This is a genomic window from Pseudomonas sp. PS02302 (assembly GCF_029959585.1).
Classification (GTDB): domain Bacteria; phylum Pseudomonadota; class Gammaproteobacteria; order Pseudomonadales; family Pseudomonadaceae; genus Chryseomonas; species Chryseomonas aestiva.
Map to the genome: position 1 here is coordinate 1 of NZ_JASCON010000027.1, position 55310 is coordinate 55310.

63 protein-coding genes and 4 tRNA genes (1 of these 67 running past the window's edge) are annotated in these 55310 nt (G+C 61.9%); 12 read left to right on the forward strand and 55 right to left on the reverse strand.

Going from position 1 to position 55310, the window contains the following annotated elements; all coding sequences use genetic code 11:
- Window positions 1–167: 167 nt before the first annotated feature.
- Window positions 168–1901 (forward strand): group II intron reverse transcriptase/maturase, encoded by a 1734-nt coding sequence (ltrA, locus tag QMX82_RS11225; protein WP_026084029.1) that lies wholly within the window; start codon window positions 168–170, stop codon window positions 1899–1901.
- A 148-nt stretch (window positions 1902–2049) separates the two neighbouring features.
- Complete coding sequence (gene trxA / locus QMX82_RS11230; protein ID WP_208693018.1) at window positions 2050–2919, forward strand: thioredoxin; 870 nt, start codon at window positions 2050–2052, stop codon at window positions 2917–2919.
- A 122-nt stretch (window positions 2920–3041) separates the two neighbouring features.
- Here trxA and QMX82_RS11235 read toward each other — a convergent pair whose 3' ends face one another.
- Entirely contained in the window at window positions 3042–3398 is a 357-nt protein-coding gene (locus QMX82_RS11235) for a hypothetical protein (RefSeq protein WP_282283456.1), read from the reverse strand.
- Between the two features lie 122 nt (window positions 3399–3520).
- Between QMX82_RS11235 and QMX82_RS11240 the strand changes: the two genes are divergently transcribed.
- The 5 genes from QMX82_RS11240 (at window position 3521) to QMX82_RS11260 (ending at window position 7342) form a co-directional block, all read left to right on the forward strand.
- Window positions 3521–4072 (forward strand): ZrgA family zinc uptake protein, encoded by a 552-nt coding sequence (locus QMX82_RS11240; protein WP_282283458.1) that lies wholly within the window; start codon window positions 3521–3523, stop codon window positions 4070–4072.
- 7 nt (window positions 4073–4079) lie between these two features.
- Entirely contained in the window at window positions 4080–4787 is a 708-nt protein-coding gene (locus QMX82_RS11245; protein WP_282283460.1) for an ABC transporter ATP-binding protein, read from the forward strand.
- A gap of 1 nt (window position 4788) precedes the next feature.
- On the forward strand, window positions 4789–6042 hold the full coding sequence (locus QMX82_RS11250; protein ID WP_282283461.1) for an ABC transporter permease: 1254 nt from the start codon (window positions 4789–4791) through the stop codon (window positions 6040–6042).
- 13 nt (window positions 6043–6055) lie between these two features.
- Window positions 6056–6550, forward strand: coding sequence for a DUF3299 domain-containing protein (locus QMX82_RS11255; RefSeq protein ID WP_282283464.1), 495 nt, complete (start codon window positions 6056–6058; stop codon window positions 6548–6550).
- 96 nt (window positions 6551–6646) lie between these two features.
- A complete protein-coding gene (locus QMX82_RS11260) occupies window positions 6647–7342 on the forward strand; it encodes an OmpW/AlkL family protein (RefSeq protein ID WP_282283466.1) in 696 nt (231 codons plus the stop codon).
- Between the two features lie 91 nt (window positions 7343–7433).
- Here QMX82_RS11260 and QMX82_RS11265 read toward each other — a convergent pair whose 3' ends face one another.
- The 52 genes from QMX82_RS11265 to QMX82_RS11520 form a co-directional block, all read right to left on the reverse strand.
- Window positions 7434–8363: an NAD-dependent epimerase/dehydratase family protein gene (locus tag QMX82_RS11265; RefSeq protein ID WP_208693024.1), complete on the reverse strand. Its 930-nt coding sequence runs from the start codon at window positions 8361–8363 to the stop codon at window positions 7434–7436.
- On the reverse strand, window positions 8356–9255 hold the full coding sequence (locus QMX82_RS11270; protein WP_282283469.1) for a sugar nucleotide-binding protein: 900 nt from the start codon (window positions 9253–9255) through the stop codon (window positions 8356–8358). The genes QMX82_RS11265 and QMX82_RS11270 overlap by 8 nt, the downstream gene beginning before the upstream one ends.
- Before the next feature lie 87 nt (window positions 9256–9342).
- Window positions 9343–11547, reverse strand: coding sequence for a YccS family putative transporter (yccS, locus tag QMX82_RS11275; RefSeq protein WP_208693026.1), 2205 nt, complete (start codon window positions 11545–11547; stop codon window positions 9343–9345).
- 145 nt (window positions 11548–11692) lie between these two features.
- Window positions 11693–13150 (reverse strand): catalase, encoded by a 1458-nt coding sequence (locus QMX82_RS11280; protein ID WP_282283474.1) that lies wholly within the window; start codon window positions 13148–13150, stop codon window positions 11693–11695.
- Window positions 13151–13342: 192 nt separating this feature from the next.
- Window positions 13343–13732, reverse strand: a complete 390-nt coding sequence (gene rplQ / locus QMX82_RS11285; RefSeq protein WP_007161227.1) for a 50S ribosomal protein L17 — start codon at window positions 13730–13732, stop codon at window positions 13343–13345.
- A gap of 44 nt (window positions 13733–13776) precedes the next feature.
- Window positions 13777–14778 carry a DNA-directed RNA polymerase subunit alpha gene (locus QMX82_RS11290; RefSeq protein ID WP_017640290.1) on the reverse strand — a complete coding sequence of 334 codons (1002 nt, stop codon included), beginning with the start codon at window positions 14776–14778 and terminating at the stop codon, window positions 13777–13779.
- A 22-nt stretch (window positions 14779–14800) separates the two neighbouring features.
- Window positions 14801–15421 carry a 30S ribosomal protein S4 gene (gene rpsD, locus QMX82_RS11295; protein WP_208693028.1) on the reverse strand — a complete coding sequence of 207 codons (621 nt, stop codon included), beginning with the start codon at window positions 15419–15421 and terminating at the stop codon, window positions 14801–14803.
- Window positions 15422–15437: 16 nt separating this feature from the next.
- Entirely contained in the window at window positions 15438–15827 is a 390-nt protein-coding gene (gene rpsK, locus QMX82_RS11300) for a 30S ribosomal protein S11 (protein ID WP_003281811.1), read from the reverse strand.
- Between the two features lie 30 nt (window positions 15828–15857).
- Window positions 15858–16214 carry a 30S ribosomal protein S13 gene (rpsM, locus tag QMX82_RS11305; RefSeq protein ID WP_017640288.1) on the reverse strand — a complete coding sequence of 119 codons (357 nt, stop codon included), beginning with the start codon at window positions 16212–16214 and terminating at the stop codon, window positions 15858–15860.
- A 130-nt stretch (window positions 16215–16344) separates the two neighbouring features.
- A complete protein-coding gene (gene rpmJ / locus QMX82_RS11310; RefSeq protein ID WP_002555468.1) occupies window positions 16345–16461 on the reverse strand; it encodes a 50S ribosomal protein L36 in 117 nt (38 codons plus the stop codon).
- 30 nt (window positions 16462–16491) lie between these two features.
- Window positions 16492–17823 (reverse strand): preprotein translocase subunit SecY, encoded by a 1332-nt coding sequence (gene secY, locus QMX82_RS11315; RefSeq protein WP_133860560.1) that lies wholly within the window; start codon window positions 17821–17823, stop codon window positions 16492–16494.
- Window positions 17824–18258, reverse strand: coding sequence for a 50S ribosomal protein L15 (gene rplO / locus QMX82_RS11320; RefSeq protein WP_133860559.1), 435 nt, complete (start codon window positions 18256–18258; stop codon window positions 17824–17826). It lies immediately after the preceding gene.
- 3 nt (window positions 18259–18261) lie between these two features.
- A complete protein-coding gene (rpmD, locus tag QMX82_RS11325; protein ID WP_007161233.1) occupies window positions 18262–18444 on the reverse strand; it encodes a 50S ribosomal protein L30 in 183 nt (60 codons plus the stop codon).
- A 2-nt stretch (window positions 18445–18446) separates the two neighbouring features.
- Complete coding sequence (gene rpsE, locus QMX82_RS11330; RefSeq protein ID WP_007161234.1) at window positions 18447–18947, reverse strand: 30S ribosomal protein S5; 501 nt, start codon at window positions 18945–18947, stop codon at window positions 18447–18449.
- Between the two features lie 3 nt (window positions 18948–18950).
- Window positions 18951–19301 carry a 50S ribosomal protein L18 gene (rplR, locus tag QMX82_RS11335; RefSeq protein ID WP_007161235.1) on the reverse strand — a complete coding sequence of 117 codons (351 nt, stop codon included), beginning with the start codon at window positions 19299–19301 and terminating at the stop codon, window positions 18951–18953.
- A gap of 10 nt (window positions 19302–19311) precedes the next feature.
- Complete coding sequence (rplF, locus tag QMX82_RS11340) at window positions 19312–19845, reverse strand: 50S ribosomal protein L6 (protein WP_208693030.1); 534 nt, start codon at window positions 19843–19845, stop codon at window positions 19312–19314.
- Between the two features lie 11 nt (window positions 19846–19856).
- Window positions 19857–20249 (reverse strand): 30S ribosomal protein S8, encoded by a 393-nt coding sequence (rpsH, locus tag QMX82_RS11345; RefSeq protein WP_017640285.1) that lies wholly within the window; start codon window positions 20247–20249, stop codon window positions 19857–19859.
- A 162-nt stretch (window positions 20250–20411) separates the two neighbouring features.
- Window positions 20412–20717 (reverse strand): 30S ribosomal protein S14, encoded by a 306-nt coding sequence (gene rpsN / locus QMX82_RS11350; RefSeq protein ID WP_017640284.1) that lies wholly within the window; start codon window positions 20715–20717, stop codon window positions 20412–20414.
- Window positions 20718–20730: 13 nt separating this feature from the next.
- Window positions 20731–21270: a 50S ribosomal protein L5 gene (gene rplE, locus QMX82_RS11355; RefSeq protein ID WP_208693031.1), complete on the reverse strand. Its 540-nt coding sequence runs from the start codon at window positions 21268–21270 to the stop codon at window positions 20731–20733.
- 19 nt (window positions 21271–21289) lie between these two features.
- Window positions 21290–21604, reverse strand: coding sequence for a 50S ribosomal protein L24 (rplX, locus tag QMX82_RS11360; protein ID WP_017640283.1), 315 nt, complete (start codon window positions 21602–21604; stop codon window positions 21290–21292).
- A gap of 12 nt (window positions 21605–21616) precedes the next feature.
- Window positions 21617–21985: a 50S ribosomal protein L14 gene (gene rplN, locus QMX82_RS11365; protein WP_007161241.1), complete on the reverse strand. Its 369-nt coding sequence runs from the start codon at window positions 21983–21985 to the stop codon at window positions 21617–21619.
- Between the two features lie 12 nt (window positions 21986–21997).
- Window positions 21998–22264, reverse strand: coding sequence for a 30S ribosomal protein S17 (gene rpsQ / locus QMX82_RS11370; protein ID WP_007161242.1), 267 nt, complete (start codon window positions 22262–22264; stop codon window positions 21998–22000).
- 2 nt (window positions 22265–22266) lie between these two features.
- Entirely contained in the window at window positions 22267–22458 is a 192-nt protein-coding gene (gene rpmC / locus QMX82_RS11375) for a 50S ribosomal protein L29 (protein ID WP_007161243.1), read from the reverse strand.
- A complete protein-coding gene (rplP, locus tag QMX82_RS11380) occupies window positions 22458–22871 on the reverse strand; it encodes a 50S ribosomal protein L16 (protein ID WP_017640282.1) in 414 nt (137 codons plus the stop codon). The genes rpmC and rplP overlap by 1 nt, the downstream gene beginning before the upstream one ends.
- Before the next feature lie 12 nt (window positions 22872–22883).
- Window positions 22884–23573, reverse strand: coding sequence for a 30S ribosomal protein S3 (gene rpsC / locus QMX82_RS11385; protein ID WP_007161245.1), 690 nt, complete (start codon window positions 23571–23573; stop codon window positions 22884–22886).
- 13 nt (window positions 23574–23586) lie between these two features.
- Window positions 23587–23919 carry a 50S ribosomal protein L22 gene (gene rplV, locus QMX82_RS11390; RefSeq protein ID WP_007161246.1) on the reverse strand — a complete coding sequence of 111 codons (333 nt, stop codon included), beginning with the start codon at window positions 23917–23919 and terminating at the stop codon, window positions 23587–23589.
- Window positions 23920–23931: 12 nt separating this feature from the next.
- A complete protein-coding gene (rpsS, locus tag QMX82_RS11395; RefSeq protein ID WP_007161247.1) occupies window positions 23932–24207 on the reverse strand; it encodes a 30S ribosomal protein S19 in 276 nt (91 codons plus the stop codon).
- Between the two features lie 18 nt (window positions 24208–24225).
- Entirely contained in the window at window positions 24226–25047 is an 822-nt protein-coding gene (gene rplB, locus QMX82_RS11400; protein WP_007161248.1) for a 50S ribosomal protein L2, read from the reverse strand.
- Between the two features lie 12 nt (window positions 25048–25059).
- Window positions 25060–25359 carry a 50S ribosomal protein L23 gene (gene rplW, locus QMX82_RS11405; protein WP_007161249.1) on the reverse strand — a complete coding sequence of 100 codons (300 nt, stop codon included), beginning with the start codon at window positions 25357–25359 and terminating at the stop codon, window positions 25060–25062.
- Entirely contained in the window at window positions 25356–25958 is a 603-nt protein-coding gene (gene rplD / locus QMX82_RS11410; RefSeq protein ID WP_017640279.1) for a 50S ribosomal protein L4, read from the reverse strand. The genes rplW and rplD overlap by 4 nt, the downstream gene beginning before the upstream one ends.
- Before the next feature lie 13 nt (window positions 25959–25971).
- The gene (gene rplC, locus QMX82_RS11415; protein ID WP_007161251.1) at window positions 25972–26607 is read right to left on the reverse strand and encodes a 50S ribosomal protein L3; all 636 of its coding nucleotides are present in this window, start codon (window positions 26605–26607) and stop codon (window positions 25972–25974) included.
- Between the two features lie 84 nt (window positions 26608–26691).
- Window positions 26692–27003 (reverse strand): 30S ribosomal protein S10, encoded by a 312-nt coding sequence (gene rpsJ / locus QMX82_RS11420; protein WP_003243886.1) that lies wholly within the window; start codon window positions 27001–27003, stop codon window positions 26692–26694.
- A gap of 171 nt (window positions 27004–27174) precedes the next feature.
- Entirely contained in the window at window positions 27175–28368 is a 1194-nt protein-coding gene (gene tuf, locus QMX82_RS11425) for an elongation factor Tu (RefSeq protein ID WP_133860552.1), read from the reverse strand.
- Window positions 28369–28396: 28 nt separating this feature from the next.
- The gene (gene fusA, locus QMX82_RS11430) at window positions 28397–30499 is read right to left on the reverse strand and encodes an elongation factor G (protein WP_133860558.1); all 2103 of its coding nucleotides are present in this window, start codon (window positions 30497–30499) and stop codon (window positions 28397–28399) included.
- 30 nt (window positions 30500–30529) lie between these two features.
- Window positions 30530–31003 carry a 30S ribosomal protein S7 gene (rpsG, locus tag QMX82_RS11435; RefSeq protein WP_282283512.1) on the reverse strand — a complete coding sequence of 158 codons (474 nt, stop codon included), beginning with the start codon at window positions 31001–31003 and terminating at the stop codon, window positions 30530–30532.
- 86 nt (window positions 31004–31089) lie between these two features.
- Window positions 31090–31461 (reverse strand): 30S ribosomal protein S12, encoded by a 372-nt coding sequence (gene rpsL, locus QMX82_RS11440; protein WP_007163089.1) that lies wholly within the window; start codon window positions 31459–31461, stop codon window positions 31090–31092.
- Window positions 31462–31626: 165 nt separating this feature from the next.
- Window positions 31627–35826 (reverse strand): DNA-directed RNA polymerase subunit beta', encoded by a 4200-nt coding sequence (gene rpoC, locus QMX82_RS11445; protein ID WP_133860557.1) that lies wholly within the window; start codon window positions 35824–35826, stop codon window positions 31627–31629.
- A gap of 62 nt (window positions 35827–35888) precedes the next feature.
- Window positions 35889–39962 (reverse strand): DNA-directed RNA polymerase subunit beta, encoded by a 4074-nt coding sequence (rpoB, locus tag QMX82_RS11450; protein ID WP_282283521.1) that lies wholly within the window; start codon window positions 39960–39962, stop codon window positions 35889–35891.
- 225 nt (window positions 39963–40187) lie between these two features.
- On the reverse strand, window positions 40188–40556 hold the full coding sequence (rplL, locus tag QMX82_RS11455) for a 50S ribosomal protein L7/L12 (protein WP_059316466.1): 369 nt from the start codon (window positions 40554–40556) through the stop codon (window positions 40188–40190).
- A gap of 79 nt (window positions 40557–40635) precedes the next feature.
- Window positions 40636–41136 (reverse strand): 50S ribosomal protein L10, encoded by a 501-nt coding sequence (gene rplJ / locus QMX82_RS11460; protein WP_017641868.1) that lies wholly within the window; start codon window positions 41134–41136, stop codon window positions 40636–40638.
- A gap of 208 nt (window positions 41137–41344) precedes the next feature.
- Complete coding sequence (gene rplA, locus QMX82_RS11465) at window positions 41345–42040, reverse strand: 50S ribosomal protein L1 (RefSeq protein WP_208693035.1); 696 nt, start codon at window positions 42038–42040, stop codon at window positions 41345–41347.
- Window positions 42040–42471, reverse strand: a complete 432-nt coding sequence (rplK, locus tag QMX82_RS11470) for a 50S ribosomal protein L11 (protein ID WP_133860554.1) — start codon at window positions 42469–42471, stop codon at window positions 42040–42042. The genes rplA and rplK overlap by 1 nt, the downstream gene beginning before the upstream one ends.
- A gap of 113 nt (window positions 42472–42584) precedes the next feature.
- A complete protein-coding gene (gene nusG / locus QMX82_RS11475) occupies window positions 42585–43118 on the reverse strand; it encodes a transcription termination/antitermination protein NusG (protein ID WP_026083932.1) in 534 nt (177 codons plus the stop codon).
- Between the two features lie 11 nt (window positions 43119–43129).
- Window positions 43130–43498, reverse strand: coding sequence for a preprotein translocase subunit SecE (gene secE / locus QMX82_RS11480; RefSeq protein ID WP_183634094.1), 369 nt, complete (start codon window positions 43496–43498; stop codon window positions 43130–43132).
- 35 nt (window positions 43499–43533) lie between these two features.
- Window positions 43534–43609, reverse strand: a tRNA-Trp gene (locus QMX82_RS11485).
- A 54-nt stretch (window positions 43610–43663) separates the two neighbouring features.
- On the reverse strand, window positions 43664–44857 hold the full coding sequence (gene tuf, locus QMX82_RS11490; protein ID WP_133860552.1) for an elongation factor Tu: 1194 nt from the start codon (window positions 44855–44857) through the stop codon (window positions 43664–43666).
- Window positions 44858–44941: 84 nt separating this feature from the next.
- Window positions 44942–45017: transfer RNA gene (locus QMX82_RS11495), tRNA-Thr, on the reverse strand.
- 20 nt (window positions 45018–45037) lie between these two features.
- Window positions 45038–45111: transfer RNA gene (locus QMX82_RS11500), tRNA-Gly, on the reverse strand.
- 23 nt (window positions 45112–45134) lie between these two features.
- Window positions 45135–45219 (reverse strand) — tRNA-Tyr (locus QMX82_RS11505).
- A gap of 220 nt (window positions 45220–45439) precedes the next feature.
- A complete protein-coding gene (locus QMX82_RS11510; protein ID WP_282283537.1) occupies window positions 45440–46981 on the reverse strand; it encodes a phosphoenolpyruvate carboxykinase in 1542 nt (513 codons plus the stop codon).
- A gap of 104 nt (window positions 46982–47085) precedes the next feature.
- Entirely contained in the window at window positions 47086–47979 is an 894-nt protein-coding gene (gene hslO / locus QMX82_RS11515) for an Hsp33 family molecular chaperone HslO (RefSeq protein WP_208693084.1), read from the reverse strand.
- A 105-nt stretch (window positions 47980–48084) separates the two neighbouring features.
- Window positions 48085–48498, reverse strand: coding sequence for an RNA-binding S4 domain-containing protein (locus tag QMX82_RS11520; protein WP_442969384.1), 414 nt, complete (start codon window positions 48496–48498; stop codon window positions 48085–48087).
- 88 nt (window positions 48499–48586) lie between these two features.
- Here QMX82_RS11520 and rimA point away from each other — a divergent pair, with 88 nt between their 5' ends.
- The 3 genes from rimA to rimK are packed head-to-tail and all read left to right on the forward strand — an operon-like array spanning window position 48587 to window position 50757.
- Window positions 48587–49363: a S6 modification regulatory phosphodiesterase RimA gene (rimA, locus tag QMX82_RS11525; protein ID WP_282283543.1), complete on the forward strand. Its 777-nt coding sequence runs from the start codon at window positions 48587–48589 to the stop codon at window positions 49361–49363.
- A 15-nt stretch (window positions 49364–49378) separates the two neighbouring features.
- Window positions 49379–49855 (forward strand): retropepsin-like aspartic endopeptidase RimB, encoded by a 477-nt coding sequence (rimB, locus tag QMX82_RS11530; RefSeq protein WP_027598255.1) that lies wholly within the window; start codon window positions 49379–49381, stop codon window positions 49853–49855.
- Window positions 49852–50757: a 30S ribosomal protein S6--L-glutamate ligase gene (rimK, locus tag QMX82_RS11535; protein ID WP_027598254.1), complete on the forward strand. Its 906-nt coding sequence runs from the start codon at window positions 49852–49854 to the stop codon at window positions 50755–50757. The genes rimB and rimK overlap by 4 nt, the downstream gene beginning before the upstream one ends.
- 149 nt (window positions 50758–50906) lie before the next feature.
- On the opposite strand, the gene QMX82_RS11540 is transcribed toward rimK, so the two are convergent.
- Window positions 50907–52226: an ATP-binding protein gene (locus tag QMX82_RS11540; protein WP_208693087.1), complete on the reverse strand. Its 1320-nt coding sequence runs from the start codon at window positions 52224–52226 to the stop codon at window positions 50907–50909.
- A gap of 137 nt (window positions 52227–52363) precedes the next feature.
- Here QMX82_RS11540 and QMX82_RS11545 point away from each other — a divergent pair, with 137 nt between their 5' ends.
- Complete coding sequence (locus QMX82_RS11545) at window positions 52364–53236, forward strand: undecaprenyl-diphosphate phosphatase (RefSeq protein WP_282283548.1); 873 nt, start codon at window positions 52364–52366, stop codon at window positions 53234–53236.
- 39 nt (window positions 53237–53275) lie between these two features.
- On the opposite strand, the gene ompR is transcribed toward QMX82_RS11545, so the two are convergent.
- Complete coding sequence (gene ompR, locus QMX82_RS11550) at window positions 53276–54010, reverse strand: osmolarity response regulator transcription factor OmpR (RefSeq protein ID WP_027598251.1); 735 nt, start codon at window positions 54008–54010, stop codon at window positions 53276–53278.
- 175 nt (window positions 54011–54185) lie between these two features.
- Between ompR and QMX82_RS11555 the strand changes: the two genes are divergently transcribed.
- Window positions 54186–55310, forward strand: the beginning of a protein-coding gene (locus QMX82_RS11555; protein ID WP_282283557.1) for a Tex family protein. It continues 1194 nt past the right edge of the window; 1125 of the gene's 2319 nt are visible here — the first part of the coding sequence; its start codon is at window positions 54186–54188; its stop codon lies beyond the right edge, outside the window.

Below are 55310 nucleotides of genomic sequence, written 5' to 3' on the forward strand. Positions count from 1 at the left end.
GGCGGCATATCGGTTGAAACATCATCGACAGGGGCAACCCTGGCTGACGTGCACCTGGTTTACGGGCGCATGATCTAGTGCTGATTTCCAGCGAAACGACCCTAGGGGTGACTTCAACCCCTAGGGGAGAAGTCCGTCCCGAAGGTTACTGACCTGAGGAGGACTGTATGAATACGCAACCAGCAACATCGGTTTCGTCTGCGTCTCCTGACGGCGTGAAGGGCTGGCACGATCTCGATTGGGCCAAGATCCAAATCTCCGTTCGGAAAACGCAGTTGAAGATTGCGCAGGCAACAATGGCCGGTGACTGGCGTAGGGTTAAACGCCTGCAACGGTTACTGACCCATTCGTTTTATGGCCGCTGTATGGCTGTAAGACGGGTGACGGAAAACCGGGGTCGCAAGACTCCGGGCGTCGATGGAGAAACCTGGGGGACGCCTCCAGCCAAGCTCCACGCCGCGAAGCGTCTATCGGAGAAACGAGGCTATCGGCCCAAACCGCTAAAGAGGGTTTGGATACCGAAGCCAGGGAAGAAGGAAAAGCGCCCGCTAGGCATACCGACGATGTTTGATCGGGCCATGCAAGCGCTCTACCTGTCCGCCCTGGAACCTGTCATCGAAAGCACCAGCGACCCGAAAAGTTTCGGCTTCCGGCCGGATCGCTCGACCGCTGATGCGATGGTTGAAATCTTTCAGTTAATGTCGCAAGACGACTCACCTGTGTGGGTTCTGGAAGGTGACATCAAGGGGTTCTTCGACAACATCAATCACGAGTGGCTGTGCCAGAACGTCCCTATGGACAAAAAGGTACTGCGGCTGTGGTTGAAGGCCGGGGTAATTGACCGGCGACACTTCATGGCTACGGAGGCCGGGACGCCACAAGGTGGGATTATTTCGCCCTGTTTGGCTAACGCCACCCTTAACGGTTTGGAGAAGCAGCTCAAAGGTCATCTGGCCAGAAAGCTAGCGGGTACCAACGCCGATACGCCCAGAGTGCATGTGGTGCGATACGCGGACGACTTCATCATCACAGCGGCTACCAAAGAGCTGTTGACTGACGAGGTCATACCTTGGGTCGAGCATTTCCTGTCGGTACGAGGGGTGAGCTTGTCCGAAGAGAAAACGCAGATAACCCACATCCTTCAGGGCTTTGATTTCCTAGGGTGGAATTTCAGGAAATACGTGCCGAAATCGCCTTACCGACGGACCAAGCTGTTTACCAAACCCTCGAAGAAGAACATCTCGACGTTCTATCGAAAGGTAAGGGACATAGTGAGATCCAGTGGGGCTCTGACTCAGGAAGAGTTGATCGGCCGTCTGAACCCGGTACTACGAGGGTGGGCTCAATACCATTCTCAGGCTGTTGCTAAAGCCACCTTCAAGAAACTAGATAACTTGATTTTCTGGTTGCTACGAAGGTGGGCGAAGCGCCGACACCCGAAGAAGCTAGCTACGTGGAGCTGGAACAAATACTTCCATTCCATCGGCGGGCGGAAACAGGTGTTCGCGCATCCCTATAGAGGCAAGAAGGGAGAGAGAAAGTATCGTGAGCTTTATGAGCTAGCGAAGACCGTAATCAAGCGCCAAAAGCGTCTATCAGGCGGGTACCACCCGTACGACGCTGCGCTTGAGCAGAAATGGGAAAAGCTAAGGGTCCAAAGGATGCAGCACAAGCTGCGTTTCAGGAAACAAATCCTAAGCCTTTACCGGCGCCAGAAAGGGAACTGCGCTCTGTGCGGTCACGCGATTACCAGGGAAACGGGCTGGGACGACCACCATGTCATTCGACGGGTGGACGGCGGCAAGGACACTCTGAAAAATCGCGTACTTCTCCATCCCAACTGTCACTCGCTGATTCACAGCCAGCGTAAACAAGTGACTCTGCGACACAGCGGTCTGTAATGATAGGATCGTTAGTCAACGTTGCCGGTCAGCCTCTGGGCTGACTTTTCGTAAGCTTGAGCCGTGTGCTGTGAAAGTCGCAAGCACGGTTCTTAGGGGGCTCCGGATCAGGAATGATCTGGGGCCACCCGCCTCTGCCGAGTCCGCCATGAGCCAGGTCCCCTACATTTTCGACGCCACCCTCGACACCTTCCAGCAACAGGTCATCGACGCCTCCTTCAGCACCCCGGTGCTGGTGGACTTCTGGGCCGAGTGGTGCGCGCCCTGCAAGGTGCTGATGCCGCTGCTGGCCAAGATCACCGAGTCCTATGGCGGCGCCCTGCACCTGGCCAAGGTCAACTGCGACATCGAGCAGGAACTGGTGATGAGATTCGGCATCCGCAGCCTGCCCACGGTGGTGCTGTTCAAGGATGGCCAGCCGGTGGACGGCTTCGCCGGCGCCCAGCCCGAATCGGCCATCCGCGCCCTGCTCGAACCCCATGTCCAGGCCTTGCCGCCGGCCGAGGAAGATCCGCTGGACGCCGCCCAGGCGCTGTTCGCCGAGGGCCGTTTCGCCGAGGCCGAGGCGCTGCTCAAGGCGCTGCTCGAAGAAGACAACAGTGATGCCCTGGCGCTGATCCTCTATGCCCGCTGCCTGGCCGAGCGCAACGAACTGGACGATGCCCAGGCAGTGCTGGACGCGGTCAAGGGCGACGAACACAAGCAGGCCTTGGCCGGCGCCCGGGCCCAGCTGACCTTCCTGCGCCAGGCCGCCAGCCTGCCGGAGGTGGCTGACCTCAAGAGTCGCCTGGCGCGCGATGCCGGCGACGATGAAGCCGCCTACCAGCTGGCCGTACAGCAACTGGCCCGCCAGCAGTACGAACCGGCCCTGGATGGTCTGCTGGACCTGTTCCGCCGCAATCGCGGCTACGGTGACGACCTGCCGCGCAAGACCCTGGTGCAGGTCTTCGATCTGCTGGGCAACGATCACCCGCTAGTCGCCACCTATCGCCGCCGCCTGTACCAGGCGCTGTACTAGGCGCCTGTCGATAACGGCTGCGTCGCCCTGGGCGCAGCCTTGTCCACAGCGCCAGCCTGGCGCTGTGGACGCTTGTGCAGCATGGAAACCGCGCAGCGTTTTCCACTCACCTACCTTCAGCCTCATCCCTGCCAGATATAGAACTGCGCCTCCCCCACCCGCTCCATGCGCACCTGGGGACTATGCCTCAGCCGGACCAGCAGCTGCTTGGCCACGCCCAGATTGCCGGTCAGCTTTTCCAGGGCCACCAGGATGTCCGGTCCGCTGAGGCGGCCAGCCTGGCTGAGCAGCTTCACCACCTGGTCCCAGAGCATGTCGCCGCCCGACTTGGGCCCGCTGGCGGCGGCGGCCACCGCCGCAGCAGGGAGGGACGCCGCTGTCGGCTGCAGGGCTGCGGCCAGGCGCTGCCAGTCGGCCTCGTCCAGCTCCACCGTGAGATCCACGGGCTGGCTGCCGATGGTTCCGCGAATGCGTACCATGGTGTTCTCCTCGTCGTGCAGAGGCCCATGCTCCCACAGCCACCGGCCGACGCCAAACCGAGGTTGCGACAGGCAAATGCAACAACATAACATAGCGCCTTTCCGCCCACTGGAAGCCATCCATGCGCCTGCCCCTGCTGACCCTCTGCCTCGCCGCCGCGCTCGCTCAACCGACCTTTGCCCAAGGCACCGATAGTGACCATGACGAACACGAGCACGGTGCCCTGGGCGCCCATGTGCACGGCGAATCCCACCTCGACCTGGCCCAGACGGAAACCGGCCTGGAATTGCAGTGGCGCAGTCCGGCGGCTGATCTGCTGGGCTTCGAACATGCCCCGCGCAACCAGCAGGAAGAGGACGCCGTCGCGGCCCTGCGCCAAAGCCTGGAGAATCCCCAGGCGCTGGTGCAGCTGCCCGCGGCCGCCGATTGCCGCCTGACCGCGGCCAGCGCCATCAGCCCGCTGTTCGCCAAGGACGCCAGCGCCAGCGGCCATCTCGACGTGGACGCCAGCATGAGCTTCAGCTGCAGCAAACCGGGCGCGCTCGCCAGCCTGGATCTCTCCGGCTGGTTCGCCCGCTTCCCCAACAGCCACAGTGTCGAGGTCCAGGCCATCGTCGCCAGCGGTCAGCAAGGCGCCGAACTGACCGCCAAGCAACCGCAGCTGAAATGGTAAGGCGGTCGTGACCTCCGCCCCCCTGGTCGAGATCCAGGACCTCGGCTTCGCCTGGCCGGGCCAGGCGGAATGCCTGGACATCCGGCACTTCCAGCTGGCACCCGGCGAAGCACTGTTTCTCGAAGGCCCTTCGGGCAGTGGCAAGACCACCCTGCTCGGCCTGCTGGGTGGCGTGCAGCGCCCCGGTCGCGGCCAGGTGCGCCTGCTCGGTCAGGATCTGGGAGCACTCGCCACCGCCCGGCGCGATCGTTTTCGCGTCGACCACTCCGGCTTTCTCTTCCAGCAATTCAACCTGCTGCCCTTTCTCTCGGTGCTGGACAACATCCTGCTGCCCTGCCAGTTCTCGGCGCTGCGCCGCGAGCGCGCCACCGCGCGGCACGGCGATCCGCGGGGTGCGGCCCTGACCCTGCTCTGCGCCCTGGGGCTGAGCGATCCCGACCTGCCCCGGCGTCCGGCGCGGGAACTCTCCATCGGTCAGCAGCAGCGGGTCGCCGCCGCGCGCGCCCTGATCGGCCAACCGGAGCTGGTGATCGCCGACGAACCCACCTCGGCACTGGATACCGATCACCGCGATGCCTTCCTGCAGCTGCTGTTCGCCGAGTGCGCCGCCGCCGGCGCCGGCCTGCTGTTCGTCAGCCACGACCGCAGCCTGGCCGATCGCTTCGATCGCCACCTGACCCTGGCCCAACTCAACGCCGCCCGGCCGGAGACCTAGGATGCCGCTTCTGCAACTGGCCTGGGCCAGCCTGCGCAATCGTCGCGCCACCGCCCTCCTCACCGTCTTCACCATCGCCGTCTCGGTGGCTCTGCTGCTGGGCGTCGAACGCTTGCGCACCGAGGCCAAGGCCAGCTTCGCCAGCACCATCGCCGGTACCGACCTGGTGGTGGGCGCCCGCTCCGGTGCGGTCAATCTGCTGCTCTACTCGGTGTTCCGCATCGGCAATGCCACCAACAACATCCGCTGGGAGAGCTACGAGAAGCTCGCCGCCGATCCCCGCGTCGCCTGGACCATCCCGCTGTCCCTCGGCGACTCCCACCGCGGCTACCGGGTGCTGGGTACCGACGGCAACTACTTCGCCCACTATCACTACGGGCGCAACCAGCCGCTGCGGCTGGCCCAGGGTCGCCCCTTCAACGACGTCTTCGAGGTGGTGCTGGGCGCCGAGGTGGCCAAGGCGCTGCACTATCAACTGGGCGACAGGGTCGTGCTGGCCCATGGTGTCGCCACCATCAGCCTGACCGAGCATAGCGACCACCCCTTCACGGTGGTCGGCATCCTCGCCCCCACCGGTACCCCCGTCGACCGCACCCTGCACATCCCGCTGAGCGGCATGACCGCCCTGCACCTGGACTGGCGCGGTGGCATGCCCGGTCCTGCGCTGAGCGACGCCGAGGTGCGCCGGCGCGATCTCACGCCCCAGGACCTGACCGCCGCCCTGGTCGGCCTCAAGAGTCGGGTGGCCACCTTTGCCGTGCAGCGCGCGGTCAACGACTACCGCGGCGAGCCGCTGCTGGCCATCCTGCCCGGCGTGGCCCTGCAGGAACTCTGGGGTCTGCTCGGCACGGCGGAACAGGCGCTGCTGGTGATGTCGCTGTGCGTGGTGCTCACCGGGCTGGTGGGCATGCTCACCGCCCTGCTCGCCAGCCTCAACGAACGACGCCGGGAGATGGCCATCCTGCGCTCGGTGGGTGCCCAGCCGCGTCATCTGTTCGGCCTGCTGCTGGCCGAAGCCCTGGCCCTCACCCTGGCCGGCTGTCTCGCCGGGCTGGCGCTGCTCTATGGCGCCATCGCCCTGGGCCGGCCCTGGCTGCTGGCGGAATACGGCCTGGCATTGCCGCTGGACTGGCCCTCGCTCTACGATGGGCAACTGCTCGGCGGTATCCTGCTCGCGGCGCTGGTGCTCGGCTGCATTCCGGCCTGGCGCGGCTGTCGCCAGGCCCTCACGGACGGGTTGTCCGTGCGTTTGTAGACGAGGCTTCCCCATGCGCCTGGTGCTCCTGCTGTTGCTCTGCTGGCTGTCCTGCGCCCAGGCCGACCCCCGCCAACTCGCCTGGCGCGAACTGGTGCCGGCCGATGCGCCGCGCTTCAATCCCGGCAGCGTCGACCACGGCCTCGGCGAAGACGGCCCGGCCGCCAGCCAGCCCTGGCCGGACGCGCCCACGGTGGCCGTCCTGGACGGCCAGGAGGTGCGCCTGCCCGGCTACGTGGTGCCGCTGATGGTCACCGAAGAGGGCGAGGTCACCGAATTCCTGCTGGTCCCCTATTACGGCGCCTGCATCCACGTACCACCGCCGCCCGGCAATCAGATCGTCTACGTCAAGGGCAGCCACGATCTCTGGCTGTCCAAGCTGCACCTGCCCTACTGGGTGGAAGGCCGCCTGGGCGTGAGCACCCAGCGCAGCGAGGTGGCCGTCGCCGGCTACTGGCTGCAGGCCCAGCGCATCCAGCCCTACCTCCTCAAGGGCGACGGCTCCTGAGGGATCTGCCCTGCCCTTGAGCGAGATCAAGAGTCCGTCGTTCCGGCTTCGCTAGGCTGCTCCCAGCCATTTTTCAATGCCTTCGGAGCCCTCGCCATGCGTCCTCTCTTCCGTCTCAGCCTGCTCGCCCTCGCCCTCGCGCTGGCCGCCCCCTTCGCCCAGGCTCACCAGGCCGGCGACATCATCCTGCGCGCCGGCGCCATCACCGTGGATCCCCACGAGCGCAGCTCCGACGTCAAGATCGACAGAGGCGCCCTGAGTGGCGCCAATCTGGGCGGCAAGGCGACCATGGACAGCGACACCCAGCTGGGGCTGAACGTCGCCTACATGCTCACCGATCACCTGGGCCTCGAATTGCTGGCGGCCACGCCCTTCGAGCACCAGGTCAACATCAAGGGCACCGGGCTCGACGCCGCCAATGGCAAGCTGGGCAGCCTCAAGCACCTGCCGCCGACGCTGAGCCTGGTCTACTACCCGCTGGACGCCAAGGCGACGTTCCAGCCCTATGTCGGCGCCGGCCTCAATTACACCTGGATCTATGACGAGCACGTCGGCAGCAGCGCCAGTGCGGCCGGTTTCGACAACTTCCGCGCCGACAACTCCTGGGGTTGGTCCGCCCAGGTCGGTGCCGATCTCATGCTCACCGACCGGGTGATGCTCAATGCCCAGATCCGCTACATCGACATCGCCACCACCGCCCACGTCGACAACACCGCCCTCGGCGCCCGCGCCAAGGTCGATCTGGACGTGGATCCCTGGGTCTACATGGTCGGCCTGGGCTATCGCTTCTAGCTCACCACCAGCCATTCGCGCCGCAGGTTGGCGCTGAGACGGCTCCAGCGGCGAAGCCCAACAGGCCAGGGCTTGCCCCCGGCCTCGCCGGCTAGTCCCTTAGCAGCGCTGCCAGCCCCGTCCCCATGCCGGTGGGCTGGCTGAAATCGAAACGCTCGCGCAGGCGGCTGTTATCCGCCTTCGAATGCCGGATGTCCCCCGCCCGCGCGGCCCCATGGGTCACCTGCGGCAGGCCACCGAGCACCTGGCCGATCTCCGCCAGCAGGCCGTTCAGGCTGATGGTCTCGCCGCGCCCCACGTTCACCGCGCCGGCCGTTACTTCGGCGGCTTCCAGCGCCTGCACCAGGATGCCCACCAGATCGGCGACATAGACGAAATCGCGGGTCTGCTCGCCGTCGCCGAACACCGTGATCGGCGTCTGGCGGCGGGCACGCTCGGTAAAGATGCTGATCACCCCGGAATAGGGCGAAGACGGATCCTGCCGTGGGCCGTAGATGTTGAAAAAGCGGAAAATCGCCGGCTCCAGCCCGTGCTCGCGGCGATAGAAGTCGAAGTAGTACTCGCCGGCCAGTTTGTCGGCCGCATAGGGCGTCAGGGGCGCCTTGGGCAGCTCTTCGTCGATGGCCTGGCCCTGACCGTTGGCGCCATAGACCGCCGCGCTGGAGGCATAGACCACGCGCTTGATGCCGGCCTTGCGCATGGCCTCGCACAGATTCAGGGTACCGATGAAATTGGCTCGGTGGGTACCCACCGGGTCTTCCACCGACGCCTGCACCGAGGCCACCGCGGCCAGGTGCACCACCGCGGCACAGCCGGCCACTGCGGCTTCCAGCGTCGTGGCATCGGCCACGTCGCCCACCCGCAGTTCGATCCGGTCGTTGTCCAGCGGCAGATTCTCGCGCTTGCCGGTGCTGAGATCGTCCAGCACTCGCACCCGCCGGCCCCGCGCCAGCAGCGCGTCGGCCAGATGGGAGCCGATGAAGCCGGCACCGCCAGTGATCAGAATGGGCGCATCACTCATGGAAACCTACCTCGTCCTGCCGAAAGCCCTGCAACAGCGCGGGCAGCTCCTGCTGCCAGCGCCGCGCCTTGATTCCAAAGGTGTTGAGCAGCTTGCGACTGATCAACACCCCCTGTTGTGGTTCTTCCCCGGCATCCGCACGCTCGAGGTGCGTCACCTCCTGCCATTCGCAGCGCACCGGCCGGTCGAATTCCTGCCAGAGCTGGGCGACGGTCTCGGCCAGGCCCAATTCCGATACCGCTTCCTGGGCGCCGTAGTGATAGGTCCCCCAGAGCGGCGCGCCGCAGTCGAGCTGCTTGACCACGGCCAGCAGTACCCGGGCGGCATCGCCCACGGTGGTCGGATTGCCGCGCCGGTCGCCCGCCATCGGCACCACCTGCTCGGCGCCGAGCTGCTGCAGCAGACGCCCCAGGCGCCCGTCGCGGGAGTCGTCCAGCACCCAGCCCAGGCGCAGCAGGATATGCATCGGGCACAGCGCCCGCACCAGTTGCTCGACCCGCCAGAGCGCTTCGCCCCGCCCCCCGGGGGGCCGTGGAAGATCCTTTTCACTATAGCCGGCCACGCGCGAGCCATCGAACAGCTGATAACTGGACGGTTGGATCAGCGGAATCTGATAGTGCTGGCAGAGCCCTGCCAGGCGCTGGACGGCCAGCGCCTGGCGCTGCATCAGGGCCGGGTCGAAGTCCGCAGTCTGCAACCAGTCGCGGTAGTAGGCGAGATTGATCACCGCTCCCGGCCGGACCTGGTCGAGGACCTCGGTCAGTCCGGCAGCGTACCAGCCCTCCGCGGGAGTCTCGGGGGCGACGAATTCGATGCCCGCTTCGGCACCGGCGGCGAGTAGCGCCTTGCCCAGGGCGCTCTCCCCGCCCACTACTAGAAGACGCATACGCATGTGTTGGAACAGCCTTCAAACCAGCTTGGACAGGCGTCGAAAGATTCGACGGACATCGGTCAACATAGCGCGTCGCGCCAACCTTGCTCAAGCACCGGCGGCAACCGCTGCCGGTTCCTGGCGGGTTTGTTCGCGCAGGGTATGGTTGGCGGCGCTTTTCAGATTGGGCAGCAACCGGCAGATCAGCGCCAGCTGGGTGCACACCAGTCGATAGCCGTCGTCGTTGTCATCCGCCGCGGCCTCCAGTTGGTCGGCCAGGCTGCTTTCCTCTTCAGCGGTCGGCGGCAGACTGCGCCGCTCCGCCACCGCTGCGGCGATGGCCTCCATGCCCTCGGCGATACGGGTCACGGCGCGCTCCACCAGGGCATCGTGCTCGGCCGCCTCCAGCTGGCGACGGTGCGCGCCCAGGGCCGACAGATAACCCAGCAAGGTGTTGGACAGCGCCAGATAGCGAAAGCCCGCTTCCAGGTTGCGCCGGAAATGCCCGGGATCGCGCAGCATGTTGGCCAGCGCCGCCGACAGCGTCGCATCGGCATTATGGGCATTGCGCCGCGCCACGCGGTAATCGAGATCGTCGCGCTTGCCGGTGCGGTACTGCTCGTGCAACCGGCGCAGATAGAGGGCGTTGGTGCGCAGGGTGTTGGCCATCACCAGATGCAGGCGGCGCCCCTGCCAGTCCGGCAGGACGAAGAACACCGCCAGTACCGCGATCAGGCAACCCAGCAGGGTATCCAGCAGCCGCGGCCAGATCAGCATGAAGCCGTTGCCCACCTGGTTGAAGCAGAACAGCACCATCAGGGTGATGGCGGCGGTGGCGATGGTGTAGCGATCGGTCCGGGTGATGAAGAACACCAGACCGGCGACCAGCGCCAGCAGCAGCTGGATCTCCGGCTGGGCGAACAGCTCCAGCAGGGCACTGCCCAGCAACAGCCCGATCACCGTGCCGACGATCCGCTGCACCAGCCGCACCCGGGTCGCCCCGTACTGCGGCCGGCAGACGAACACCGTGGTCAGCAGGATCCAGTAGCCATTGACCGGGTGGATCAGGTGCAGCACCCCATAGCCGGCCATCAGCGCCAGCGCCATGCGCAGGCCATGGCGGAACAGCAGCGAGGTCGGGGTCAGCTGCAGGCGGATACGCTGGAACACCTCGCGCAGCGAACGCGCCGCCGGATCCAGCAGGCTGGTATCCAGATCCGCCGCGCCCGAGTCGCTGTTGCCCGCCTCGGAAAATTGCCGCTCCAGGGTCGAGAGATTGTGCCCGAGCAGGTCCAGGGAGCGCAGCAGGCCGCGCCAGCGCGGATTCTGCTGCTGCTTGAGATACTCCAGCGAGGCCTGCAGATCGGTCAGCCCCTGCTGACTCTGCTGGCCATATTCGAAGGGCTGACCGAGGCGGATCGCCTCGCCCATGTTGCGGCAGGCCGCGGCCTGCAGCTTGAGCAGGCGCTGGCAGCGAAAGAGGATGTCGCTGTGAAAGAACGCCTCGGTCAGGGCGCTGTAGGGATAGTGCGAAGAACTGGCCCGCTCGTGGATGTCCTGCGCCATGAAATACAGACGGAAGTAGCGCCCTGAACGCGCGCCCGGCCGCCCCGAGCGGCCGAAGCGATTGAGGATGGTCGCCTTGGCCTGGTTCAGCGCCTGTACCACCTTGCCGTTCTGCTGGGCCAGCAGGACCCGCCGCCGATGCAGATCCACCCCGCGCACCGGTTCGAGCATCTCCGCCTTGAGCCGGAGCAGGGTCTCCAGCTCGCCATAGAGTGCGGACAGATTCTGCCGCACCGGCTGATGGGCGAACAGCGCGCACCAGAGCACCGAAAGCAGGCCGTACCACAGCGCCCCGGCCAGCAGGTGCGCCGGTTCGTACCACAACGGCACCTGGGTACCCAGCCGCTGATCCACGCCGATCATGGCGTAGATCGACAGGATCACCGTGGCCTGGGCGATGGACGCATAGCGCTCGCCGATGGCGCCGAGCATGGTCAGGCTGAAGGTGGCCAGGCCCAGGCCCGCCACAAAGATCCAGGGATAGGGAAACAGCAGTTCGACCGCGAAGGCGGCCACCGCGAAGCACAGCAGGGTGACCACCAGCGACTTGAGACGGCCCAGCCAGCTGTCATCGGTTTCCGCCAGGGCGCTGGCGATGATGCCGAGAAACACCGGCGACAACGCGCGCAGATCGCCCAGCGACCAGCAGACGGCCATGGCGCCGCTCAGGGCGACAAAGACGCGAACGCCATAGCTGGCCTTTTCGTGCGCCCAGAGCTGGCGCAAAGACACTCCAAACACAGTCATGACGGGAGAGCGAGCCTCGTGTTTTCGCGCTTGATGCGAACCTTAGCACTGCGACGTCGCAAGCGGCGTCCGAGACAGCCTTTCCCACACTTTTTTACGGACAAAAAAAGCCCGGCATCCGCCGGGCTCCTTCTACCCCGTTGGGTCAGGCCACTTCGCTGGGATCTATCCCCAGTCCCCTGGCCACTCCCATACCGTAGGCAGGGTCGGCCTTGAGGAAGTGACCGAGCTGCCGCAGCTGGACATCGCGGGTCACCGAAGCCATGGCACCAACGATATTGTCGATCAGCAACGTCTGCTGGTCCGCGTTCATCAGGCGGAACAGCGCTCCGGCCTGACTGTAGTAATCCTCATCCACCCGGTGGTCGTAGCGATCGGCCGGACCGGCGAAATTTAGCGCCGGCTCGCGATACTGCGGCGCCTGCCTGGGCGTATGGCCATAGCTGTTGGGCTCGTAGTTCGGCTGGGAACCACCATTGCCATCGAATCTCATGGCCCCGTCACGCTGGTTGTTGGCATAGGGGCAGCGCGGCGCATTGACCGGCAACTGCTGGTAGTTGGTTCCCACCCGATAACGCTGGGCATCGGCATAGGCGAACACGCGTCCCTGCAGCATGCGGTCCGGCGACAGGCCAATGCCCGGTACCACGTTGCTTGGCGCGAAGGACGCCTGCTCCACCTCGGCGAAGTAGTTCTGCGGATTGCGATTGAGCTCCAGCAGGCCAACCTCCTGCAGCGGATAGTCCTGCTGCGACCAGACCTTGGTGACGTCGAAAGGATTTTCGGCGCGACCGGCCGCTTCCTGCTCGCTCATCACCTGGATGCACAGCTTCCAGCGCGGGAATTCGCCGCGTTCGATGGCCTGGAACAGGTCGCGCTGGCTGTAGTCCGGATCGCTCCCGGCCAGACGTGCGGCCTCGGTCGGCGCCAGGTTCCTGATTCCCTGCTGGCTCTTGAAGTGAAACTTCACGAAGTGCCGTTCGCCCTGGGCATTGATCAGGCTGAAGGTATGGCTGCCGAATCCATGCATGAAGCGATAGCCATCCGGAATGCCGCGATCGGAAAACAGGATGGTCACCTGATGCAGCGACTCCGGCGACAGCGACCAGAAGTCCCACATCATCTGCGGACTCTTCAGATTGCTCCAGGGATCGCGCTTCTGGGTATGGATGAAGTCGGGAAACTTGAGCGGATCGCGGATGAAGAACACCGGGGTGTTGTTACCGACGATGTCCCAGTTGCCTTCTTCCATATAGAACTTCAGCGCGAAGCCACGCGGATCACGTTCGGTATCCGCCGAGCCGCGCTCACCGCCCACGGTGGAAAAGCGCAGGATGGTCTCGGTTTGCTTGCCGATACTGGCGAACAGCTTGGCACTGGAGAGATGGGTGATGTCCTGGGTGACGGTGAAGGTGCCATAGGCGGCGGAACCCTTGGCGTGCACGCGTCGCTCGGGAATGACTTCACGGTTGAAGTGCGCCAGCTTCTCGATCAGATGGAAGTCGTCGAGCATCAGCGGACCGCGTGGTCCGGCGGAGCGGGAATTCTGGTTGTCGGCCACCGGAATGCCGCTGGCGGTGGTGAGGTTCTTGGTATCGGTCACAGGCTGTCTCCCTTTGCATAGCGCTTGCTGATCGCGTGGGAGAAGTATCGCCAAGGCAATACTTTAGGACTAATTTATTGATCCTAGCATCCTGATAGAAAACCCAAGCAGAAGGGCCCTGCCTGCAGCTTCGCCAAACGCCAGGCATGAAAAAGCCGGGCAAGAGCCCGGCTTTTTCCAGAACAGCGCTACTTATTCAGCAGCTTGTTCCACGGTGCCGCCGACCGGACGGTCGATCAGCTCGACGTACGCCATGGGCGCATTGTCGCCAGCGCGGAAGCCGCACTTCAGGATACGCAGGTAGCCACCCGGACGGTTGGCGTAGCGCTTACCCAGGTCGTTGAACAGCTTGCCAACGGCAGCTTTCGAACGGGTGCGGTCGAAAGCCAGACGACGGTTGGCGACGCTGTCTTCCTTGGCCAGGGTGATCAGCGGCTCGGCAACGCGGCGCAGTTCCTTGGCTTTCGGCAGGGTAGTTTTGATCAGCTCGTGCTCGAACAGCGACACAGCCATGTTCTGAAACATGGCCTTGCGATGTGCGCTCGTGCGGCTCAGATGACGACCACTTTTACGATGACGCATGATTGAAATTCCTTCCCAAACTATCGTTCGGTGAACAATGACGATCAGGCAGTAGCCTTGTCGTCCTTCTTAAGGCTTGCAGGGGGCCAGTTGTCCAGGCGCATACCGAGCGACAGACCACGCGAGGCCAGAACGTCCTTGATTTCGGTCAGGGACTTCTTGCCCAGGTTCGGGGTCTTGAGCAGCTCCACTTCGGTACGCTGAATCAGGTCACCGATGTAGTAGATGTTCTCCGCCTTGAGGCAGTTGGCCGAACGAACGGTCAGTTCCAGATCGTCCACCGGACGCAGCAGGATCGGATCGATCTCGTCTTCCTGCTCGACCACGACCGGCTCGCTGTCACCCTTGAGGTCGACGAAGGCTGCCAGCTGCTGCTGCAGGATAGTGGCGGCACGACGGATGGCTTCTTCCGGATCCAGGGTACCGTTGGTTTCCAGGTCAAGCACAAGCTTGTCCAGGTTGGTACGCTGTTCGACCCGGGCGTTTTCCACCACATAGGCCACACGACGGACCGGGCTGAACGTAGCATCGAGCTGAAGACGACCGATTGCGCGGGTTTCGTCTTCTTCGCTCTGACGCGCGTCGGCGGGCTCATAGCCACGACCGCGAGCGATTTTCAGCTTCATGTTCAGCGAACCGTTGTCCGCCAGGTGAGCGATGACGTGATCGCCGTTGACGATCTCGACGTCGTGATCGACCTGAATGTCAGAGGCCAGAACTGGCCCCTGACCTTTCTTGCTCAGGCTCAGGGTGACTTCGTCACGGCCGTGCAACTTGATGGCCAGCCCCTTGAGATTGAGCAGGATCTCGATCACGTCTTCCTGCACGCCTTCGATGGCGCTGTACTCGTGCAGGACACCGTCGATCTCTGCTTCGACTACCGCGCAGCCAGGCATGGAGGACAACAGGATACGCCGTAGCGCGTTGCCCAAGGTATGGCCGAAACCACGCTCGAGAGGCTCGAGGGTGATCTTGGCACGGGTCTGACTAACCGCCTGCACATCGATATGGCGGGGGGTCAGGAACTCATTTACCGAACTCTGCATGGATGCACCTACTTTCTAGCCCTTACTTGGAGTAGAGCTCGACAATCAGGTTTTCGTTGATGTCGGCGGAGAGATCACCACGGGCCGGCACGTTCTTGAAGGTGCCTTCCTTTTTCTCGGTGCTCACTTCGACCCACTCAACCCGGCCACGCTGGCCGCACAGCTCGAGAGCTTGAGCGATACGCAGCTGGTTTTTGGCCTTTTCACGGACAGCGACGACGTCGCCGACCTTGACCTGATAGGAGGGAATGTTGACGGTCTGACCGTTAACGGTGATCGACTTGTGGGAGACCAGCTGGCGCGACTCAGCGCGAGTGGCACCGAAGCCCATGCGATACACCACGTTGTCCAGACGGCATTCGAGCAGTTGCAGCAGGTTTTCACCGGTAGCACCCTTGCGACGGGCAGCTTCCTGGTAGTAACCGGCGAACTGACGCTCGAGGACGCCATAGATACGGCGAACTTTCTGCTTTTCACGCAGCTGCAGACCGTAGTCGGACAGACGACCGCGACGCTGACCATGCTGGCCAGGAACGGTTTCCAGCTTGCACTTCGAGTCGAGGGCACGAGCGCCGCTCTTCAGGAAGAGGTCAGTGCCTTCGCGGCGGGACAGTTTGCACTTGGGACCAATGTAACGAGCCATTTCTCACTGTCTCCTATTACACGCGACGCTTCTTCGGCGGACGGCACCCGTTATGCGGGATAGGCGTCACGTCGGTGATGCTGGCGATCTTGTAACCACAGGCATTCAGGGCGCGAACAGCGGACTCACGGCCGGGGCCGGGACCTTTGACGTTCACGTCCAGATTCTTCAGACCATATTCCAGAGCGGCTTGGCCGGCACGTTCGGCTGCAATCTGGGCAGCGAACGGGGTGCTCTTACGGGAGCCACGGAAGCCGGAGCCACCGGAGGTCGCCCAGGACAATGCATTGCCCTGACGATCGGTGATGGTCACGATGGTGTTGTTGAAAGACGCATGGATGTGGGCGATGCCATCAACCACTGTCTTTTTGACTTTCTTACGAGGACGAGCAGCAGGTTTTGCCATGACTAGATTCCTGTCGATTCGCGGATGCGATTACTTGCGGATCGGCTTGCGCGGGCCCTTACGGGTACGGGCATTGGTCTTGGTGCGCTGACCACGGACCGGCAGACCACGGCGGTGACGCAGACCGCGGTAGCAACCCAGATCCATCAGGCGCTTGATGTTCATGTTGATTTCGCGGCGCAGGTCACCCTCGGTGAGGATTTTGGCGACCTCGTTACGCAGCTGATCGACCTGCTCGTCGCTCAGTTCTTTGATCTTGGCGGTCGGCTGGATGCCGGTGGCCGCGCAGATCTTCTGAGAGGTGGTGCGACCGACACCATAGATGTAGGTCAGCGAGATAACAGTGTGTTTGTTATCTGGAATGTTGACGCCTGCAATACGGGCCATTCAGAAAAACTCCAATTGACAGCTACCGACGCCCCGGAAGCCAAGAAAAGGGCGCGCGATATTAACGCTGTAGGAACAAATGATCAACCCGGCAGCACACTAGCTGCCGGGTTAGACGCGTGGTTCACACTCAGCCTTGGCGCTGCTTGTGACGCGGTTCAGCGCTGCAGATCACGCGCACGACGCCTTCGCGGCGAATGATCTTGCAGTTACGGCACAGCTTCTTGACCGATGCACGAACTTTCATGACAACTCCTCTAACCTTACGGATAACGGATCAGCGCATCATGCCGCCGCCGTAGCCCTTCAGGTTGGCTTTCTTCATCAGGGACTCGTATTGATGAGATACGAGATGGGATTGGACCTGAGACATGAAGTCCATGACCACTACCACCACGATCAGCAACGACGTCCCACCGAGATAGAACGGCACGTTCGCCGCGACCACCAGGAACTGGGGCAACAAGCACACCGCCGTCATGTACAGGGCACCGAACATAGTCAGTCGGGTCAGCACGCCATCGATATAGCGCGCGGACTGCTCACCAGGACGAATACCCGGAATGAACGCTCCGGATTTCTTCAGGTTCTCGGCCACGTCCTTGGGGTTGAACATCAGCGCTGTGTAGAAGAAGCAGAAGAAGATGATCCCTGCACTAAACAGCAAGATATTCAGCGGCTGACCGGGGGCGATGGCCTGAGCCACGTCCTGCAACCAGCCGAGACCCTCGGACTGACCGAACCACGAACCGAGCGATGCCGGGAACAGCAGGATGCTGCTGGCGAAGATCGCCGGAATGACCCCGGCCATGTTCACCTTGAGCGGCAGATGGCTGTTCTGCGCCGCGAAGACCTTGCGGCCCTGCTGACGCTTGGCGTAGTGCACGGCAATACGACGCTGCCCACGCTCGATGAACACCACGAAGGCGATGATGGCAACCGCCACCACACCCACCATGATCAGCGCGAAGATGTTGATATCGCCCTGCCGTGCCGACTCGAAGGACTGACCGATGGCGCGGGGCAAGCCCGCGACGATGCCGGCGAAGATCAGCATCGAGATGCCATTGCCGATACCGCGCTCGGTGATCTGCTCACCCAGCCACATCATGAACAGCGCGCCGGCGACAAACGTGGTGACAGCGACGAAATAGAAGCTGAAGCCCACGCTGAATGCGACGCCCTGACTGGCGAGTCCTACCGACATCCCGGTGGCCTGAACAAGCGCCAGAACCAGCGTGCCGTAACGGGTGTACTGGCTGATCTTGCGACGACCAGACTCACCCTCTTTCTTCAATTGCTCCAGCTGTGGGCTGATCGCGGTAAGCAGCTGCATGATGATCGAAGCCGAGATGTACGGCATGATCCCCAGTGCAAAGATGCTCATCCGCTCCAGCGCACCGCCAGAGAACATGTTGAAGAGGCTAAGAATGGTCCCCTCGTTCTGCCTGAACAGTGCAGCCAGCTGATCGGGATTGATACCCGGAACAGGGATGTGCGCACCGATCCTGTAGACGATGATCGCCAGGAACAGGAATCGGAGGCGGGTCCACAGCTCGGACATACCACCGGTCTTGCTGAGCGCAGAGAGAGCACCTTGCTTAGCCATTTATTCCTCGATCTTGCCGCCAGCTGCTTCGATGGCTGCACGTGCGCCCTTGGTGGCACGAATGCCCTTCAGGGTGACGGCACGAGTGACGTCGCCGGACAGCACAACCTTGACACGCTTGATGTCACGGCTGATCACGTTGGCGTCTTTCAGCGCCTGCAGATCGACCACATCGACATCAACCTTAGCCAGCTCGGAGGTACGAACCTCGGCACGGTCCAAGGCTTTCAGCGAAACGAAGCCGAACTTCGGCAGACGACGGTGCAGCGGCTGCTGGCCACCCTCGAAACCGGGGGCAACCTTGCCACCGGAACGGGAGGTCAGACCCTTGTGGCCGCGGCCACCGGTCTTGCCCAGGCCGCTACCGATACCACGACCGGGACGCAGCTTCTCGCGGCGAGCGCCGGGGGCGGAACGCAGATCATTCAATTTCATGACTTAACCCTCCACACGCAGAAGGTAGTAGGCCTTGTTGATCATGCCGCGATTTTCAGGGGTGTCCTGAACTTCGACGGTGTGACCGATGCGACGCAGGCCGAGACCCTTGACGCAAGCCTTGTGATTGGCCAGACGGCCATGGACGCTCTTGATCAGCGTGACCTTGACGGTTGCATTAGCCATGATCAGAGAATCTCCTCGACGCTCTTGCCACGCTTGGCGGCAACAGCTTCCGGCGCCTGCATGTGCTTGAGACCTTCAAAGGTCGCGTACACAACGTTTACCGGGTTGGTGGAGCCGTAGCACTTGGCCAGGACGTTCTGCACACCAGCAACTTCCAGGACGGCGCGCATGGCACCACCAGCGATGATGCCGGTACCGTCGGAAGCGGGCTGCATGTACACCTTGGAGGCGCCATGGGCGGCCTTGACCGGGTACTGCAGGGTGGTGCCGTTCAGATCCACCTGGATCATGTTGCGGCGAGCAGCTTCCATAGCCTTCTGGATGGCGGCAGGCACTTCACGGGCCTTGCCACGGCCGAAGCCAACGCGGCCTTTGCCATCGCCAACCACGGTCAGAGCGGTGAAGGCGAAGATACGGCCGCCTTTCACGGTTTTGGCTACGCGGTTAACTTGAACCAGCTTCTCGATATAGCCTTCGTCGCGCTTTTGATCGTTATTTGCCATGACTTAGAACTCCAGCCCGCCTTCACGAGCAGCGTCGGCCAGCGCTTTGACGCGACCATGGTACTTGAAGCCAGAACGATCAAAGGCCACCTGGGTAACGCCAGCGGCCTTGGCACGCTCGGCGACCAGCAGACCAACTTTCTTGGCCGCCTCGACGTTGCTGGTAGCGCTTTCGCGCAGTTCTTTGTCCAGCGTAGAAGCGCTGGCCAGGACCTTGCTGCCGTCGGCCGCGATGACCTGAGCATAGATGTGCTGGGAAGAGCGGTACACGCACAGACGGACCACTTCCAGTTCGCGCATCTTCAGGCGAGCCTTGCGAGCGCGACGCAGTCGGGTTTCTTTCTTGACGGTCATTTGCTATGCCCTACTTTTTCTTGGCTTCTTTACGGTGGACGACTTCGTCGGCATACCGTACACCCTTGCCCTTGTAAGGCTCCGGCGGACGGAAACCACGAATCTCAGCCGCAACCTGGCCGACCAGCTGCTTGTCGATACCCTTGATCAGGATCTCGGTCTGGTTGGGGGTTTCTGCGGTGATGCCTTGCGGCAGCTCGTAGTCCACGGGGTGAGAGAAGCCCAGAGCGAGGTTCAGCACCTGACCTTTGGACTGGGCCTTGTAGCCCACACCGACCAGTTGCAGCTTGCGCTCGAAGCCCTGGCTAACGCCGACCACCATGTTGTTGACCAGGGCACGGGTAGTGCCGGCCATCGCACGGGTCTGCTGATCGCCATTGCGAGCAGCGAAACGCAGCTCACCGGACTCTTGGGTGACTTCAACGGACGGATGGACCTTCAGTTCCAGAGCGCCCTTGGCACCCTTGATCGAAAGGGCCTGACCGGCCAGATTAACTTCGACGCCTGCAGGCAGTCTTACCGGGTTTTTAGCAACGCGAGACATGCTGATTCCCCTTAGAAGACTGTGCAGAGCACTTCGCCGCCAACACCAGCAGCACGGGCCGCGCGATCAGTCATCACACCTTTGTTGGTGGAAACGATCGACACGCCCAGACCGCCACGCACTTTCGGCAGCTGGTCAACGGCTTTGTACTGGCGCAGACCGGGACGGCTGCTACGCTTCAGCTCTTCGATGACAGGCTTGCCTTCGAAGTACTTCAGCTCGATGGACAGCGACGGCTTGGATTCCGCGCTGACCTGAAAATCCGCGATGTAACCTTCGTCCTTGAGGACTTTGGCAACGGCAGCCTTCAGCTTGGAAGAAGGCATGCTCACAACGGCCTTTTCAGCCATCTGGGCATTACGGATACGAGTTAGCATGTCTGCTAACGGGTCCTGCATACTCATGGGCTATTAGCTCCTAATACAGAAATTGAGCCTACCGGCTCTCAAAATCACCCCTCGGCAATAGGCCGATTCGGGCGAGCCGAGCATTCTAGAGACCAGCCTGAAACGAATCAAGCCCCAAAAGGGGCTTGATTCAATTACCGCGATGAAAGGCGCTAGCTGTTACCAGCTGGCCTTCACCAGGCCGGGCACGTCACCGCGCATGGCTGCTTCACGCAGCTTGATGCGGGACAGACCGAACTTGCGGTACACGCCGTGCGGACGACCGGTCAGGCGGCAGCGGTTACGCATGCGGCTGGCGCTGGCGTCACGGGGCTGCTTCTGCAGGGCGACCTGGGCATTCCAACGGTCCTCGGGGGAGGCGTTGACATTACCGATGGTCGCCTTCAGCTCGGCGCGCTTCTTGGCGTACTTGGCAACCGTCTGCTGACGCTTCAGCTCGCGGTTAATCATGCTTTGCTTAGCCATCTGAAGACCTCAATCAGTTACGGAACGGGAAGTTGAACGCGCGCAGCAGCGCACGGCCTTCCTCGTCGCTACGAGCGGTGGTGGTCAGGGTGATGTCCATACCACGCAGCGCATCGATCTTGTCGTAATCGATCTCCGGGAAGATGATCTGCTCTTTCACGCCCATGCTGTAGTTGCCACGACCATCGAAGGACTTGGCATTCAGGCCGCGGAAGTCACGCACGCGCGGCAGGGAGATGGACAGCAGACGATCCAGGAATTCATACATGCGATCGCTACGCAGGGTCACCTTGACGCCAATCGGCCAGCCTTCGCGAATCTTGAAGCCAGCAATGGAGTTGCGGGCATAAGTCACGACCGGCTTTTGACCAGCGATCTTTTCCAGGTCAGCTACAGCGTTGTCGATGATCTTCTTGTCACCGACTGCTTCGCCCAGACCCATGTTCAAGGTGATCTTGGTGATGCGCGGAACTTCCATCACGTTACCCAGCTGAAGCTGCTCTTTCAGCTTGGGCGCGATTTCCTTCCGATAAATCTCTTTCAATCGAGCCATGGTGATCTACCTAGCAGCTTCAGGCCTGGACCGCTTTTTGGGTCGACTTGAAGATACGAATCTTCTTGCCGTCTTCGACTTTGAAACCAACGCGGTCAGCCTTGTTGGTCTCGGAGTTGAAAATGGCAACGTTGGAGACATGCAGAGGGGCTTCTTTCTCTACGATGCCACCCTGAACACCCAGCATGGGGTTGGGCTTGGTATGGCGCTTGATCAGGTTGACCCCACCAACGACCAGACGGTCATCGGCGAGCACCTTCAGCACCTTGCCACGCTTGCCCTTGTCCTTGCCGGCAATGACGATTACCTCGTCGTCACGACGAATTTTTTGCATGTCGGCTACTCCTTACAGCACTTCGGGGGCAAGGGAGACGATCTTCATGAACTTCTCGGAGCGAAGTTCACGGGTCACCGGCCCAAAGATACGGGTGCCAATCGGCTCTTGCTTGTTGTTCAGCAGAACCGCGGCGTTGCCGTCGAAGCGGATGATGGAACCGTCGGTGCGGCGGACGCCGTGCTTGGTACGCACGACGACAGCAGTCATCACCTGACCTTTCTTCACCTTGCCGCGCGGAATTGCTTCCTTGACGGTGACTTTGATGATGTCGCCAATGCCGGCGTAACGACGGTGGGAACCGCCGAGCACCTTGATGCACATCACGCGACGAGCGCCGCTGTTGTCGGCGACGTCAAGCATGGATTGAGTCTGGATCATGGCTCTCTACCCTTATACCTGAACGGCGCGCTCGACGACGTCAACCAGGGTCCACGCCTTGGTCTTGGCCAGCGGGCGGGTTTCGCGAATGGTGACCAGGTCACCAATGCGGCACTGATTGGTTTCGTCGTGAGCGTGCAGCTTGGTGGAACGCTTCACGTATTTGCCGTAGATCGGGTGCTTTACGCGACGCTCGATCAGTACGGTGACGGTTTTGTCCATCTTGTCGCTGACCACTCGGCCGGTCAGCGTACGGACAGTTTTTTCAGCTTCAGCCATGATCACTTACCTGCCTGCTGGTTCAGCACAGTCTTGACGCGAGCGATGTCGCGCTTCACTTGCGAGAGCATGTGAGACTGACCCAACTGGCCAGTTGCCTTCTGCATACGCAGATTGAACTGGTCACGCAGCAGGTTGAGAAGCTGCTCGTTCAGCTCCTCTACGGATTTCTCACGCAAATCTTTCGCTTTCATCACATCACCGTCCGCTTAACAAAGGAGGTTTCGAGCGGAAGCTTGGCAGCGGCCAGGGCAAATGCCTGACGAGCCAGATCCTCGGAAACACCCTCGATCTCGTACAGGACCTTGCCCGGCTGGATCTGGGCTACCCAGTACTCGACACTACCCTTACCTTTACCCATCCGCACTTCGAGAGGCTTCTTGGTAACAGGCTTGTCAGGGAAGACGCGGATCCAGATCTTGCCGCCACGCTTCACGTGACGGGTCAGCGCACGACGTGCGGATTCGATCTGGCGAGCGGTCAGACGGCCACGGCCGACAGCCTTCAGCGCGTACTCGCCGAAGCTGACCTTGCTACCGCGATGAGCCAGACCACGGTTGTGGCCGGTCATCTGCTTGCGGAATTTTGTACGCTTGGGTTGCAGCATGTTGCGTACTCCTTACTTAGCAGCAGCTTTTTTGCGCGGAGCCGGGGCGACGGGCTTGAGTTCTTCCTGGCGGCCACCAATGACCTCACCCTTGAAGATCCAGACCTTCACACCGATCACACCGTAAGTGGTGTGAGCTTCCGCAGTGGCGTAGTCGATATCGGCACGCAGGGTGTGCAGGGGCACACGACCTTCGCGATACCACTCGGTACGGGCGATTTCAGCACCGCCCAGACGACCGCTCACCTGAATCTTGATGCCTTTGGCACCAATGCGGATCGCGTTCTGCACGGCGCGCTTCATGGCACGACGGAACATCACACGACGCTCAAGCTGCTGCGCAACACTCTGCGCAACCAGGGCACCGTCGAGCTCCGGCTTGCGGATCTCTTCGATGTTGATGTGCACAGGCACACCCATTCTTGCGGTCAGGTCCTGACGCAGCTTCTCGACATCCTCACCTTTCTTGCCGATCACGATACCGGGACGGGCGGTGTGGATGGTGATGCGTGCGGTTTGAGCCGGGCGATGAATATCGATACGGCTTACGGACGCGCTTTTTAATTTGTCCTGGAGGTACTCACGAACCTTCAGGTCGGCCAGCAGATAGTCCGCATAAGTGCGCTTATCCGCGTACCAGACCGAAGTGTGCTCCTTGACGATACCCAGGCGAATGCCATTGGGATGTACTTTCTGACCCATCTGATCGACTCCGTTACTTGTCCGCAACCTTGACCGTGATATGGCAAGACCGCTTCACGATGCGATCAGCACGACCTTTGGCACGCGGCATGATGCGCTTGAGCGAACGACCTTCGTTTACGAAGACAGTGGAAACCTTCAGGTCGTCCACGTCGGCGCCTTCATTGTGCTCGGCGTTGGCTACAGCCGACTCCAGCACCTTCTTCATGATTTCAGCGGCTTTCTTGCTGCTGAAAGTCAACAGGTTGAGCGCTTCGCCCACCTTCTTCCCGCGGATCTGGTCGGCGACCAAGCGGGCTTTCTGGGCGGAGATACGAGCGCCCGACAGCTTAGCGGCTACTTCCATCTTCCTTACCCCTTAACGCTTGGCTTTCTTGTCAGCCGCATGACCGCGATAGGTGCGGGTAGCAGCGAACTCGCCGAGTTTGTGGCCGACCATGTCTTCGTTCACCAGAACGGGGACATGTTGACGACCGTTGTGCACAGCGATGGTCAGACCGACCATCTGCGGCAGGATCATCGAACGACGCGACCAAGTCTTGATCGGTTTGCGTTCGTTCTTTTCCACCGCGACTTCGATCTTCTTCAACAGGTGAAGATCGATAAAAGGACCTTTCTTCAGAGAACGGGGCACAGTCGAATCCTCTACTGATTACTTGCCGCGACGGACAATCATCTTGTCGGTACGCTTGTTGGAGCGCGTCTTGAGACCCTTGGTCTTGACGCCCCACGGCGAAACCGGATGACGGCCACCGGAAGTACGACCTTCACCACCACCGTGCGGGTGATCGACCGGGTTCATGGCGACACCACGAACGGTCGGACGCACGCCACGCCAGCGGGTGGCTCCAGCCTTACCCAGCGAACGCAGGCTGTGCTCACCATTGGACACTTCGCCCAGGGTGGCACGGCACTCGGACAGCACCTTGCGCATTTCACCGCTGCGCAGACGCACGGTGACGTAGGCGCCTTCACGGGCGACCAGCTGTGCGGAGGTACCCGCGGAGCGAGCGATCTGAGCGCCTTTGCCAGGCTTCAGCTCGATACCGTGGATGGTGCTACCGACCGGCACGTTACGCAGCGGCAGGTTGTTGCCAGCCTTGATGGGCGCGCCAGCGCCGGACAGCAGTTGGTCACCGGCAGCAACGCCCTTGGGGGCGATGATGTAGCGACGCTCGCCATCGGCGTACTTCAGCAGAGCGATGTGCGCAGTACGGTTCGGATCGTATTCGATACGCTCAACGACGGCAGGGATGCCATCCTTGTTGCGACGGAAATCGACCAGACGATAGTGCTGCTTGTGACCACCGCCGATGTGGCGAGTGGTGATACGACCATTGTTGTTACGGCCGCCGGACTTGCTCTTCTTCTCCAGCAAAGGAGCGTAAGGCGCGCCTTTGTGCAGATCGGAGTTGACCACCTTGACCACAAAGCGGCGGCCAGCGGAGGTCGGCTTGCATTTTACGATTGCCATGATGCCCCCTGATTACTCGGCGCTGCTGGAAAAGTCGAGATCCTGGCCCGGCTGGAGCGCGATGTACGCTTTTTTCCAGTCGTTACGCTTGCCCAGACCACGCGCGGTACGCTTGGTCTTGCCCTGAACGTTCAGGGTGCTGACGCTGCGAACCTTGACCTCGAACAGCTGCTCGACGGCCTTCTTGATTTCCAGTTTGGTTGCATCGGTGGCAACCTTGAATACGAACTGCTTCTGGCTGTCCGCCAGCATGGTGGCCTTCTCGGAGATGTGCGGGCCAAGCAGCACTTTGAATACGCGTTCCTGGTTCATGCCAGCAGCTCCTCGAATTTCTTCACGGCGGACACAGTGACCAGCACCTTGTCGTAGGCGATCAGGCTGACCGGGTCGGAACCCTGGACATCACGCACGTCGACGAAAGGCAGGTTGCGGGCGGCCAGATACAGATTCTGGTCGACAGCGTCGGTCACGATCAGCACGTCGCTCAGGCCCAGGCCGTCCAGCTTGCTGACCAGGGTCTTGGTCTTGGGCGCGTCGACGGCGAAGTCGTCAACCACGACCAGACGATCCAGACGGACCAGCTCGGCGAGGATGGAGCGCAGCGCAGCGCGGTACATCTTCTTGTTCAGCTTCTGGCTGTGATCCTGGGGCTTGGCTGCGAAAGCCACGCCACCGGAGCGCCAGATGGGGCTGCGGATGGTACCGGCACGGGCACGACCGCTGCCCTTCTGACGCCAGGGCTTCTTGCCGCCACCACGGACTTCGGAACGGGTCTTCTGGGCACGGGTGCCCTGACGACCGCCAGCCATGTAGGCGACGACTGCCTGGTGAACCAGGGTCTCGTTGAATTCACCGCCGAAGGTGTGCTCAGAGACTTCGATAGCTTGAGAGCCATTCACATTGAGTTGCATGTTCTCTCTCCTCTCAACCACGGGCCTTGACAGCGGGACGTACGATCACGTCACCACCCGGCGCGCCGGGGACGGCACCCTTGACCAGCAGCAGGTTGCGCTCGGCGTCTACACGCACGACTTCCAGCGACTGAACGGTTACACGCTCCGCACCCAGGTGACCGGACATTTTCTTGCCCTTGAACACTCGACCAGGAGTCTGGCACTGGCCGATGGAACCAGGTGCACGGTGGGAAACGGAGTTACCGTGGGTATTGTCCTGACCACGGAAGTTCCAGCGCTTGATGGTACCGGCGTAGCCCTTACCTTTGGACTGACCCGTGACATCAACCATCTGACCGGCTTCGAACAGGGCTACGGTGACTTCGTCACCTGCCTTGTACTCACCGTCTTCCAGGCGGAATTCGAGGACGCTACGACCAGCAGCAACGCTGGCCTTGGCGAAGTGACCGGCTTGCGCCTTGGTCACGCGGGAAGCACGACGCTCGCCCACAGTTACCTGAATGGCGCGATAGCCATCGGTTTCTTCGCTCTTGAATTGGGTTACGCGATTCGGCTCGATCTCAATGACCGTAACCGGAACGGAAACGCCTTCTTCGGTGAAAACGCGGGTCATACCGCATTTACGACCGACTAAACCAATCGTCATGTTGAGAACCTCTTGAGTGTACGGGGCTTTCACCCGCTATGGCCGCCCATTTCAGAGCGTTACACGACTGAAACCTTGACGGTCTCAGCCGAGGCTGATTTGCACTTCAACGCCAGCGGCGAGATCGAGCTTCATCAGCGCATCGACGGTCTTGTCGGTGGGCTGAACGATGTCGAGCACACGCTTGTGGGTACGAATTTCGTACTGGTCACGAGCGTCCTTGTTGACGTGCGGAGAAATCAGCACTGTGTAACGTTCCTTGCGGGTAGGCAGAGGAATCGGACCACGCACCTGAGCACCAGTACGTTTCGCAGTTTCTACGATTTCCTGGGTGGATTGATCGATCAGGCGATGATCAAAAGCCTTCAACCGAATACGGATTTGTTGATTTTGCATTTGACCTCAGACTCCAAGCTTTCCTCTCGGACAAAAAGGTGCCCGATTAAAGGAGGCGCAATTCTAAGGATGTCGCCAGCGCCTGTCAAGAACGCCTCTTTTGCCATCTGTCAATTTCACGAGGTAAGAAAAAAGGCCCCGAAGGGCCTTTTTTCGTTTCAGATCAATCGATTACTCGATGATCTTGGCAACCACGCCGGCGCCGACGGTACGACCGCCTTCACGGATGGCGAAACGCAGACCGTCTTCCATCGCGATCGGAGCGATCAGGGTGACAACCATCTTGATGTTGTCGCCCGGCATCACCATCTCGACGCCTTCCGGCAGCTCGCAGTTACCGGTCACGTCGGTGGTGCGGAAGTAGAACTGCGGACGGTAGCCCTTGAAGAACGGGGTATGACGACCGCCTTCTTCCTTGGACAGCACGTACACTTCGCACTCGAACTTGGTGTGCGGCTTGATGGTGTTCGGCTTGGCCAGAACCTGGCCACGCTCCACGTCCTCACGCTTGGTGCCACGCAGCAGCACGCCGACGTTTTCGCCAGCACGACCTTCGTCCAGCAGCTTGCGGAACATTTCAACGCCGGTGCAGGTAGTCTTGACGGTGGCCTTGATGCCCACGATCTCGACTTCTTCCTGGATGCGGACGATGCCACGCTCGACACGACCGGTGACCACGGTGCCGCGACCGGAGATCGAGAACACGTCTTCGATCGGCATCAGGAACGGCTTGTCGATGGCACGCTCGGGCTCGGGGATGTACGAGTCCAGGGTCTCAACCAGCTTGCGCACGGCAGAGGTACCCATTTCGTTGTCGTCGTTACCGTTCAGCGCCATCAGCGCGGAGCCGATCACGATCGGGGTGTCGTCGCCCGGGAAGTCGTAGGTGTTCAGCAGATCGCGAACTTCCATCTCGACCAGTTCCAGCAGCTCGGCGTCGTCAACCATGTCGGCCTTGTTCAGGAACACGACGATGTAGGGAACGCCTACCTGACGGGACAGCAGGATGTGCTCGCGGGTCTGCGGCATGGGGCCGTCAGCAGCCGAGCAAACCAGGATCGCGCCGTCCATCTGGGCAGCACCGGTGATCATGTTCTTCACGTAGTCGGCGTGGCCGGGGCAGTCGACGTGCGCGTAGTGACGGATCGCCGAGTCGTACTCAACGTGGGAGGTGTTGATGGTGATACCGCGAGCCTTTTCTTCCGGCGCGTTGTCGATCTGGTCGAAACCACGAGCGGAACCGCCCCAGGTGTCGGCACAGACTTTGGTCAGCGCAGCGGTCAGAGTGGTCTTGCCATGGTCGACGTGACCGATGGTGCCCACGTTCAGGTGCGGTTTGTTACGTTCGAATTTTTCTTTAGCCACGAGATAAAACCTCTAGTCAAAGCGCTGATTAAGCTTGTTTCTTGATGATGGCTTCGGCGATGTTCGACGGAGCCTCGGCGTACTTGGAGAACTCCATGGAGTAGCTTGCGCGACCCTGAGACATGGAGCGGACATCCGTAGCGTAGCCAAACATCTCGCCCAGCGGAACCTCGGCACGGATGACCTTGCCGGTCACGGTGTCTTCCATACCCTGGATCAGGCCACGACGACGGTTCAAGTCGCCCATGACGTCGCCCATGTAGTCTTCCGGGGTCACGACCTCGACCTTCATGATCGGCTCGAGCAGCACGGCACCACCCTTCTGGGTGAGCTGCTTGGTCGCCATGGAGGCAGCGATCTTGAACGCCATCTCGTTGGAGTCGACGTCGTGGTAGGAACCGTCGAACACAGCGGCCTTCAGGCCGAGCAGCGGATAGCCGGCAACGATGCCGTTCTTCATCTGCTCTTCGATGCCCTTCTGGATCGCCGGGATGTATTCCTTAGGAATCACACCACCTACGACTTCGCTGACGAACTCCAGACCTTCCTGACCTTCGTCGGCCGGTGCGAAGCGAATCCAGCAGTGACCGAACTGGCCACGACCACCCGACTGGCGAACGAACTTGCCTTCGATCTCGCAGGTGTTGCGGATGGTTTCGCGGTAGGCAACCTGAGGCTTACCGATGTTCGCTTCCACGCCGAATTCGCGCTTCATGCGGTCCACCAGGATGTCCAGGTGCAGCTCGCCCATGCCGGAGATGATGGTCTGACCGGACTCTTCGTCGGTCTTGACGCGGAACGAGGGATCTTCCTGAGCCAGCTTGCCCAGTGCGATACCCATCTTCTCCTGGTCGGCCTTGGTCTTCGGCTCGACGGCGACCGAAATCACCGGCTCCGGGAAGTCCATGCGCTCGAGGATGATCGGCTTCTCGATCGAGCACAGGGTGTCACCGGTGGTGACGTCCTTCATGCCGATCAGGGCGGCGATGTCGCCAGCACGAACTTCCTTGATCTCTTCACGGGTGTTGGCGTGCATCTGCACCATACGGCCGACGCGCTCCTTCTTGCCCTTCACAGAGTTGATGACGGAGTCACCGGAGCTCAGTACACCCGAGTAGACGCGGGCGAAGGTCAAGGTACCCACGAAGGGGTCGGTAGCGATCTTGAACGCCAGAGCCGAGAAGGGCTCGTTATCGTCCGCGTGACGCTCGTCGTGGATTTCCTCGTTGTCCGGGTTGGTACCCTTGATCGCGGGAATCTCGACCGGCGCCGGCAGGAAGTCGATCACGGCGTCCAGAACCAGGGGCACGCCCTTGTTCTTGAAGGACGAACCGCAGACGGCCGGGACGATTTCGCAGGCGATGGTACGCTGACGCAGGCCGGCCTTGATCTCGTCGATCGACAGCTCGCCGCCTTCCAGGTACTTGTTCATCAGCTCTTCGTTGGCTTCGGCCGCAGCCTCGACCATGTTGGAGCGCCACTGCTCGGCATCGGCCAGCATGTCCGCGGGAATGTCTTCCTCGCGGTAGGTCATGCCCTGGTCGTCATCGTTCCAGAAGATGGCCTTCATCTTCAGCAGGTCGATCTGGCCCAGGAAGTTCTCTTCCGCGCCGATGGCCAGCTGAACCGGGACCGGAGTATGGCCCAGGCGCTTCTTGATCTGCTCGACGACGCGCAGGAAGTTGGCACCGGCACGGTCCATCTTGTTGACGTAGACGATGCGCGGGACGCCGTACTTGTTGGCCTGACGCCAGACGGTTTCGGACTGGGGCTCGACACCGGAGGTACCGCAGAACACCACGACCGCACCATCCAGCACGCGCAGGGAACGCTCCACCTCAATGGTGAAGTCCACGTGGCCGGGGGTGTCGATGATGTTTACGCGGTACTTGTCGTACTGCTTGGTCGAACCGGACCAGAACGCGGTGGTGGCAGCGGAGGTGATGGTGATACCACGCTCCTGCTCCTGCACCATCCAGTCCATGGTCGCAGCGCCGTCGTGAACCTCACCCATTTTGTGGTTCACGCCGGTGTAGAACAGAATCCGCTCGGTGGTAGTCGTCTTACCTGCGTCCACGTGGGCGCAGATACCGATGTTCCGATAGCGGTTAATAGCGGTTGTACGAGCCATAAGGTCCTCGCTTGATTGGAAGCGCTAGGCTTAGAAGCGGTAGTGCGAGAAGGCCTTGTTGGCTTCTGCCATGCGATGCACGTCTTCGCGCTTCTTGACTGCGGCACCCTTGCCTTCAAAAGCGTCCATGAGTTCACCCGCCAGGCGCAGAGCCATGGACTTCTCGCCACGCTTGCGCGCGGAGTCCACCAGCCAGCGCATGGCCAGGGCATTACGACGGGAAGGACGAACCTCAACCGGCACCTGGTAGGTAGCACCGCCGACACGGCGGGACTTCACTTCGACCAGCGGAGCGATGGCGTCGAGCGCTTTTTCGAAAACTTCCAGGGGTTCGGCATTCTTGGAACGCTCTTTGACCTTGTCCAGAGCACCATAAACGATACGCTCGGCAACGGCTTTCTTGCCGCTCTCCATCACGTGGCTCATGAACTTGGCCAGGATCTGGCTTCCGTATTTCGGATCGTCAAGTATTTCGCGCTTGGCCGCTACACGACGTCTTGGCATTGATAAGCCCTCAAAACGGTCTTCAGGTTAGCTCGGGACTCGTTGCCCGACCTTACTCTTATCGACTCGAACAAAAAGAAAGGTGATTACTTCGGACGCTTGGTGCCGTACTTGGAACGGCCCTGCTTGCGGTCCTTCACACCAGTGGTGTCCAGCGAGCCGCGCACGGTGTGATAACGCACACCCGGCAGATCCTTGACCCGGCCACCGCGGATCAGCACGACGCTGTGTTCCTGCAGGTTGTGACCTTCACCGCCGATGTAGGAGGTGACTTCGAAGCCGTTGGTCAGACGTACACGGCAGACCTTCCGCAGTGCGGAGTTGGGCTTCTTGGGAGTGGTGGTGTACACGCGGGTGCACACGCCACGACGTTGCGGGCAGTTTTGCAGCGCAGGCACGTCGGATTTCTCGACGATACGCTTGCGTGCACTACGCACCAGCTGGTTGATAGTTGCCATCTATAGCTCCACTGATTGTCTTGCGACATAAACGAAATAGCAGAACGTCAGTCCTGCCCATTTTCGGGGAACGAAAGTCTAAAGAGCTTGGGCGCCCCAGTCAAGACAAAGCCCCCGGACGCCTGGGGCGCCGGGGGCTTTGTCAAGCGAGACCTGCTACCGAACTCAGCTGGCGCTGGAGTTCAGCGCTTCGGTCAGGGCGGCTTCGGCCTCGCTGGCGCTCACGCGCTGCGGCTTGCCGAGTTCGCGCTGACGCTTGCGCTCGCTGTGGTAGGCCAGACCGGTACCAGCCGGGATCAGACGGCCCACCACCACGTTTTCCTTCAGGCCGCGCAGGAAGTCGCGCTTGCCGGTCACGGCGGCTTCGGTCAGGACACGAGTGGTCTCCTGGAAGGAAGCGGCCGAGATGAAGGACTCGGTGGACAGCGAAGCCTTGGTGATACCCAGCAGGACGCGCTCGTACTTGGCGACGAAACGATCATTGCCGACCAGCTGCTCGTTCTCTTCCAGGACGTGGGTCAGTTCGACCTGATCGCCCTTGATGAAGCTCGAATCGCCGGTGTCACTCACTTCGACCTTGCGCAGCATCTGCCGCAGGATGGTCTCGATGTGCTTGTCGTTGATCTTCACGCCCTGCAGACGGTACACGTCCTGGATCTCGTTGACGATGTACTTGGCCAGCGCGCTGACACCCAGCAGACGCAGGATATCGTGCGGGTTGCTCGGACCGTCGGAGATGACTTCGCCGCGGCTTACCTGTTCGCCTTCGAAGACGTTCAGGTGGCGCCACTTCGGAATCAGCTCCTCGTAGGGATCGGTGCCATCGGTCGGGGTGATGACCAGACGACGCTTGCCCTTGGTTTCCTTGCCGAAGGAGATTGTACCGCTAATCTCCGCCAGGATTGCCGGCTCCTTGGGACGACGCGCTTCGAAGAGGTCGGCCACGCGGGGCAGACCACCGGTGATGTCGCGGGTCTTGGAGGTTTCCTGGGGGATACGGGCGATAACGTCACCCACATGCACCTTGGCACCATCGCTCAGGTTGACCAGCGCGTTCGGCGGCAGGAAGTACTGGGCCGGTACGTCGGTACCCGGCAGCAGCAGGTCCTTGCCGTTGGCGTCGATCAGCTTAACTGCCGGACGGATGTCCTTGCCGGACGTCGGGCGATCCTTGGCGTCGAGCACCTCGATGTTGGTCAGACCGGTCAGTTCGTCGGTCTGGCGCTTGATGGTGATGCCCTCCTCCATGCCGACGAAGGCCACGGTACCGTCCATCTCGGTGACGATCGGGTGGGTGTGCGGATCCCACTTGGCGACGATGGCGCCAGCATCGACCTTGTCGCCTTCCTTGACCGAAATCACCGCACCGTAGGGCAGCTTGTAGCGCTCGCGCTCACGACCGAAGTCGTCGGCGATGGCCAGCTCACCGGAACGGGACACGGCAACCAGGGCGCCATCGGCACGTTCGACGTGCTTCAGGTTGTGCAGACGGATGGCACCGCCATTCTTGACCTGGACGCTGTCGGCCGCGGAGGTCCGGCTGGCCGCACCACCGATGTGGAAGGTACGCATGGTCAGCTGGGTACCCGGCTCACCGATGGACTGGGCGGCGATGACGCCGACCGCTTCACCAATGTTGACCTGGTGACCGCGAGCCAGATCGCGACCGTAGCACTTGGCGCAGATGCCATGACGGGTTTCGCAGGTGATCGGCGAACGTACCACGACTTCGTCGACGCTGTTGAGTTCGAGGAACTCGACCCAGCGTTCGTCGACCAGGGTGCCGGCCGGCACGATGATCTCGTCGGTACCCGGCTTGGGCACGTCACGGGCGATGACTCGACCCAGCACGCGCTCACCCAGGGGCTCGACCACGTCGCCGCCTTCGATGTGCGGGGTCATGATCAGGCCGCGCTCGGTACCGCAGTCGACCTCGGTCACCACCAGGTCCTGGGCCACGTCGACGAGACGACGGGTCAGGTAACCGGAGTTCGCGGTCTTCAGTGCGGTATCCGCCAGACCCTTACGGGCGCCGTGAGTGGAGATGAAGTACTGGAGTACGTTCAGGCCTTCACGGAAGTTGGCGGTGATGGGCGTCTCGATGATGGAGCCGTCCGGCTTGGCCATCAGGCCACGCATGCCGGCGAGCTGACGAATCTGGGCCGCGGAACCCCGGGCGCCGGAATCGGCCATCATGTACATGGAGTTGAAGGACTCCTGGTCGACTTCCTTGCCCTCGCGGTCGATGACCTTCTCTTTCGAGAGGTTGGTCATCATCGCCTTGGACACTTCGTCGTTGGCCTTCGACCAGAGGTCGATCACCTTGTTGTACTTCTCGCCCTGGGTTACCAGGCCGGAGGCGTACTGGCTCTCGATCTCCTTCACCTCGGCGGTGGCGGCATCGATGATGCGCGCCTTCTCATCCGGAATGACGAAGTCGTTCACGCCGATGGAGACGCCGGACAGAGTCGAATAGGCGAAACCGGTGTACATCAGCTGGTCGGCAAAGATGACGGTGTCCTTCAGACCCACCACGCGGTAGCAGTGGTTGATCAGCTTGGAGATGGCCTTTTTCTTCATCGACTGGTTGACCACGTCGTACGGCAGACCGGCAGGCACGACCTGGAACAGCAGCGCGCGGCCGACGGTGGTGTCGACGATGCGGGTGTTCTTGGTCAGGCTGCCGTCCTTGTGACGGATGGTCTCGTTGATGCGCACCTTGACCTTGGCATGCAGGGCGGCTTCGCCGGCACGGAAGACGCGATCGACTTCCTGCAGGTCGGCGAACACGCGGCCTTCGCCCTTAGCGTTGATGGCTTCACGGGTCATGTAGTACAGACCCAGCACCACGTCCTGCGACGGCACGATGATCGGCTCGCCGTTGGCGGGCGACAGGATGTTGTTGGTCGACATCATCAGGGCGCGCGCTTCCAGCTGGGCTTCCAGCGTCAGCGGCACGTGCACGGCCATCTGGTCACCGTCGAAGTCGGCGTTGTACGCGGCGCAGACCAGCGGGTGCAGCTGGATAGCCTTGCCTTCGATGAGGACCGGCTCGAACGCCTGGATGCCCAGACGGTGCAGGGTTGGGGCACGGTTAAGCAGCACGGGGTGTTCGCGGATGACTTCGGCGAGAACGTCCCAGACCTCGGGCAGTTCGCGCTCGACCATCTTCTTGGCGGCCTTGATGGTGGTCGCCATGCCGCGGGCTTCCAGCTTGCCGAAGATGAACGGCTTGAACAGTTCCAGCGCCATCTTCTTGGGCAGACCGCACTGGTGCAGACGCAGGGTCGGGCCCACGGTGATCACGGAACGACCGGAGTAGTCGACGCGCTTGCCCAACAGGTTCTGACGGAAACGACCCTGCTTGCCCTTGATCATGTCGGCCAGGGACTTCAGCGGGCGCTTGTTGGAACCGGTGATGGCCCGGCCGCGACGGCCGTTGTCCAGCAGGGCGTCAACGGCTTCCTGCAGCATGCGCTTCTCGTTGCGCACGATGATGTCGGGCGCGGCGAGGTCGAGCAGCCGCTTGAGGCGGTTGTTCCGATTGATGACGCGACGATAGAGATCGTTCAGGTCGGAGGTCGCGAAGCGACCGCCATCCAGCGGTACCAGCGGACGCAGATCCGGCGGCAGCACGGGCAGCACGGTCATGACCATCCACTCCGGCTTGTTGCCGGAGCCCTGGAAGGCTTCCATCAGCTTCAGGCGCTTGGACAGCTTCTTGATCTTGGTCTCGGAGTTGGTCTGCGGAATCTCTTCGCGCAGGCGACCGATCTCGTGCTCCAGATCAATGGCGCCGAGCAGCTGGAATACGGCTTCCGCACCCATGCGGGCGTCGAAGTCGTCACCGAATTCTTCCAGTGCCTCGAAGTACTGCTCGTCGTTCAGCAGCTGGTACTTCTCGAGGGTGGTCATGCCCGGATCGATCACCACGTAGCTCTCGAAATAGAGCACGCGCTCGATGTCACGCAGGGTCATGTCCAGCAGCAGGCCGATACGCGACGGCAGCGACTTCAGGAACCAGATGTGGGCGACGGGCGAAGCCAGCTCGATGTGACCCATGCGCTCGCGGCGCACCTTGGCCAGGGCGACTTCCACGCCGCACTTCTCGCAGATCACGCCACGGTGCTTGAGGCGCTTGTACTTTCCGCACAGGCACTCGTAGTCCTTGACCGGGCCAAAGATCTTGGCGCAGAACAGACCATCGCGCTCGGGCTTGAAGGTACGGTAGTTGATGGTCTCCGGCTTCTTCACTTCACCGAACGACCAGGAACGAATCATCTCGGGCGAGGCCAGACCGATACGGATGGCATCGAACTCCTCGAGTTGACCCTGGTTTTTCAACAGATTGAGCAAGTCTTTCAAGGCCTTTCCTCCTCACGGACCGGAGGTGACCGCCGCGCGGCCACCCCCTCTAGGGTCTCGTGTTATTCGGTTTCCAGTTCGATATCGATGCCGAGCGAGCGGATTTCCTTGATCAGTACGTTGAAGGACTCGGGCATGCCGGCCTCCATGCGGTGATCCCCGTCCACGATGTTCTTGTACATCTTGGTCCGGCCGTTCACATCGTCCGACTTCACCGTCAGCATTTCCTGCAGGGTGTAAGCCGCGCCATAGGCCTCCAGTGCCCAGACCTCCATCTCCCCGAAACGCTGACCACCGAACTGCGCCTTACCACCCAGCGGCTGCTGGGTGACCAGGCTGTAGGAACCGGTGGAACGGGCGTGCATCTTGTCGTCCACCAGGTGGTTCAGCTTGAGCATGTACATGTAGCCGACGGTGGTGGTGCGCTCGAAGGCATTGCCGGTGCGGCCGTCGTACAGACGCATCTGGCCACTCTCCGGCAGATCGGCCAGCTTCAGCATAGCCTTGATCTCGCTCTCCTTGGCACCGTCGAATACCGGCGTCGCCATGGGAACACCGCCACGCAGGTTCTTCGCCAGGTCGAGGACTTCCTTATCGCTCAGGTCGTCGAGCTTCTCCTGACGGCCACCGATCTCGTTGTAGATCTCGTGCAGGAAGCTGCGCAGTTCGGCAACCTTGCGCTGCTCCTCGATCATCACGTTGATCTTCTCGCCCAGGCCCTTGGCTGCGAGGCCCAGGTGGGTTTCGAGGATCTGACCGACGTTCATCCGCGAAGGTACGCCCAGCGGGTTCAGCACGATGTCCACCGGCGTACCGTTGGCGTCGTAGGGCATGTCTTCGACCGGCATGATCACCGAGACCACACCCTTGTTACCGTGACGACCGGCCATCTTGTCGCCCGGCTGGATGCGGCGCTTGATGGCGAGGTAGACCTTGACGATCTTCAGTACGCCCGGCGCCAGGTCATCGCCCTGCTGCAGCTTGCGCTTCTTGTCTTCGAACTTGTCGTCCAGCAGCTGGCGACGGTCGGACAGGTAGGCCTGGGCCTTTTCCAGCTGCTCGTTGTGAGCATCTTCCGCCATGCGCAGCTTGAACCACTGACCGCGCTCGAGGCCGTTCAGGTACTCGTCGGTGATGACGGCACCCTTCTTGACCGCCGGGCCGCCTTCGGCGACCTGACCGACCAGGGCCTGACGCAGACGCTCGAAGGTCGCGCCTTCGACGATGCGGAACTCTTCGTTCAGATCCTTGCGGATCTCGTCGAGCTGGGACTTCTCGATGGCCAGGGCGCGGGAGTCGCGCTCGACGCCGTCACGGGTGAAGACCTGGACGTCGATGACGGTACCCTTGGTGCCGGTAGGCACACGCAGGGAGGTGTCCTTCACGTCGCTGGCCTTTTCGCCGAAGATGGCGCGCAGCAGCTTCTCTTCCGGAGTCAGCTGGGTTTCGCCCTTGGGCGTGACCTTGCCGACCAGGATGTCACCGGCACCGACTTCGGCACCGACGTAGACGATACCGGCCTCATCCAGCTTGTTCAGCGCAGCCTCACCCACGTTCGGGATGTCGGAGGTGATTTCCTCCGGGCCGAGCTTGGTGTCACGAGCCACACAGGTCAGTTCCTGGATGTGGATGGTGGTGAAGCGATCTTCCTGGACCACACGCTCCGACAGACAGATGGAGTCTTCGAAGTTGAAGCCGTTCCAGGGCATGAAGGCCACGCGCATGTTCTGACCCAGTGCCAGCTCGCCCATGTCGGTCGAGGGGCCATCGGCCAGGATGTCGAACTTGGCCACCTGATCACCCCTGCTCACCAGCGGACGCTGGTTGATGCAGGTGTTCTGGTTGGAACGGGTGTACTTGGTCAGGTTGTAGATGTCGACGCCGGCTTCACCGGTCTCGACTTCGTCATCGTTGACGCGCACCACGATACGGCTGGCATCGACGGAGTCGATCACGCCACCCCGACGGGCGACGACGCAGACGCCGGAGTCACGGGCGACATTGCGCTCCATGCCGGTACCGACCAGTGGCTTGTCCGAACGCAGGGTCGGCACGGCCTGACGCTGCATGTTGGAACCCATCAGCGCGCGGTTGGCGTCGTCGTGCTCGAGGAACGGAATCAGCGAGGCGGCGACGGAAACGACCTGCTTGGGCGAAACGTCCATCAGGGTGACGTCTTCGGGCGCCTTGACGGTGAATTCGTTCAGGTGACGCACGGCTACCAGCTCGTCGATCAGCCGGTTGTTCTCGTCCAGTCCTGCGGAGGCCTGGGCGATCACGTGATTGGCTTCTTCGATGGCCGACAGGAAGACGATCTCGTCGGTGGCCACGCCGTCCTTGACCATGCGGTACGGGCTTTCGAGGAAGCCGTACTGATTGGTGCGGGCATAGGCGGCCAGAGAGTTGATCAGGCCGATGTTCGGACCTTCCGGCGTTTCGATCGGGCAGACCCGGCCGTAGTGCGTCGGGTGTACGTCACGAACTTCAAAGCCAGCGCGCTCACGGGTCAGACCGCCCGGGCCGAGTGCGGAGACGCGGCGCTTGTGGGTGATCTCCGACAGCGGATTGTTCTGGTCCATGAACTGGGACAGCTGGCTGGAACCGAAGAATTCCTTGATCGCGGCAGCCACCGGCTTGGCGTTGATCAGGTCCTGCGGCATCAGGCCTTCGCTTTCGGCCATGGACAGGCGTTCCTTGACGGCACGCTCCACCCGCACCAGGCCCACACGGAACTGGTTTTCGGCCATTTCACCGACGCAACGGACACGACGGTTACCCAGGTGGTCGATGTCGTCGACGATGCCCTTGCCGTTACGGATGTCGACCAGGGTCTTGAGCACGTCGACGATGTCTTCGCGACTCAGGACGCCCGAGCCTTCGATGGCGTCGCGACCGATACGGCGGTTGAACTTCATGCGGCCGACAGCGGAAAGGTCGTAACGCTCGGCGCTGAAGAACAGGTTGTTGAACAGGGTCTCGGCAGCTTCCTTGGTTGGCGGCTCGCCAGGACGCATCATCCGGTAGATCTCGACCAGGGCTTCCAGCTGGTTGCCGGTGGAGTCGATCTTCAGGGTATCGGAGATGAACGGACCGCAGTCGATGTCGTTGGTGTACAGCGTCTCGAACTGCACGACATTGGCCTTGGCCATCTTGGCCAGCATGTCCAGGGTCAGTTCGGTGTTGCACTCGGCGATGATCTCGCCGGTGGACGGATGCACGACGGCCTTGGCGGTGGTGCGGCCAATGACGTAATCGAAGGGTACTTCCAGCTCGCTTAGGCCGGATTTTTCCAGCTGGTTGATGTGGCGAGCGGTCACGCGACGGCCCTGCTCCACGATCACCTTGCCGCTGCCATCCTTGATGTCGAAGCTGGCGATGTCGCCGCGCAGGCGCTGGGGCACCAGCTCGAACGTCAGCATCTCACCCTTGATGTGGAAGGTGTTGGTGTCATAGAACGCATCCAGCACCTCTTCGGTGCTGTAGCCGAGCGCACGCAGCAGTACCGAGGCCGGCAGCTTGCGGCGACGGTCGATACGGACGAACACGGCGTCCTTGGGATCGAATTCGAAGTCGAGCCAGGAGCCGCGGTAGGGAATGATGCGTGCCGAGTACAGCAGCTTGCCCGAGCTGTGGGTCTTGCCGCGGTCGTGGTCGAAGAACACGCCCGGGCTGCGGTGCAGCTGGGACACGATGACGCGTTCGGTACCATTGATGATGAAGGTACCGTTCTCGGTCATCAGGGGGATTTCCCCCATGTAGACTTCCTGCTCCTTGATGTCCTTGATCGCCTTGTTCGACGACTCGCGGTCGAAAATGATCAGGCGAACCTTGACGCGCAGCGGGACAGCGAAGGTCACGCCACGCAGGACGCATTCCTTCACATCGAAAGCCGGCTCGCCCAGGCGATAGCCGACGTATTCCAGGGCCGCATTGCCGGAATAGCTGATAATCGGGAAAACGGACTTGAAGGCCGCATGCAGGCCGATATCGCGGAACTGGTCTTTGCCTGCGCCCGCCTGCAGGAATTCGCGGTACGAATCCAGTTGGATAGCCAGCAAATAGGGCACGTCCATGACGTGCGGCAACTTGCTAAAGTCCTTGCGGATACGTTTTTTCTCAGTGTATGAGTAAGCCATCAGCGTTCCCCAGCTTGGTCACCAGCTTGTTTGGCCTCTCCGACGGGAGCAGCCGGAAAATCGGGCAAACCCTTTGGTCTGCCGCACCCCGAGAGCGAGGTGGATACAGCGCATCTTGTCAGGCGGATATGCTCGCTCTGTACAAAACGGCAAAAGGCCGGTGGCGTTCGCCACCAGCCATCAGCCGAACGTGAAACGTTGCGGCTGTAGACGCAAGAACCGAACTTACTTGAGCTCGACCTTGGCGCCTGCTTCTTCCAGAGCCTTCTTGGCAGCTTCGCCTTCCTCTTTGGAGACGCCTTCCTTGACCACGCCCGGGGCGCCGTCAACGACAGCCTTGGCTTCTTTCAGGCCCAGGCCGGTCAGTTCACGAACGACCTTGATGACGTTCACTTTCTTGTCGCCGGTCTCGGTCAACATGATGGTGAATTCGGTCTGCTCTTCGACGACGGCAGCGGCAGCAGCCGGGCCAGCGGCAGCGGCGGCAGCGGCGGTCACGCCGAACTTCTCTTCCATCGCCTTGATCAGTTCCACCACTTGCATGACGGACATTTCGGATACGGCGTTGATGATGTCTTCGTTGGTCAGAGCCATGACTCTAGATTCCTATAACAGGGTGCGGCTTCAGGCCGCAAATAATAAGAAAGACTTGCAGGAAACGCAGCACGCGCGATTAGGCGGCGGCAGCTTCCTTTTGGTCGCGAATGGCGGCGAGGGTACGAGCCAGCTTGCTGGTAGCGCCCTGGATAACACTCATCAGCTGGGACACAGCTTCGTCGTAGGTCGGCAGGGTTGCCAGTACGTCGATCTGGTTAGCCGGGATGAGCTTGCCTTCGAACGCGGCGGCCTTGATCTCGAACTTGTCCTGACCCTTGGCGAAATCCTTGAAGATACGGGCGGCAGCGCCCGGATGCTCCTGGGAAAACGCGATCAGGGTCGGGCCCTTGAAGGTGTCGTTGAGAACGTCGAAAGACGTGCCTTCAACGGCACGACGCAGCAGGGTGTTACGTACGACACGTACATAGACACCAGCCGCGCGGGCCTCTTTACGGAGTCCGGTCATGGCACCCACAGTCACGCCACGGGCATCGGCCACGACAGCGGACAGGGCACCTTGGGCAGCCTCGTTGACTTCAGCGACGATAGCCTTCTTGTCTTCGAGTTTGATTGCCACGGGTTTAACTCCTGGATGTTACCGTTTCGCCCGATGGACTGGGCGGCGTTTTGGTGTCTGACTCGGTAACCGAATCGGGAGCACCATCTGCGTAGGCTGGGGTTTCCCCGGTTTAAGACTTGCGTCCCCTACGGTCTTGGACAGCCCCCGCCAGGCAGGGACCCCAATCTTGGCGCCGCGCCCGAAGGCACGGCGACTTGTATCTGGCTTAGGCTTCCAGGGAAGCCTGGTCGATCTGCAGACCCGGGCCCATGGTGGAGCTCAGGGTGATGCGCTTGACGTAGATGCCCTTGGAGGTCGAGGGCTTCAGGCGCTTCAGGTCGGCCAGCAGAGCTTCAACGTTCTGCTTCAGCTTCGCGGGCTCGAAATCGATCTTGCCAACGGAAGCGTGGATGATGCCGTTCTTGTCAGTACGGAAACGCACCTGACCAGCCTTGGCATTCTTGACGGCAGTAGCGACGTCCGGGGTCACGGTGCCAACCTTGGGGTTGGGCATCAGACCGCGCGGGCCGAGCAACTGGCCCAGCTGACCGACAACGCGCATGGCGTCCGGCGAGGCAATGACCACGTCGTAGCTCAGGTCGCCGCCCTTCATCTCGGCAGCCAGGTCGTCCATGCCGACTCGCTCGGCACCGGCAGCCAGCGCGGCTTCGGCGTTGGCACCCTGGGTGAACACGGCAACGCGAACCGACTTGCCAGTGCCATTGGGCAGCACGGTGGCGCCACGAACGACCTGGTCGGATTTACGCGGATCCACGCCCAGGTTCACGGAGACGTCGATGGACTCCTTGAACTTGATAGTGGACAGCTCGGCCAGCAGGGCGGCAGCTTCTTCGAAGCCGTACTGCTTACCAGCCTGGATTTTTTCGGCGAAAGCCTTTTGACGCTTAGTGAGCTTGGCCATTACACGCCCTCCACATTCAGACCCATGCTACGAGCGGAACCGGCGATGGTACGCACGGCGGCGTCCATATCGGCGGCGGTGAGATCGGCATTCTTGGCTTTGGCGATCTCTTCCAGCTGGGCGCGGGTGACGGTACCGACCTTCTGGCTGTTGGGACGAGCGGAACCGCTCTTGATGCCAGCAGCCTTCTTGAGCAGCACGGAGGCCGGGGTGCTCTTGATTTCGAAGGTGAAGCTACGGTCGCTGTACACGGTGATGATCACCGGGGTGGGCAGACCGGGCTCCATGCCCTGGGTGCGGGCGTTGAACGCCTTGCAGAATTCCATGATGTTGACGCCGTGCTGACCCAGCGCCGGACCGACCGGCGGGCTCGGGTTGGCTTGAGCGGCCTTAACCTGCAGCTTGATGTAAGCCTGAATTTTCTTAGCCATGTGCTACTCCAATGATGGGTTCGACGCCCCTCAGGGCTCCCCAATTACTTGCTATATCCCAGTGACGACAAAACCCCGCAGCCTGCGGCTACGGGGTGAGGGATGCGAACAACCTAGACCTTTTCGACCTGGCTGAACTCGAGCTCCACAGGGGTCGACCGACCAAAGATCAGTACCGCCACGTGGATGCGGCTCTTTTCGTAGTTGACCTCTTCGACCACGCCGTTGAAGTCGGCGAACGGTCCGTCCACCACCCGAACCGTCTCGCCTGCTTCGAACAGAGTCTTCGGCTTGGGCTTGTCGCTGCTGTCGGAGACACGACGCAGAATCGCGTCCGCTTCACGATCAGTGATGGGGGCCGGCTTGTCGGCAGTACCGCCGATGAAGCCCATGACGCGAGGGGTATCCTTGACCAGGTGCCAAGTCCCTTCGTTCATCTCCATCTGCACCAGGACGTATCCCGGGAAAAATTTACGCTCGCTCTTGCGCTTCTGACCATTGCGCATTTCCACCACTTCTTCGGTGGGCACGAGAATGTCGCCGAACTCGTCTTCCATTTCGTGCAGCTTGACGCGTTCGATCAACGAACGCATGACATGCTTCTCGTAACCCGAGTAGGCATGCACGACGTACCAACGCTTAGCCACGGCGAACCCTTTCAACCAACAATCGTGGAAACCAGCCAACCGAGCAGGGAGTCGAGCCCCCACAACAACAAAGCCATCACGAGCACCACCGCAACCACGATCAGCGTGGTCTGAGTGGTCTCTTGCCGGGTAGGCCAGACAACCTTGCGAATCTCGGTACGGGCGTCTTTCAGCAAGCCGAAGAAGGCTTGCCCCTTGGCGGTCTGCAGGGCAACAAAGGCAGCAACAGCTGCCAGCACCAACAGACCTACCACTCGATACAGGATGGACTGAGCAGCGAAGTAGTGATTGGCAACAACACCGATCGCCACCAGAACGACAACCACCAGCCACTTCAGCGCATCGAAGCGCGACTCTTTGGCTTCCGCCTTGATGCTCATTGCATGAATCCTGTAAGGAGTGCCAGATGGGAATCTGGCAGGCCAGGAGGGAATCGAACCCCCAACCTGCGGTTTTGGAGACCGCCGCTCTGCCAATTGAGCTACTGGCCTGTAACTTGAATCAGGCCGACCATTATGCCGACCTGACAGACCAAGATCAATCGATTACTCGATGATCTTGGCAACCACGCCGGCGCCGACGGTACGACCGCCTTCACGGATGGCGAAACGCAGACCGTCTTCCATCGCGATCGGAGCGATCAGGGTGACAACCATCTTGATGTTGTCGCCCGGCATCACCATCTCGACGCCTTCCGGCAGCTCGCAGTTACCGGTCACGTCGGTGGTGCGGAAGTAGAACTGCGGACGGTAGCCCTTGAAGAACGGGGTATGACGACCGCCTTCTTCCTTGGACAGCACGTACACTTCGCACTCGAACTTGGTGTGCGGCTTGATGGTGTTCGGCTTGGCCAGAACCTGGCCACGCTCCACGTCCTCACGCTTGGTGCCACGCAGCAGCACGCCGACGTTTTCGCCAGCACGACCTTCGTCCAGCAGCTTGCGGAACATTTCAACGCCGGTGCAGGTAGTCTTGACGGTGGCCTTGATGCCCACGATCTCGACTTCTTCCTGGATGCGGACGATGCCACGCTCGACACGACCGGTGACCACGGTGCCGCGACCGGAGATCGAGAACACGTCTTCGATCGGCATCAGGAACGGCTTGTCGATGGCACGCTCGGGCTCGGGGATGTACGAGTCCAGGGTCTCAACCAGCTTGCGCACGGCAGAGGTACCCATTTCGTTGTCGTCGTTACCGTTCAGCGCCATCAGCGCGGAGCCGATCACGATCGGGGTGTCGTCGCCCGGGAAGTCGTAGGTGTTCAGCAGATCGCGAACTTCCATCTCGACCAGTTCCAGCAGCTCGGCGTCGTCAACCATGTCGGCCTTGTTCAGGAACACGACGATGTAGGGAACGCCTACCTGACGGGACAGCAGGATGTGCTCGCGGGTCTGCGGCATGGGGCCGTCAGCAGCCGAGCAAACCAGGATCGCGCCGTCCATCTGGGCAGCACCGGTGATCATGTTCTTCACGTAGTCGGCGTGGCCGGGGCAGTCGACGTGCGCGTAGTGACGGATCGCCGAGTCGTACTCAACGTGGGAGGTGTTGATGGTGATACCGCGAGCCTTTTCTTCCGGCGCGTTGTCGATCTGGTCGAAACCACGAGCGGAACCGCCCCAGGTGTCGGCACAGACTTTGGTCAGCGCAGCGGTCAGAGTGGTCTTGCCATGGTCGACGTGACCGATGGTGCCCACGTTCAGGTGCGGTTTGTTACGTTCAAACTTTTCTTTAGCCATCGACACTCTCTCCCTTCACGAATTGAGCAAAGCAATGCCGCCATTAAAACAAAGGCAGATATTTGCATATCTGCCTTTTTAAGATGGAGCTCATGAGCGGATTCGAACCGCTGACCTCACCCTTACCAAGGGTGTGCTCTACCAACTGAGCTACATGAGCAAAACATTTGCCAGTCAAACTGGAGCGGGTAGCGGGAATCGAACCCGCATCATCAGCTTGGAAGGCTGAGGTTCTACCACTGAACTATACCCGCAGAGCCTAAGCGCTCTAGCAATCTGGTGGAGGGGGAAGGATTCGAACCTTCGAAGTCTGCGACGTCAGATTTACAGTCTGATCCCTTTGGCCACTCGGGAACCCCTCCAAAGTGAGGCGGCATTTTCTTCATCTGCCCTCCTCTTGTCAAGGATCTTTTTAAAATCTCCTTAACAATCAATGCTTTCGCCTCGCTCGCTAGCGTTATCAGCGAAAGCGGGCGCAGTTTATGCAATCGCCATGGACCATGCAACCCCAAGACGCAAAAAAAGCTTAAAAAACAAAGGCCGCCCTAATGGCGACCTTTGTTCGCAGACAACCGCCCCCGCTTACAGCTGGGGACCTGCGGCCAGGATGCCTTCGGATACGCCGGAGAACTTCTTGAAGTTCTCGACGAACTTGCCAGCCAGCTCGCGCGCCGCCGCGTCATAGGCAGCACCATCCTGCCAGGTGTCGCGCGGATTTAGCAGGACGCTGTCCACGCCGGGAACGGCGACCGGGACGTCGAGGTTGATGACTGGAACGTGGCGGGTCTCGGTACCGATGAGGGCACCGCTCTGGATAGCCGCGATGACCGCACGGGTAGTCGGGATGTTGAAGCGCTTGCCGACGCCGTAACCGCCACCGGTCCAGCCGGTGTTGACCAGATACACCTTGGAGCCGAAGCCCTGGATGCGCTTGATCAGCAGATCGGCGTACTCAGCCGCCGGACGCGGGAAGAAGGGTGCGCCGAAGCAGGTGGAGAAGGTCGACTTGATGCCGGGGCCGGAACCCATCTCGGTCGAGCCGACCAGGGCGGTATAGCCGGACAGGAAGTGGTAGGCCGCCTGCTCGTTATTAAGGATGGATACCGGGGGCAGGACGCCGGTGAGGTCACAGGTCAGGAAGATGACCGCGTTGGGCTCGCCACCCAGGTTGTGCTCGGCGCGCTTGTCGATCAGTTCGCGCGGATAGGCCGCCCGGCTGTTCTGGGTCAGGCTGTCGTTGGCATAGTCGGGGTGACGGGTCTGGGGATCCAGCACCACGTTCTCCAGGACGGCGCCGAACTGGATGGCCTTCCAGATGACCGGCTCGTTCTTCTCGGACAGGTCGATGCACTTGGCGTAGCAACCACCTTCCATGTTGAAGACGGTACCTACACCCCAGCCGTGCTCGTCGTCACCGATCAGGTAGCGGCTCTGGTCGGCGGACAGGGTGGTCTTGCCAGTGCCGGACAGGCCGAAGAACAGGGTGACATCACCCTCCTCGCCCACGTTGGCCGCGCAGTGCATCGGCAGCACGTCCTTTTCCGGCAGCAGGAAGTTCTGCACCGAGAACATGGCCTTCTTCATCTCGCCGGCGTAGCGCATGCCGGCGATCAGCACCTTGCGGGCCGCGAAGTTGATGATGACGGTACCGTCGGAATTGGTGCCGTCACGCGTGGGCTCGCAGACGAACTCGGGCGCGTTGATGATCTCCCAGGCTGGCTTGGACTGGGGATTGTATTCGGCCGGATTGATGAACAGGCAGCGGCCGAAGAGGTTGTGCCAGGCGGTCTCGGTACGCATGACGACGGGCAGGTAGTGCTCTACATCGGCGCCTACATGCACGTGGGAGACGAATTGATCACGCTCGTCCAGGTAGGCGCTGACGCGCTCCCACAGCGGCGCGAACTTGTCCTCCGGGAAGGCACGGTTGATCGGCCCCCAGTGGATGGCATCGCGCGTGGAGGCTTCCTCGACGATAAAGCGATCTACCGGCGAACGCCCCGTGCGATGCCCCGTCTTGACGACCAGCGAGCCATTGGCGGCCAGCTCTCCTTCGCCACGTCGCAGGGACTCTTCCACTAACTGCGCGACGCTGATATCGGTATACACGTTGGCTTTCGTCATTTCGTTCCCCATGGCCCTGGGCCGTTCCTCATGCTTGTAGCTCTTACACGGCAGAACTACACGTTGCGGGATTATGCCAGAAAGCCTTCGGGCTTTTGCAACGGCTAGTGCCGGGTATTTCCCGGGGTTTGCGTGCCGCCGCCCGCAAAAATCTGCGCGATATCGGCAGCGTCGAATACCTGCTGCTCATTGCAAAACTGGCAATCTACCCGAATGTGTCCGTCCTGTTCAGCGAGCAGACTCTCGACGTCCGGCTGGCCCATGCTGATCAGGGCGTTGGCCGCGCGATCACGGGAGCAGCTGCAACTGAAGGCCACCGGCTGCTCGTCGAACAGGCGGACCTTTTCCTCGTGGAACAGCCGGTGCAGGATCACTTCGTTGTCGAGACCCAGCAGTTCTTCGGCCGTGAGGGTATCGGCCAGGGTGACCACGTGCTCCCAGCTGTCCTGGCGGGCCTGGGCATCCTTGATCCGTGACGGCGGCAGCTGCTGGAGCAGCAGGCCACGGGCGCGGCGGCCATCGGCGTTCAGCCAGAAACGCGTGGGCAGCTGTTCGGAGGTGGCGAAGTAACCGGACAGGCACTCAGCCAGATTCGCGCCCTCCAGCGGGACGATACCCTGGTAACGCTGACCATGGCGCGGGTCGACGGTGAGAGCCAGGACGCCGTCGGGCATGAGTTCGCTCAAGGAGGCGGAGGCGGTGATCTCGGCCTCTTCGTAACGCGCGATGCCGCGCACCTCGCGCTCACTGGAACACTCGACCATGAGCAGCGGAATGGGCCCGCTGGAGCGCGCCTGCAGCACCAGCAGCCCTTCGAACTTGAGGGTTCCACACAGCAGCGCGGCCGCCGCGAGCATCTCGCCCAGCAGCTGGGCCACGGGCTCCGGATAGGCATGCTTGGCGAGGACCTCGACATAGCTGCGATCCAGGGTAGCCAGTTCGCCGCGGACATCGGTTTCGTCGAACAGGAAACGTTGGGTGAAATCGTGGGAAGTCATGAACTACCTATATAAGGAAGGAGGCCGCGAAGCGGGCGTTCACGGCGCACGCCAGGACCGGCGAGCGGACCTGGCCATTGAGAGGATCCGGCGAGGCGCGACGACTCAGTCGCCGAACGGATGGACGTACTCGCGGAACTGATGGATCTGTCGACGCTGCTTTTTGGTGGGGCGGCCATCGGTCTGCAGGCCGAGGTTGCCGGCCTTGCGAGCGGCCGCGGCCTGTTCGCGTGCCTTGAGGCTTTCCGGCGTCTCGGTGTAGAGCTGCTGAGCTTCGGACGCACCCCGGCGGTTCTGCGACAGGGCGACGATCACCACCGTCTTTTCGTCATAGCCCTGACGGATGGTGAGGACGTCGCCGATGCGCGGCTCCTTGCTCGGCTTGCAGCGCTCGCCCCGGCACTGGATCTTGCCGCCTTCCAGGGCCGCCTTGGCCAGCGCGCGGGTCTTGAAAAAACGCGCGGCCCATAGCCATTTATCGAGGCGCATCCGTTCTTCAGTGTGATCTACTGCATACATCGAATAAAAAGCCCCCTGTTGGGTCTTAGACTCTTCTCAAGAACTCTAAACCATCGGACCGACGCTGCAAGCGCGCCTCTGGAGAGCCATGACCACATTCTTTCCCTCCGATCTGACTGGCCAGACCCGTTGCAAGGGATGCCAGCAGTCGGAACCCCTGGGCTTCGACTTCGACTTCGCCTATCAGCCCATCGTGGATCTGGGCAAAAGCGCGGTCTTCGCCCGGGAAGCACTGGTGCGCGGATCAAACGGCGAAGGCGCGCCGTCGGTGCTCAACCAGGTGACCGACAGCAACCGCTATCGCTTCGACCAGCTTTGCCGGACCAAGGCCATCGCCACCGCAGCCGCCCTGGGCATGCAGGAGAGTCTGTCGATCAACTTCCTGCCCAACGCCGTCTACCGCCCGGAACTGTGCATTCGCAGCACCCTGGCCGCTGCCCGCGAGCATGATTTTCCTCTGGAACGGCTGATCTTCGAGACCGTGGAAAGCGAGCACGTGGCCAGCAACCACCTGACGCACATACTGCGCGAGTATCAGCAATTCGGTTTCAAGACCGCCATCGACGACTTCGGCGCCGGTCATTCCGGCCTGACGCTGCTGGCCGAATTCCAGCCGGACCTGGTCAAGCTCGACATGGCGCTCATCCGCGACATCGACCGGGACCAGGTGCGACGGACCATCGTGCGCAACCTGATCGTCATGTGCCGCGAACTGGGTACCCAGGTGATCGCCGAAGGGGTGGAGACCGTGGCCGAACGCGATTGCCTGCGTGACCTCGGCATCGAGCTGATGCAGGGGTATCTGTTCGCCAAACCAGCCTTCAAACAGCTCGTTGATCCGCAACATTTAGGCGGAGGCCACTGATTTCAAGGAGCAACGATGAGCAATTCCGCCGAACCGGTCATTATCGGCCTGAGTGAGTGGGTGGCCCTGCCCGACCTGGGTGTGGTGGGCCTGAGAGCCAAGATCGATACCGGCGCCAGTACCTCGGCGTTGCATGCGACGGAGGTTCAGCCGTTCATGCGCGGCAAGGAGCGCTGGGTGAGATTCACCGTGCACCTGGGGACACTGGTTCAGTCCCGGCATCGCCATTGCGAAGCACCCCTGGTGGCGAAGAAGACCATTCGCAGCTCCAATGGCATCGCCCAGACCCGTTATGTCATCCGTACCCTGCTGGCCCTGGGCGAGTGCCAGTGGCCGGTGGAATTCACCCTGGCCTGCCGCAAGAGCATGCGCTATCGCATGCTGCTCGGCTCCAAGGCGTTGATCGATGGTGGCCTGCTGGTGAATCCGGCCGTCTCCTATGCGCAAGACAAACCCCAGTTGTCCCTTACTCCGGCTTCCGGTGCCCCATGAAAATCGCCGTCCTCTCGCGTAACCCCAATCTGTATTCCACCCGGCGCCTGGTCGAAGCCGGCGTCAGCCGCGGCCATGAGGTGGTCGTGGTCGACACCCTGCGCGCGTACATGAACATCGCCAGCCACAAGCCGCAGATCCACTACCGCGGCAAACCGCTGGAAGGCTTCGATGCGGTCATCCCGCGCATTGGTGCCTCGGTGACCTTCTATGGCTGCGCGGTGCTGCGCCAATTCGAGATGCAGGGCGTCTTTCCGCTCAACGAGAGCGTGGCCATCAGCCGTTCGCGCGACAAGCTGCGGTCCCTGCAGCTGCTCTCGCGCAAGGGCATCGGCCTGCCGGTGACCGGCTTCGCCCACTCGCCGGATGACGTGCCGGACCTGATCCAGATGGTCAATGGCGCCCCCCTGGTGATCAAGGTACTGGAAGGTACCCAGGGCATCGGGGTGGTGCTGTGCGAAACCGAGAAGGCGGCCGAATCGGTGATCGAAGCCTTCATGGGGCTCAAGCAGAACATCATGGTGCAGGAATACATCCGCGAGGCGGGTGGCGCGGACATCCGCTGCTTCGTGGTCGGTGACAAGGTGATCGCCGCGATGAAGCGCCAGGCGGCGCCGGGGGAATTTCGCTCGAATCTGCATCGCGGCGGTACCGCCAGCCTGATCAAGATCACCCCGGAGGAACGCATGACCGCCTTGCGCGCGGCCCGGGCCATGGGCCTGAGCGTGGCCGGGGTGGACATCCTCAGATCCAACCACGGCCCGCTGGTGATGGAGGTCAACTCCTCGCCCGGTCTGGAAGGCATCGAGCAGACCACCGGCAAGGACGTGGCCGGGATCATCATCGAATACCTGGAGAAGAACGCCGAGCCGGGGCTGACGCGGACCAAGGGCAAGGGCTGAGGCTTCTGCCTTGAGGAGCTGCTGGGCTTCGCTAGCGCTTAGCCCAACCTATCCCTTGATCGATGGGTCGCACGTCAGGCGGATGCCGCGATCGCTTCGCTATCGCGGCCATGGGCCGCTCCTACAGGCCACAGCAGCAGGATCCGGTATCAGCTGGCGCTGCGCGGGAGCAGCAGGCCCAGGGGCAACAGTACCCGGGCTTCCACCCCGCCACCTTCGCGATTGCGCAGCTCGGCGCTGCCGCCGTGCTGGGCGGCGATGCGCTTGACGATAGCCAGGCCCAGCCCGGAACCGCTGACGGTGCGGGCACGATTGCCGCGGGTGAAGGGATTGAAGATGTCCTGCAGGTCCTTGGGATCTATGCCGGGACCGCGATCCATCACGCTCAGGGCAACATAGGGCGCCGTGGCGGAGCCCGCGACCTGCCCGACCACCTCGATACCGCCACCGCCGCCATGGCGCAGGGCGTTTTCCACCAGGTTGGTCAGCAGCCGCTTGAAGGAAATGCGGCGTACCGGCAGGGGCGGCAGGACGTCCAGCATCAGCCGTACCCGCTCCGTCTCCTGGTTGTAGGGCGCCACCACCTGGCGGGCCAGTTCGTTGATATTGGTGAGCTCCTGCGGCTCGTCGCGACCGTCGCGGACGAAGGCGAGGAACTGATCGAGGATGGCGTTCATGTCCTCGATGTCGCGGATCATGTCCTCGGCCTCTTCGCGCTCGGCCGGTGGCATCAGCTCCACCGCCAGGCGCAGGCGGGTCAGGGGCGTGCGCAGGTCATGGGAGACCCCGGCCAGCATCAGTTCGCGTTCGCGACCGGCCTGCTCGACGTCTTCCGCCATCTGGTTGAAGGCATGGTAGACATCCTGAATCTCGCTCGGGGCATCGGTCTCCGGCAGTCGCACGCTGCGGCCCTTGCCCAGCTCGCGGGCGGCATTCACCAGGCGCCGCAAGGGCTGGTTGAGCTGGCGCACGAAGACCCAGGCGGCGCCGGTGGACAGCAGGCCGATGGCGAAAAACCAGCCCAGCACGCTCCAGATATGCTGCCCGCGCAAGGGATGGGCCATGAGCGGGATCTTGATCCAGTCCGGCCCCAGGGAGGGCGCCAGGACCCACATGGCCGGACCATGCTGGACCCGCACCCGCACCTCGGTCTCCTCGCCCAGCTCCTGCTTCATCTGGCGCTCGAAGATCTCGCTGTAGGGCCAGTGGTATTCCCCGGCCGGCACGGTCTCGGGAGACTCGTAGCGCAGGCCGGCGGCCTGGGCGATGCGCGGCCGCTCGGTTTCCGGGGTGGCCCAGTAGGCACGGAGGGTCAGGGCCGCGCCGTGGCTGTACTGACGATCGACCAGAACGTCCTCATTGAGCAGCAGATAGACCAGGGTCAGCGCCTTGGAAAACAGCACCGCGAGCAGGACCATCCACAGCGAGCGGGCGAAGAAACTCTGGGGAAACCAGCCGGGCGCCTTCATCGACCAGGATTTCCGCGCAAAACGGCGCGAAAGCCATCACAACCTCTGGGATTGCAGGGTCCAGATAGGCAACCCGACGCGGACACATTCGGATACATTTGCTCGTCCATTTCTTCCCTTCAACCTGGAGTTCTCTCGTGTCCGACATCTGCCAGACCGGCCTGGACATCGGCTTCGCCTCGCTCAGCTACGCGCAGATCGCCTTTCTTGGCGTGGTGCAGGGTATCACCGAGCTGCTTCCCATTTCGTCCACGGCGCACATGCGGGTGGTTCCCGCCCTGCTCGGCTGGCGCGATCCCGGCTCGGCCTTTTCCGCCGCCATGCAGATGGCGGCACTGGCGGCGGTGATCAGCTATTTCTGGCGCGATGTCAGCGGCGTGACCCGCGGCAGCCTGGCCGCGGTACGCCAGCGTAACTTCGATAGCCCGGACTTCCTGCTGGCGATGATGATCGTACTGGCGACCATTCCCATCTGCATCGCCGGCCTCCTGCTGGCGCCCCTGCTCAATGCCTGCGACTCGCCGCTGCGGGGCCTCAGCGTCATCGGCTACGCCTGCCTGGCGATGGCCGCCCTGCTGGCGCTGGCGGAACGGGTCTGCCGACACAACAGAGACATCTCGCAGATGCGCCTGCGCGATGCGCTGATCGTGGGGATCGCCCAGGTGGGCGCATTGATTCCGGGCGTGTCCCGTTCCGGTTCGACCCTGACCGCGGCCATGTTCCTCAATCTGCGTCGCGAGGAAGCCGCGCGCTTCTCCTTCCTGCTCGGCCTGCCGGCCATCGCCCTGGCCGGACTCAAGGAGCTGGTGGTGCTCTGGCACGCGCACATCCCGGCCGAAGCCTGGTCGCTGCTGCTGGTGGGATTGCTGGTGGCGAGTTTGTCGGCCTTTGCCGCGATCTGGGGCCTGATGCGCTTTCTGGAACGCTTCTCGACCTGGCCCTTCATCATCTATCGCGCGCTGCTGGGGATTTTCCTGCTGGTGGGCGTGCACCAGGGACTGTTCGCCTGAGCCACCCCTAGCCGGGGCGCGATGCCCCGGCTACCTGCCTTACTTGCCGGCGCCGTCCGGCACGAAGACGTAGCCCACGCCCCAGACGGTCTGGATGTAGCGCGGCTTGGACGGATCGGGTTCGATCATCCGGCGCAGGCGCGAGATCTGCACGTCGATGGAGCGCTCCAGGGCATCCCATTCGCGACCGCGGGCCAGATTCATCAGCTTGTCGCGGGTCAGCGGCTCGCGGGCGTGGTCGACCAGTGCCTTGAGCACGGCGAATTCGCCGGTGGTGAGCATGTGGGTCTCTTCGCCGCGCTTGAGTTCGCGGGTGGCCAGGTGCAGGGCGTAGTCGCCAAAGGTCACCACCTCGTCGGTACCGGCAGGAGCGCCGGGTACCACCGGGGCCTGACGGCGCAGCACGGCCTTGATCCGGGCTACCAGCTCCAGCGGGTTGAAGGGTTTGGCCAGGTAATCGTCGGCGCCCTGGTCGAGCCCCTGGATGCGGCTGCCTTCGTCGCCCTTGGCGGTCAGCATGATGATGGGAATGCGATTGCCGCTCTCGCGCAGTCGGCCACAGGCGGACAGGCCGTCTTCGCCGGGCATCATCAGGTCCAGCACGACCAGGTTGAAGACCTCGCGGGCCAGCAGGCGGTCCATCTGTTCGGCACTTTCGACCGTGCGTACGCGATAACCCTGCTCGGCCAGAAAACGCTCCAAGAGGCGGCGCAGCCGGGCGTCGTCATCGACGACCAGGATCTTTTCACCTTCCGGGGCAACGGGGGTGCTCATAATATCTCCTTGTGATCTAGCACTGGATTATGCCGTAGGCCATCCGACCGCGGCATTGGGCCATTGTTAGCAGATTTTGCCCGCGCTGGGGCGGCGGCGCAGGCACGGGAGGCAGGGCCCCGGCGGGCTCAGGTATACTGCGGCCCGCTTTTTCTCGTGCAAGCCAGGTAGCCCGATGGATATCAATAGCCGCATCGCCGAAGAGCTCGGCGCCCGCCCGCAACAGGTCGCCGCCGCCGTGGCCCTGCTCGACGAAGGGTCGACCGTGCCCTTCATCGCCCGTTATCGCAAGGAAGTCACCGGCAGCCTGGACGACACCCAGCTGCGTCATCTCGAAGAGCGGCTGCGCTATCTGCGCGAGCTGGAAGACCGCCGCGGCGCGGTGCTGGCCTCCATCGAGGAGCAGGGCAAGCTGACCCCCGAACTGGCCCGCGAGATCAATCTGGCCGACACCAAGACGCGCCTGGAAGACCTCTACCTGCCCTACAAGCAGAAGCGCCGCACCAAGGGCCAGATCGCCCTGGAAGCCGGCCTCGGCCCGCTGGCCGATGCCCTGCTGCAGGATCCGACCCTGACCCCGGAGACCGAGGCGGCCGCCTATGTCGATGCGGACAAGGGCGTGGCGGACACCAAGGCCGCCCTGGAAGGCGCCAAGTACATCCTCATGGAACGCTTCGCCGAGGACGCCAACCTGCTGGCGCGACTGCGCGGCGTCCTGCAGCAGGACGCCATCCTCAGCGCGCGCCTGGTGCCGGGCAAGGAGACCGAAGGCGCCAAGTTCAGCGACTACTTCGAGCATGACGAGTCCTTCAAGTCGGTGCCGTCGCATCGCGCCCTGGCGATCTTCCGGGGCCGCAACGAAGGCATCCTCAGCGCCGCGCTCAAGCTCGGCGAAGAAGGCCCGGGCATCGCCCATCCCTGCGAAGGACTGATCGCCGCGCACTTCGGCCTGAAGAACCAGGGCCGCGCCGCGGACAAATGGCTGGCCGAGGTGGTGCGCTGGACCTGGAAGGTCAAGCTCTATACCTCCCTGGAAACCGATCTGCTCGGCGAGTTGCGCGAAAAGGCCGAGGAAGAGGCCATCGCGGTCTTCGCCCGCAACCTGCACGATCTGCTGCTCGCCGCGCCGGCCGGTCCGCGCACCACCCTGGCACTGGACCCGGGTCTGCGCACCGGCTGCAAGGTCGCCGTGGTGGATGCCACCGGCAAGCTGCTGGCCACCGACACGGTCTATCCCCATGCGCCGCGCAATCAGTGGGACCAGACCCTGGCCACCCTCGGCGTGCTCTGCACCAAGCAT

Excerpts from the sequence above, each read along its gene's own strand:
- rpsN (WP_017640284.1), bottom strand. The coding sequence starts at position 20,717 with ATGGCTAAGCAAAGCATGATTAACCGCGAGCTGAAGCGTCAGCAGACG.
- ltrA (WP_026084029.1), top strand. The coding sequence starts at position 168 with ATGAATACGCAACCAGCAACATCGGTTTCGTCTGCGTCTCCTGACGGC.
- rpsQ (WP_007161242.1), bottom strand. The coding sequence starts at position 22,264 with ATGGCTGAAGCTGAAAAAACTGTCCGTACGCTGACCGGCCGAGTGGTC.
- QMX82_RS11255 (WP_282283464.1), top strand. The coding sequence starts at position 6,056 with ATGCGCCTGGTGCTCCTGCTGTTGCTCTGCTGGCTGTCCTGCGCCCAG.
- rpmD (WP_007161233.1), bottom strand. The coding sequence starts at position 18,444 with ATGGCTAATGCAACCGTCAAGGTCACGCTGATCAAGAGCGTCCATGGC.
- rpsD (WP_208693028.1), bottom strand. The coding sequence starts at position 15,421 with ATGGCTCGTTACATTGGTCCCAAGTGCAAACTGTCCCGCCGCGAAGGC.
- rpsK (WP_003281811.1), bottom strand. The coding sequence starts at position 15,827 with ATGGCAAAACCTGCTGCTCGTCCTCGTAAGAAAGTCAAAAAGACAGTG.
- rplO (WP_133860559.1), bottom strand. The coding sequence starts at position 18,258 with ATGAAATTGAATGATCTGCGTTCCGCCCCCGGCGCTCGCCGCGAGAAG.
- QMX82_RS11265 (WP_208693024.1), bottom strand. The coding sequence starts at position 8,363 with ATGAGTGATGCGCCCATTCTGATCACTGGCGGTGCCGGCTTCATCGGC.
- rpmJ (WP_002555468.1), bottom strand. The coding sequence starts at position 16,461 with ATGAAAGTTCGTGCATCGGTCAAGAAGCTGTGCCGTAACTGCAAGATC.
- rpoB (WP_282283521.1), bottom strand. The coding sequence starts at position 39,962 with ATGGCTTACTCATACACTGAGAAAAAACGTATCCGCAAGGACTTTAGC.
- secE (WP_183634094.1), bottom strand. The coding sequence starts at position 43,498 with ATGAGCATCAAGGCGGAAGCCAAAGAGTCGCGCTTCGATGCGCTGAAG.
- rplN (WP_007161241.1), bottom strand. The coding sequence starts at position 21,985 with ATGATCCAGACTCAATCCATGCTTGACGTCGCCGACAACAGCGGCGCT.
- rpmC (WP_007161243.1), bottom strand. The coding sequence starts at position 22,458 with ATGAAAGCGAAAGATTTGCGTGAGAAATCCGTAGAGGAGCTGAACGAG.
- rpsM (WP_017640288.1), bottom strand. The coding sequence starts at position 16,214 with ATGGCCCGTATTGCAGGCGTCAACATTCCAGATAACAAACACACTGTT.
- rplP (WP_017640282.1), bottom strand. The coding sequence starts at position 22,871 with ATGCTGCAACCCAAGCGTACAAAATTCCGCAAGCAGATGACCGGCCAC.
- rplX (WP_017640283.1), bottom strand. The coding sequence starts at position 21,604 with ATGCAAAAAATTCGTCGTGACGACGAGGTAATCGTCATTGCCGGCAAG.
- rplL (WP_059316466.1), bottom strand. The coding sequence starts at position 40,556 with ATGGCTCTGACCAACGAAGACATCATCAACGCCGTATCCGAAATGTCC.
- rimB (WP_027598255.1), top strand. The coding sequence starts at position 49,379 with ATGAGCAATTCCGCCGAACCGGTCATTATCGGCCTGAGTGAGTGGGTG.
- hslO (WP_208693084.1), bottom strand. The coding sequence starts at position 47,979 with ATGACTTCCCACGATTTCACCCAACGTTTCCTGTTCGACGAAACCGAT.
- rplW (WP_007161249.1), bottom strand. The coding sequence starts at position 25,359 with ATGAACCAGGAACGCGTATTCAAAGTGCTGCTTGGCCCGCACATCTCC.
- yccS (WP_208693026.1), bottom strand. The coding sequence starts at position 11,547 with ATGACTGTGTTTGGAGTGTCTTTGCGCCAGCTCTGGGCGCACGAAAAG.
- rplA (WP_208693035.1), bottom strand. The coding sequence starts at position 42,040 with ATGGCCAAGCTCACTAAGCGTCAAAAGGCTTTCGCCGAAAAAATCCAG.
- rimA (WP_282283543.1), top strand. The coding sequence starts at position 48,587 with ATGACCACATTCTTTCCCTCCGATCTGACTGGCCAGACCCGTTGCAAG.
- QMX82_RS11510 (WP_282283537.1), bottom strand. The coding sequence starts at position 46,981 with ATGACGAAAGCCAACGTGTATACCGATATCAGCGTCGCGCAGTTAGTG.
- rpsC (WP_007161245.1), bottom strand. The coding sequence starts at position 23,573 with ATGGGTCAGAAAGTACATCCCAATGGCATTCGCCTGGGTATCGTCAAG.
- rplC (WP_007161251.1), bottom strand. The coding sequence starts at position 26,607 with ATGACGATTGGTTTAGTCGGTCGTAAATGCGGTATGACCCGCGTTTTC.
- secY (WP_133860560.1), bottom strand. The coding sequence starts at position 17,823 with ATGGCTAAGCAAGGTGCTCTCTCTGCGCTCAGCAAGACCGGTGGTATG.
- rimK (WP_027598254.1), top strand. The coding sequence starts at position 49,852 with ATGAAAATCGCCGTCCTCTCGCGTAACCCCAATCTGTATTCCACCCGG.
- rplD (WP_017640279.1), bottom strand. The coding sequence starts at position 25,958 with ATGCAACTCAATGTGAATGGCTCTCAAGCTATCGAAGTCTCTGAGCAC.
- rplV (WP_007161246.1), bottom strand. The coding sequence starts at position 23,919 with ATGGAAGTAGCCGCTAAGCTGTCGGGCGCTCGTATCTCCGCCCAGAAA.
- rpsG (WP_282283512.1), bottom strand. The coding sequence starts at position 31,003 with ATGCCAAGACGTCGTGTAGCGGCCAAGCGCGAAATACTTGACGATCCG.
- ompR (WP_027598251.1), bottom strand. The coding sequence starts at position 54,010 with ATGAGCACCCCCGTTGCCCCGGAAGGTGAAAAGATCCTGGTCGTCGAT.
- rpsH (WP_017640285.1), bottom strand. The coding sequence starts at position 20,249 with ATGAGTATGCAGGACCCGTTAGCAGACATGCTAACTCGTATCCGTAAT.
- tuf (WP_133860552.1), bottom strand. The coding sequence starts at position 44,857 with ATGGCTAAAGAAAAGTTTGAACGTAACAAACCGCACCTGAACGTGGGC.
- trxA (WP_208693018.1), top strand. The coding sequence starts at position 2,050 with ATGAGCCAGGTCCCCTACATTTTCGACGCCACCCTCGACACCTTCCAG.
- rplR (WP_007161235.1), bottom strand. The coding sequence starts at position 19,301 with ATGACCGTCAAGAAAGAAACCCGACTGCGTCGCGCTCGCAAGGCTCGC.
- rplE (WP_208693031.1), bottom strand. The coding sequence starts at position 21,270 with ATGGCTCGATTGAAAGAGATTTATCGGAAGGAAATCGCGCCCAAGCTG.
- QMX82_RS11235 (WP_282283456.1), bottom strand. The coding sequence starts at position 3,398 with ATGGTACGCATTCGCGGAACCATCGGCAGCCAGCCCGTGGATCTCACG.
- rplB (WP_007161248.1), bottom strand. The coding sequence starts at position 25,047 with ATGGCAATCGTAAAATGCAAGCCGACCTCCGCTGGCCGCCGCTTTGTG.
- rplK (WP_133860554.1), bottom strand. The coding sequence starts at position 42,471 with ATGGCTAAGAAAATTCAGGCTTACATCAAGCTGCAGGTTAAGGCCGCT.
- rplF (WP_208693030.1), bottom strand. The coding sequence starts at position 19,845 with ATGTCTCGCGTTGCTAAAAACCCGGTAAGACTGCCTGCAGGCGTCGAA.
- QMX82_RS11290 (WP_017640290.1), bottom strand. The coding sequence starts at position 14,778 with ATGCAGAGTTCGGTAAATGAGTTCCTGACCCCCCGCCATATCGATGTG.
- fusA (WP_133860558.1), bottom strand. The coding sequence starts at position 30,499 with ATGGCTCGTACAACCGCTATTAACCGCTATCGGAACATCGGTATCTGC.
- QMX82_RS11240 (WP_282283458.1), top strand. The coding sequence starts at position 3,521 with ATGCGCCTGCCCCTGCTGACCCTCTGCCTCGCCGCCGCGCTCGCTCAA.
- rplQ (WP_007161227.1), bottom strand. The coding sequence starts at position 13,732 with ATGCGTCATCGTAAAAGTGGTCGTCATCTGAGCCGCACGAGCGCACAT.
- rpsL (WP_007163089.1), bottom strand. The coding sequence starts at position 31,461 with ATGGCAACTATCAACCAGCTGGTGCGTAGTGCACGCAAGCGTATCGTC.
- QMX82_RS11270 (WP_282283469.1), bottom strand. The coding sequence starts at position 9,255 with ATGCGTATGCGTCTTCTAGTAGTGGGCGGGGAGAGCGCCCTGGGCAAG.
- QMX82_RS11260 (WP_282283466.1), top strand. The coding sequence starts at position 6,647 with ATGCGTCCTCTCTTCCGTCTCAGCCTGCTCGCCCTCGCCCTCGCGCTG.
- QMX82_RS11250 (WP_282283461.1), top strand. The coding sequence starts at position 4,789 with ATGCCGCTTCTGCAACTGGCCTGGGCCAGCCTGCGCAATCGTCGCGCC.
- rpsJ (WP_003243886.1), bottom strand. The coding sequence starts at position 27,003 with ATGCAAAATCAACAAATCCGTATTCGGTTGAAGGCTTTTGATCATCGC.
- QMX82_RS11540 (WP_208693087.1), bottom strand. The coding sequence starts at position 52,226 with ATGAAGGCGCCCGGCTGGTTTCCCCAGAGTTTCTTCGCCCGCTCGCTG.
- rpsE (WP_007161234.1), bottom strand. The coding sequence starts at position 18,947 with ATGGCAAATAACGATCAAAAGCGCGACGAAGGCTATATCGAGAAGCTG.
- QMX82_RS11520 (WP_442969384.1), bottom strand. The coding sequence starts at position 48,498 with ATGTATGCAGTAGATCACACTGAAGAACGGATGCGCCTCGATAAATGG.